This window comes from Nocardioides sp. GCM10027114, assembly GCF_042659625.1.
Lineage (GTDB): Bacteria > Actinomycetota > Actinomycetes > Propionibacteriales > Nocardioidaceae > Nocardioides.
Genome location: NZ_JBHSSS010000023.1, coordinates 149,104 through 205,475 on the forward strand (window position 1 = coordinate 149,104; position 56,372 = coordinate 205,475).

General features: G+C 73.3%; 53 protein-coding genes (1 of these 53 running past the window's edge). 33 read left to right on the forward strand and 20 right to left on the reverse strand.

All coding sequences use genetic code 11. The features are described from left to right. Positions 1-175: 175 nt before the first annotated feature. The 5 genes from ACFP2E_RS11990 to ACFP2E_RS12010 all read right to left on the reverse strand — a co-directional run bounded on the left by ACFP2E_RS11990 (position 176) and on the right by ACFP2E_RS12010 (position 3,994). A complete protein-coding gene (locus ACFP2E_RS11990; protein WP_378522790.1) occupies positions 176-1,048 on the reverse strand; it encodes an HpcH/HpaI aldolase/citrate lyase family protein in 873 nt (290 codons plus the stop codon). Position 1,049: 1 nt separating this feature from the next. Continuing rightward, a complete protein-coding gene (locus tag ACFP2E_RS11995; RefSeq protein ID WP_378522789.1) occupies positions 1,050-2,153 on the reverse strand; it encodes an HpcH/HpaI aldolase/citrate lyase family protein in 1,104 nt (367 codons plus the stop codon). Positions 2,154-2,176: 23 nt separating this feature from the next. Then, complete coding sequence (locus ACFP2E_RS12000; protein WP_378522788.1) at positions 2,177-2,770, reverse strand: DUF1992 domain-containing protein; 594 nt, start codon at positions 2,768-2,770, stop codon at positions 2,177-2,179. A gap of 99 nt (positions 2,771-2,869) precedes the next feature. Next, positions 2,870-3,007, reverse strand: coding sequence for a hypothetical protein (locus ACFP2E_RS12005; protein WP_378522786.1), 138 nt, complete (start codon positions 3,005-3,007; stop codon positions 2,870-2,872). 351 nt (positions 3,008-3,358) lie between these two features. Then, positions 3,359-3,994 (reverse strand): nitroreductase family protein, encoded by a 636-nt coding sequence (locus ACFP2E_RS12010; protein WP_378522785.1) that lies wholly within the window; start codon positions 3,992-3,994, stop codon positions 3,359-3,361. Between the two features lie 10 nt (positions 3,995-4,004). On the opposite strand from ACFP2E_RS12010, the gene ACFP2E_RS12015 reads away from it, so the two are divergent. From ACFP2E_RS12015 to ACFP2E_RS12065, 11 genes are all read left to right on the forward strand, one after another. Beyond that, positions 4,005-5,204, forward strand: coding sequence for an allantoate amidohydrolase (locus ACFP2E_RS12015; protein WP_378522784.1), 1,200 nt, complete (start codon positions 4,005-4,007; stop codon positions 5,202-5,204). After that, positions 5,201-6,565: a formimidoylglutamate deiminase gene (locus ACFP2E_RS12020; protein WP_378522783.1), complete on the forward strand. Its 1,365-nt coding sequence runs from the start codon at positions 5,201-5,203 to the stop codon at positions 6,563-6,565. Before ACFP2E_RS12015 ends, ACFP2E_RS12020 begins: the two co-directional genes overlap by 4 nt. Before the next feature lie 8 nt (positions 6,566-6,573). After that, on the forward strand, positions 6,574-7,743 hold the full coding sequence (hutI, locus tag ACFP2E_RS12025) for an imidazolonepropionase (RefSeq protein WP_378522931.1): 1,170 nt from the start codon (positions 6,574-6,576) through the stop codon (positions 7,741-7,743). Positions 7,744-7,857: 114 nt separating this feature from the next. Then, a complete protein-coding gene (locus ACFP2E_RS12030) occupies positions 7,858-8,007 on the forward strand; it encodes a hypothetical protein (protein WP_378522782.1) in 150 nt (49 codons plus the stop codon). 59 nt (positions 8,008-8,066) lie between these two features. Next, entirely contained in the window at positions 8,067-11,015 is a 2,949-nt protein-coding gene (locus ACFP2E_RS12035; protein ID WP_378522781.1) for an AAA family ATPase, read from the forward strand. 175 nt (positions 11,016-11,190) lie between these two features. After that, positions 11,191-11,592: a hypothetical protein gene (locus tag ACFP2E_RS12040; RefSeq protein WP_378522780.1), complete on the forward strand. Its 402-nt coding sequence runs from the start codon at positions 11,191-11,193 to the stop codon at positions 11,590-11,592. A 71-nt stretch (positions 11,593-11,663) separates the two neighbouring features. Continuing rightward, a complete protein-coding gene (locus tag ACFP2E_RS12045; RefSeq protein ID WP_378522779.1) occupies positions 11,664-12,731 on the forward strand; it encodes a cupin domain-containing protein in 1,068 nt (355 codons plus the stop codon). A gap of 4 nt (positions 12,732-12,735) precedes the next feature. Beyond that, positions 12,736-13,647 carry a sucrase ferredoxin gene (locus tag ACFP2E_RS12050; RefSeq protein ID WP_378522778.1) on the forward strand — a complete coding sequence of 304 codons (912 nt, stop codon included), beginning with the start codon at positions 12,736-12,738 and terminating at the stop codon, positions 13,645-13,647. A gap of 164 nt (positions 13,648-13,811) precedes the next feature. Further along, on the forward strand, positions 13,812-15,191 hold the full coding sequence (locus tag ACFP2E_RS12055; protein ID WP_378522777.1) for a cytochrome P450: 1,380 nt from the start codon (positions 13,812-13,814) through the stop codon (positions 15,189-15,191). Between the two features lie 89 nt (positions 15,192-15,280). Continuing rightward, positions 15,281-16,573 carry an MFS transporter gene (locus ACFP2E_RS12060; RefSeq protein WP_378522776.1) on the forward strand — a complete coding sequence of 431 codons (1,293 nt, stop codon included), beginning with the start codon at positions 15,281-15,283 and terminating at the stop codon, positions 16,571-16,573. Between the two features lie 102 nt (positions 16,574-16,675). Next, complete coding sequence (locus ACFP2E_RS12065) at positions 16,676-17,251, forward strand: hypothetical protein (protein WP_378522775.1); 576 nt, start codon at positions 16,676-16,678, stop codon at positions 17,249-17,251. Between the two features lies 1 nt (position 17,252). Here ACFP2E_RS12065 and ACFP2E_RS12070 read toward each other — a convergent pair whose 3' ends face one another. Further along, positions 17,253-18,215, reverse strand: a complete 963-nt coding sequence (locus tag ACFP2E_RS12070) for an EamA family transporter (RefSeq protein ID WP_378522774.1) — start codon at positions 18,213-18,215, stop codon at positions 17,253-17,255. Between the two features lie 31 nt (positions 18,216-18,246). Between ACFP2E_RS12070 and ACFP2E_RS12075 the strand changes: the two genes are divergently transcribed. Then, positions 18,247-18,747 carry a MarR family winged helix-turn-helix transcriptional regulator gene (locus ACFP2E_RS12075; RefSeq protein ID WP_378522773.1) on the forward strand — a complete coding sequence of 167 codons (501 nt, stop codon included), beginning with the start codon at positions 18,247-18,249 and terminating at the stop codon, positions 18,745-18,747. Positions 18,748-18,786: 39 nt separating this feature from the next. Here ACFP2E_RS12075 and ACFP2E_RS12080 read toward each other — a convergent pair whose 3' ends face one another. Then, positions 18,787-19,632, reverse strand: coding sequence for an aldo/keto reductase (locus ACFP2E_RS12080; RefSeq protein WP_378522772.1), 846 nt, complete (start codon positions 19,630-19,632; stop codon positions 18,787-18,789). Positions 19,633-19,757: 125 nt separating this feature from the next. Between ACFP2E_RS12080 and ACFP2E_RS12085 the strand changes: the two genes are divergently transcribed. From ACFP2E_RS12085 to ACFP2E_RS12115, 7 genes are all read left to right on the forward strand, one after another. Further along, positions 19,758-20,162: a GNAT family N-acetyltransferase gene (locus ACFP2E_RS12085; protein ID WP_378522771.1), complete on the forward strand. Its 405-nt coding sequence runs from the start codon at positions 19,758-19,760 to the stop codon at positions 20,160-20,162. Positions 20,163-20,302: 140 nt separating this feature from the next. Next, positions 20,303-22,165, forward strand: a complete 1,863-nt coding sequence (gene dnaK / locus ACFP2E_RS12090) for a molecular chaperone DnaK (RefSeq protein ID WP_378522770.1) — start codon at positions 20,303-20,305, stop codon at positions 22,163-22,165. Beyond that, entirely contained in the window at positions 22,162-22,803 is a 642-nt protein-coding gene (gene grpE / locus ACFP2E_RS12095; protein WP_378522769.1) for a nucleotide exchange factor GrpE, read from the forward strand. The genes dnaK and grpE overlap by 4 nt, the downstream gene beginning before the upstream one ends. Positions 22,804-22,848: 45 nt before the next feature. Next, positions 22,849-24,024, forward strand: a complete 1,176-nt coding sequence (gene dnaJ / locus ACFP2E_RS12100) for a molecular chaperone DnaJ (protein ID WP_378522930.1) — start codon at positions 22,849-22,851, stop codon at positions 24,022-24,024. Next, on the forward strand, positions 24,024-24,503 hold the full coding sequence (locus ACFP2E_RS12105) for a heat shock protein transcriptional repressor HspR (RefSeq protein WP_378522768.1): 480 nt from the start codon (positions 24,024-24,026) through the stop codon (positions 24,501-24,503). The genes dnaJ and ACFP2E_RS12105 overlap by 1 nt, the downstream gene beginning before the upstream one ends. 183 nt (positions 24,504-24,686) lie before the next feature. Then, the gene (locus ACFP2E_RS12110) at positions 24,687-26,018 is read left to right on the forward strand and encodes a hypothetical protein (RefSeq protein WP_378522767.1); all 1,332 of its coding nucleotides are present in this window, start codon (positions 24,687-24,689) and stop codon (positions 26,016-26,018) included. A gap of 79 nt (positions 26,019-26,097) precedes the next feature. Further along, complete coding sequence (locus tag ACFP2E_RS12115; RefSeq protein ID WP_378522766.1) at positions 26,098-27,021, forward strand: Abi-alpha family protein; 924 nt, start codon at positions 26,098-26,100, stop codon at positions 27,019-27,021. Between the two features lie 6 nt (positions 27,022-27,027). Here the strand turns inward: ACFP2E_RS12115 and ACFP2E_RS12120 are convergent, their stop codons facing one another. After that, a complete protein-coding gene (locus tag ACFP2E_RS12120) occupies positions 27,028-27,516 on the reverse strand; it encodes a response regulator (RefSeq protein WP_378522765.1) in 489 nt (162 codons plus the stop codon). A 200-nt stretch (positions 27,517-27,716) separates the two neighbouring features. Here ACFP2E_RS12120 and clpB point away from each other — a divergent pair, with 200 nt between their 5' ends. The 4 genes from clpB to ACFP2E_RS12140 all read left to right on the forward strand — a co-directional run bounded on the left by clpB (position 27,717) and on the right by ACFP2E_RS12140 (position 32,959). Then, positions 27,717-30,326 carry an ATP-dependent chaperone ClpB gene (gene clpB, locus ACFP2E_RS12125; protein WP_378522764.1) on the forward strand — a complete coding sequence of 870 codons (2,610 nt, stop codon included), beginning with the start codon at positions 27,717-27,719 and terminating at the stop codon, positions 30,324-30,326. Positions 30,327-30,338: 12 nt separating this feature from the next. Next, positions 30,339-31,541: a hypothetical protein gene (locus ACFP2E_RS12130; protein WP_378522763.1), complete on the forward strand. Its 1,203-nt coding sequence runs from the start codon at positions 30,339-30,341 to the stop codon at positions 31,539-31,541. A gap of 36 nt (positions 31,542-31,577) precedes the next feature. Then, complete coding sequence (locus ACFP2E_RS12135; RefSeq protein ID WP_378522762.1) at positions 31,578-32,204, forward strand: hypothetical protein; 627 nt, start codon at positions 31,578-31,580, stop codon at positions 32,202-32,204. A gap of 77 nt (positions 32,205-32,281) precedes the next feature. After that, positions 32,282-32,959: a hypothetical protein gene (locus ACFP2E_RS12140; RefSeq protein ID WP_378522761.1), complete on the forward strand. Its 678-nt coding sequence runs from the start codon at positions 32,282-32,284 to the stop codon at positions 32,957-32,959. A 19-nt stretch (positions 32,960-32,978) separates the two neighbouring features. Here ACFP2E_RS12140 and ACFP2E_RS12145 read toward each other — a convergent pair whose 3' ends face one another. Next, positions 32,979-34,136: a pyridoxal phosphate-dependent aminotransferase gene (locus tag ACFP2E_RS12145; RefSeq protein WP_378522760.1), complete on the reverse strand. Its 1,158-nt coding sequence runs from the start codon at positions 34,134-34,136 to the stop codon at positions 32,979-32,981. A 43-nt stretch (positions 34,137-34,179) separates the two neighbouring features. Between ACFP2E_RS12145 and pyrE the strand changes: the two genes are divergently transcribed. After that, positions 34,180-34,722: an orotate phosphoribosyltransferase gene (gene pyrE, locus ACFP2E_RS12150; protein ID WP_378522759.1), complete on the forward strand. Its 543-nt coding sequence runs from the start codon at positions 34,180-34,182 to the stop codon at positions 34,720-34,722. A gap of 22 nt (positions 34,723-34,744) precedes the next feature. Here pyrE and ACFP2E_RS12155 read toward each other — a convergent pair whose 3' ends face one another. Next, the gene (locus tag ACFP2E_RS12155; RefSeq protein WP_378522758.1) at positions 34,745-35,488 is read right to left on the reverse strand and encodes a DedA family protein; all 744 of its coding nucleotides are present in this window, start codon (positions 35,486-35,488) and stop codon (positions 34,745-34,747) included. 109 nt (positions 35,489-35,597) lie between these two features. Here ACFP2E_RS12155 and ACFP2E_RS12160 point away from each other — a divergent pair, with 109 nt between their 5' ends. After that, positions 35,598-36,236 (forward strand): TrmH family RNA methyltransferase, encoded by a 639-nt coding sequence (locus tag ACFP2E_RS12160; protein ID WP_378522929.1) that lies wholly within the window; start codon positions 35,598-35,600, stop codon positions 36,234-36,236. An 83-nt stretch (positions 36,237-36,319) separates the two neighbouring features. Continuing rightward, positions 36,320-36,910: a dienelactone hydrolase family protein gene (locus ACFP2E_RS12165; protein ID WP_378522757.1), complete on the forward strand. Its 591-nt coding sequence runs from the start codon at positions 36,320-36,322 to the stop codon at positions 36,908-36,910. Here ACFP2E_RS12165 and ACFP2E_RS12170 read toward each other — a convergent pair. The 6 genes from ACFP2E_RS12170 to ACFP2E_RS12195 form a co-directional block, all read right to left on the reverse strand. Then, a complete protein-coding gene (locus ACFP2E_RS12170) occupies positions 36,897-37,397 on the reverse strand; it encodes a SigE family RNA polymerase sigma factor (RefSeq protein ID WP_378522756.1) in 501 nt (166 codons plus the stop codon). The two genes, ACFP2E_RS12165 and ACFP2E_RS12170, sit on opposite strands and share 14 nt — an antisense overlap. Continuing rightward, a complete protein-coding gene (locus ACFP2E_RS12175; RefSeq protein WP_378522755.1) occupies positions 37,394-38,221 on the reverse strand; it encodes a hypothetical protein in 828 nt (275 codons plus the stop codon). The genes ACFP2E_RS12170 and ACFP2E_RS12175 overlap by 4 nt, the downstream gene beginning before the upstream one ends. 64 nt (positions 38,222-38,285) lie before the next feature. Next, positions 38,286-38,804, reverse strand: coding sequence for a SigE family RNA polymerase sigma factor (locus tag ACFP2E_RS12180; RefSeq protein ID WP_378522754.1), 519 nt, complete (start codon positions 38,802-38,804; stop codon positions 38,286-38,288). Beyond that, on the reverse strand, positions 38,801-40,051 hold the full coding sequence (locus ACFP2E_RS12185; protein ID WP_378522753.1) for a hypothetical protein: 1,251 nt from the start codon (positions 40,049-40,051) through the stop codon (positions 38,801-38,803). Before ACFP2E_RS12185 ends, ACFP2E_RS12180 begins: the two co-directional genes overlap by 4 nt. Positions 40,052-40,126: 75 nt before the next feature. Further along, positions 40,127-42,334, reverse strand: coding sequence for a M14 family metallopeptidase (locus tag ACFP2E_RS12190; RefSeq protein WP_378522752.1), 2,208 nt, complete (start codon positions 42,332-42,334; stop codon positions 40,127-40,129). A 70-nt stretch (positions 42,335-42,404) separates the two neighbouring features. Then, positions 42,405-42,935 (reverse strand): DUF2867 domain-containing protein, encoded by a 531-nt coding sequence (locus ACFP2E_RS12195; protein WP_378522751.1) that lies wholly within the window; start codon positions 42,933-42,935, stop codon positions 42,405-42,407. A gap of 90 nt (positions 42,936-43,025) precedes the next feature. Between ACFP2E_RS12195 and fbaA the strand changes: the two genes are divergently transcribed. Then, a complete protein-coding gene (fbaA, locus tag ACFP2E_RS12200) occupies positions 43,026-44,060 on the forward strand; it encodes a class II fructose-bisphosphate aldolase (RefSeq protein WP_378522750.1) in 1,035 nt (344 codons plus the stop codon). Between the two features lie 113 nt (positions 44,061-44,173). On the opposite strand, the gene ACFP2E_RS12205 is transcribed toward fbaA, so the two are convergent. Next, on the reverse strand, positions 44,174-44,587 hold the full coding sequence (locus ACFP2E_RS12205) for a DUF3151 domain-containing protein (RefSeq protein ID WP_378522749.1): 414 nt from the start codon (positions 44,585-44,587) through the stop codon (positions 44,174-44,176). 197 nt (positions 44,588-44,784) lie between these two features. Here ACFP2E_RS12205 and ACFP2E_RS12210 point away from each other — a divergent pair, with 197 nt between their 5' ends. After that, positions 44,785-46,278: an MDR family MFS transporter gene (locus ACFP2E_RS12210; RefSeq protein ID WP_378522748.1), complete on the forward strand. Its 1,494-nt coding sequence runs from the start codon at positions 44,785-44,787 to the stop codon at positions 46,276-46,278. Here the strand turns inward: ACFP2E_RS12210 and lysS are convergent. Further along, positions 46,268-48,001, reverse strand: a complete 1,734-nt coding sequence (gene lysS / locus ACFP2E_RS12215) for a lysine--tRNA ligase (protein WP_378522747.1) — start codon at positions 47,999-48,001, stop codon at positions 46,268-46,270. The two genes, ACFP2E_RS12210 and lysS, sit on opposite strands and share 11 nt — an antisense overlap. Positions 48,002-48,276: 275 nt before the next feature. Between lysS and ACFP2E_RS12220 the strand changes: the two genes are divergently transcribed. Continuing rightward, the gene (locus ACFP2E_RS12220; protein WP_378522746.1) at positions 48,277-49,269 is read left to right on the forward strand and encodes a DNA-binding response regulator; all 993 of its coding nucleotides are present in this window, start codon (positions 48,277-48,279) and stop codon (positions 49,267-49,269) included. A gap of 139 nt (positions 49,270-49,408) precedes the next feature. Here the strand turns inward: ACFP2E_RS12220 and ACFP2E_RS12225 are convergent, their stop codons facing one another. After that, positions 49,409-50,206: a serine hydrolase domain-containing protein gene (locus ACFP2E_RS12225; protein ID WP_378522745.1), complete on the reverse strand. Its 798-nt coding sequence runs from the start codon at positions 50,204-50,206 to the stop codon at positions 49,409-49,411. 42 nt (positions 50,207-50,248) lie between these two features. Next, positions 50,249-51,178 carry a diacylglycerol/lipid kinase family protein gene (locus ACFP2E_RS12230; protein WP_378522744.1) on the reverse strand — a complete coding sequence of 310 codons (930 nt, stop codon included), beginning with the start codon at positions 51,176-51,178 and terminating at the stop codon, positions 50,249-50,251. Positions 51,179-51,323: 145 nt separating this feature from the next. Between ACFP2E_RS12230 and ACFP2E_RS12235 the strand changes: the two genes are divergently transcribed. The 4 genes from ACFP2E_RS12235 to purB form a co-directional block, all read left to right on the forward strand. Beyond that, positions 51,324-52,610 (forward strand): adenylosuccinate synthase, encoded by a 1,287-nt coding sequence (locus tag ACFP2E_RS12235; RefSeq protein ID WP_378522743.1) that lies wholly within the window; start codon positions 51,324-51,326, stop codon positions 52,608-52,610. A gap of 78 nt (positions 52,611-52,688) precedes the next feature. After that, a complete protein-coding gene (locus ACFP2E_RS12240; RefSeq protein ID WP_378522742.1) occupies positions 52,689-54,875 on the forward strand; it encodes a hypothetical protein in 2,187 nt (728 codons plus the stop codon). 115 nt (positions 54,876-54,990) lie between these two features. Then, a complete protein-coding gene (gene purD, locus ACFP2E_RS12245; RefSeq protein WP_378522741.1) occupies positions 54,991-56,262 on the forward strand; it encodes a phosphoribosylamine--glycine ligase in 1,272 nt (423 codons plus the stop codon). Between the two features lie 38 nt (positions 56,263-56,300). Beyond that, positions 56,301-56,372, forward strand: partial view of an adenylosuccinate lyase gene (gene purB / locus ACFP2E_RS12250; protein WP_378522740.1) — the beginning only. 1,359 nt of this gene lie beyond the right edge of the window; 72 of the gene's 1,431 nt are visible here — the first part of the coding sequence; its start codon is at positions 56,301-56,303; the stop codon falls past the right edge of the window.

Genomic DNA, 56,372 nt, shown 5'->3' on the forward strand with positions numbered 1-56,372 from the left:
GACGAGCAGGATGAGCCCGATCGTCGTGAGGATCGACGGACCCCCGAGCAGACCGATGATGAGCAGAATCAGGCCAAGGACAACCATGTGTTTCCCTCTCCCTCCGGGGGTGTGTTGCTGAACCTGTACCCCCGGACGCGCGGGTCTCAAACCTCTCGACGTCGAGGTGCTCGTCTCAGTCGTCGCCCCGGGCCTCGATGGCCTCGTGGATCTCGAGGGTCCGGCGGGCGGACTCGACGTGGAGGTTCTCGATCATCCGGCCGTTGTAGGTGACGACGCCGGAGCCCCGGCCGTCCTCCCACGCCTGCAGGATGCCGCGCGCGTCCTCCACGGCCTTCGCGGACGGGGCGAACGCCTCGTTGGCCCCCTCGACCTGGCCGGGGTGGATCAGGGTCTTGCCGTCGAAGCCCATCTCGCGCCCCTGCCGGCACTCGGCGAGGAACCCGTCGGCGTCCTTCACGTCGTTGTAGACGCCGTCGAGGATCACCTTGCCCGTGGCCCGCGCGGCCAGCAGCGCGAGGCCCAGTCCGGCGAGCAGCGGCTGGCGGCCGGGGACGTGCTCGGCGTACAGCTCCTTGACGAGGTCGTTGGTGCCCATGACGAGCACGGCGAGCCGGTCCGACGCGGCTGCGATCTCGTGGGCCCGCAGCATCGCCACGGGTGTCTCCACCATCGCCCACAGCGCGGTGTGGTCGGGGGCGCCGTGGCGGGCCATGGCGTCGACGAGCGCGTGGACCGCGTCGGCGCTGTCCACCTTGGGCACGACGATGGCGTCGGGCCCGGCCGCGCAGGCGGCGGCCATGTCGGCGTCGTGCCACTCGGTCCCCGCGCCGTTGACCCGGATCGTGACCTCGCGGCGGCCGTACTCGCCGGACTTCGCTGCCGCGCAGGCCGCCTCGCGGGCTGCCGGCTTGGCGTCCGGGGCCACGGCGTCCTCGAGGTCGAGGATCAGGCCGTCGCAGGGGAGCGTCTTGGCCTTCTCGAGGGCGCGCTCGTTGGAGCTCGGCATGTAGAGCACCGAGCGGCGGGGCCGGAAGTTCTCGCCCATGTCAGGCCTCCTCGGTCGCGATGGCGTCGTACTGCGCCTTGAGCTCCGGGTCGATCGCGGCGAGCTGCTCCGCGAGCTCGACCATGACCAGGCACTGCTTGAGGGAGGCGTCGTCCTCCATCTTGCCGTCGAGCATGACCGCGCCGGTGCCGTCGCCCATCGCGGCGACGACGCGGCGGGCGTGGGCGACGTCCTCGACGCTGGGGCTGAAGACGCGACGCGCGATGTCGACCTGCTTGGGGTGCAGCGTCCAGGTGCCGACGCAGCCCAGCAGGAAGGCGTTGCGGAACTGGTCCTCGCAGGCCACCACGTCCGCGATGTCGCCGAACGGTCCGTAGTAGGGGTAGATCCCGTGGGTCGCGCAGGCGTCCACCATCCGCGCGATCGTGTAGTGCCACAGGTCCTGCTGGTAGGTGCGCCGGGTGGGCGACTCGATGCCGTCGGAGGTCCTTGCCGGGTCCTCGCGCACGAGGTAGCCGGGGTGGCCGCCGCCGACGCGGGTGGTCTTCATGCGGCGGTCGGCCGCCAGGTCGGCCGGACCGAGCGAGAGGCCCTGCATGCGCGGGGAGGCGCCGCAGATCTCCTCGACGTTCGCGACGCCCCGCGCGGTCTCGAGGATCGCGTGGACCAGGATCGGCCGGTCCAGGCCCGCCTTGGCCTCGAGCTGGGCGAGCAGCCGGTCGACGTAGTGGATGTCCTCGGCGCCCTGCACCTTCGGCACCATGATCACGTCGAGCCGGTCACCGATCTCGGTGACCAGCGTGGTGAGGTCGTCGAGCACCCAGGGGCTGTCGAGGGCGTTGACGCGGGTCCAGAGCTGGGAGGGGCTACCGGGGCCGCCGAGGCCCTCGGTCTGGCGGGCGATCTTCACGAGGCCGGCGCGGGCGGCCTCCTTGTTGTCGGCCTTCACCGCGTCCTCGAGGTTGCCGAGGAGGACGTCGACGGTGCCGACCATCTGCGGCACCTTGGCCGCCATCTTCTCGTTGCTCGGGTCGAAGAAGTGGATCGCCCGGCTCGGCCGCGCCGGGATCTCCCGGAGCGGCTCGGGGGCGCCCACGGCGAGGGGGCGGAAGAAGTCCTTGGGACTGCGCACGGAGCCGGTCATGAGGCGGGAACCTAGCAGCGCGCTCAGGACCGCCGATATGACGAAGGTCTCCACCACCGGCGGCGTGGCGAAGCCGCCGTACCGGCGCCGTCCGTGGTGCCCGCCCGGGTGGCCGCGGCCGCGGCCGCGGCGGCCCTGCGGGCGTCGCGCCGCTCCCGCCAGGCCGTCACCGTCGCGTCGACGTCGCGGGGCATGGTGACGAGCGGCGGGCCGTCGACCGGCGTGTAGCGGGCGCGGAGCACGCGGCCGTTGAAGTCCTCGAGCGCCTCGCGGACCTCGCGCTCGGAGGCGAGCGCGTCGAGCCGGCCGTCGAGCTCGGCGTCGTCCTTGCGCAGCTGCAGCGCCGGCGGCAGCACCCCGGTGACCTGCTCACGCTCGACCAGCTGCTTCAGCCACCAGTCGGGGTCGTGACGCGCCCCGAGGTCCTCGATCGGCTTGCCCGTACCCGGCAGGTCGTCGAAGTCGCCGCGCGCCATCGCCACCCGCACCTGCTGGTCGACCCAGGAGAGCTGCTGCTCGATCCGGTTGGCGGCCGCGGACCTCCCCGTCAGCCGGTCCTCGAGGGGCGACCGGTCGGGCGCGTCCGGCTGGGGCTCGTGCCCGGGCTCGTCGACCATCGGCGCGCCACCTCCTCGTCGTTCACGATAGTTCGTGACGTTCGGGTCGCTTTCCGGCCGTCCGGGCGACCCGTTCGTCACGAACTACCCGGCCCACGGTCAGCGACCGAGCGAGGCCTGCAACAAGATCAGCAGTGCCGCCGCCATCCCGAGGGTCCCCACCCAGGCCAGGGACAGGGCCGCGCCCGGGTTGGTGCGCCGGACCCGCAGGCCGCCGAGGATGATCGTCCCGCACACGAGCGTGGGCAGCGCGTAGAGCGCCGCGGCCAGGTACCCGAGTGCTGCGGTCGACGAGGGGCCTCCGAAAGCACCTCCCGCTGCGTCAGGGCCACGGTGGCGACCACGAGTGCGACACCCAGCCCGCACAGCACGAGGCCGGTCCGGCTGACGATCTTCAGCGAGGTGGGCTCGGCGGCGGCCCGGTCCGGGACGCCCGGTGGGGCAGCGTCGGCAGGGTCGGCAGGGTCGGCAGGGTGCTGGCTCACGCGCGCATCCTGCAGCATCCGGCCCCGGCTGTCTCGGATCCGAGAGCGCTGCCCGCGCGGCGTCGTTGACCCCCGGCGCGGACGTCGGTGGACTGGACCCGTGTCAGCCCTGCCAGCCGCCCCGGTGCACGACCTCGCCGGTCGTACGCCGTGCGCGGCGCGCCGCGGACCCCGCGACGCCGGTGTCCCCGGTGTCCCCGGTGTCCCCGGTGTCGTCGGCCCGGTGGCCGACGGTGATCGCGCCCACCGGGGTGTAGGCCGGCGGGACGCCGAACTCCTCGCGGAAGGCGTCGGTCCGCTCGGGCGGGATCCCGAAGAAGCAGGCGCCGAGGCCCTCGTCGACGGCGGTCAGCAGCACCAGCAGCGACGCCATGCCGGTGTCGACGTGCCAGTAGGGGACGGGCCACCGGCTCTCGTCACGGTCGGTCCAGCCCTTGTCGGGCTCGGCGTACCGGTCCAGGTAGGCGTCGCGGTGCGACAGCGGCACGATCACCACCGGCGCGGCGCGCATCCCGTCGAGCCAGCGGTTGCGGGCCTCCGGGTCCGGGCTGGTGGCACGCCAGAAGCGCGCGACGTCGTCGGGGGTGTCCAGCCGCAGGAACGCCCAGCCCTGGCTGAAGCCCGCGCTCGGGGCGCGGATCGCGTGCTCGAGCATCCGGTCCACGACGGCCGGGTCGACCGGCCGGTCGGCGTACCTGCGAACCATCCGGCGGCGGCGCACGACGTCCCTGAACTCCACGGAGCAGATCTTGTCGTTTGAGCAGATGTGGCGCGACCTCGAGCCGGTCGGCCGGTCGGCGGAGTCCGGCGGCTACTTCCGTCAGCCCTGGCTGAGCGCCGACAACGAGCTGCGCGCCTGGTTCGTCGAGGAGTGCCGCAACCGCGGGCTGGAGGTCGAGGCCGACGGCCTCGGCAACGTGGTCGCCTGGTGGCGGCCCGACCGGGCGACCGGCCAGGGGGTGCTGACCGGGTCGCACCTCGACTCCGTCCTCGACGGCGGCGCGTACGACGGCCCGCTCGGCGTGGTCTCGGCGCTGGCGGCGGTGGACCTGCTGCGCGACCGCGGCTTCACGCCGGCCCGGCCGCTCGGGGTCTCGGTGTTCGCCGAGGAGGAGGGGTCGCGGTTCGGGCTGGCCTGCCTCGGCTCCCGGCTCGCCGTGGGCGCGACCTCGTGGGAGCGCGCCCGGGAGCTGCGCGACCGCGACGGCGTCGCGCTGCCGGACGCGCTGGAGGCGGCCGGCCTCGACGGCACGCTCCGCCCGCTGCTGGACGGTGTCGGCGCCTTCGTCGAGCTCCACGTCGAGCAGGGCCGCGACCTCGTCGACCGGGGCACGGCGGTCGGCGTCGCCAGCGAGATCTGGCCGCACGGCCGCTACCGGTTCGAGTTCGGCGGCGAGGCCAACCACGCCGGCACCACCCGCATGGAGGACCGGCACGACCCGATGCTGACCTACGCGATGACCGCGCTGGCCGCCAACAAGCAGGCGCGGCTGGCCGGGCAACGGGCGACGTTCGGCCGCGTCGAGGTCGCCCCGAACGGCACCAACGCCGTCCCGTCCCGGGTGACTGCGTGGCTCGACGCCCGCTGCGAGACCGACGAGGCGCTCGCCTCGCTCGTCGCCGCGGTGGAGAAGCAGGCGGCCGAGCGGGCCGGTCGCGACGGCACGTCGCTGGCGGTGACCGCCGAGTCCGTCTCCGGCGCGGTGCGCTTCGACGACGACCTCGCCCGGCGGATCGCGGTCGACCACGAGGGCGGCGACTGGCCGGTGATCCCGACCATGGCCGGCCACGACGCCGGCATCCTCTCCGCGGCCGGCATCCCGACCGCGATGCTCTTCGTCCGCAACCCGACCGGAATCTCCCACTCGCCCACCGAGCACGCCGACACCGCCGACTGCCTGGTCGGGGTCTCCGCGCTGGCCGACACCCTCGAGAGGCTGGCCGGGTGAGCCCGGTGGAGGACCGGGCGGCGTACCTGCTGGAGCGCGCCTGGGTCGACGGCGCCGTGCGCGACGACGTCCTCGTCGAGGTGGCCGACGGCCGGTTCGTCGCGGTCGTGCCCGGCGCGCCGGCGTCGCCCGAGCGGGATCGGGCCACCCGGCTCGCCGGGCTGGTGCTGCCAGGCCTGGCCAACTGCCACAGCCACGCCTTCCACCGGGCGCTACGCGGCCGGACGCAGCGCGAGCGCGGCACCTTCTGGACCTGGCGCGACCAGATGTACGGCCTGGCCGCCGGGCTCGACCCGGACACCTACTTCGCGCTCGCCCGGGCCACCTACCGGGAGATGGCGGCCGCCGGCGTCACCGCCGTCGGCGAGTTCCACTACCTCCACCACGGCCCCGGCGGCACGCCGTACGCCGACGCCAACGCGATGGGCCACGCCCTCGTCGCGGCGGCGCGGGAGGCGGGGATCCGGGTGGCGCTGCTGGACACCTGCTACCTCTCGAGCGGGTTCGGCGAGCCCACCGAGGGGGTGCAGCGCCGCTACGACGACGGCGACGCGCACGCGTGGGCCGGGCGCGCCGCCGCCCTCGCCGCCGGCGTCGACGACCCGGGCGTCGTCGTGGGCGCGGCGCTGCACTCGGTCCGGGCGGTGCCCGCCGAGCAGATGCCGGTGGTGGCCGAGTGGGCCGGCGCCGAGGCCGGCCGCCGGCCGCTGCACGTCCACCTGTCCGAGCAGGTCGCCGAGAACGAGGCGTGCGTCGCGGAGTACGCCCGCACCCCCACCGAGGTGCTCGCCGACCATGGCGTCCTCGGTCCGCTGACCAGCGCGGTCCACGCGACCCACCTGACCGACGACGACGTCGCCCTGCTCGGCCGGTCCCGGACGTACGCCGACCTGTGCCCCACCACCGAGCGCGACCTCGGGGACGGCATCGGTCCCAGCCGCAGGCTGCACGACGCCGGCAGCCGGCTCACGCTGGGCAGCGACAGCCACGCCGTGGTCGACCTCTTCGAGGAGATGCGGGCCGTCGAGCTCGACGAGCGGCTCGCCACCCAGCAGCGCGGCCACTGGACGGCCGCCGAGCTGCTGGCGGCGGCAACCCGCGACGGGCACGCCAGCCTCGGCTTCGCCGACGCGGGCCGGATCGCGGTGGGGGACCGCGCCGACCTCGTCGTGGTCGACACCCGCAGCCCCCGCACCGCCGGCACCGGCGCCGACGAGCACACCGCGGTCTTCGCCGCGGTCGCCGAGGACGTCGTCGCGGTGATGGCCGACGGTCGCTGGGTGGTCCGGCAGGGTGACCGCGAGGAGATCGGCCGCGAGCTCGACGCGGCCATCAGCAGGAGCTGGGAGGGACAGGCATGACCAGCCACATGAGCACGGTCATCACGAACATCGGCGAGCTCGTCACCAACGACCCGGAGGCCGACGACCTGCTCGGGGTCGTGCCCGACGCGGCGGTCGTGCTCGAGGGCGACCGGGTCGCCTGGACCGGGCCCACCTCCGCGGCGCCGGCGGCGGACGCGCAGGTCGACCTGGCCGGACGGACGGTGCTGCCCGGCTTCGTCGACAGCCACAGCCACCTCGTCTTCGCCGGCGACCGGTCGGCGGAGTTCGCCGCCCGGATGGCCGGCCGCCGCTACGAGGCCGGCGGCATCCGCACCACCGTCGCCGCCACCCGCGCCGCCAGCGACGAGCAGCTCACCAGTCACGTCGCCCGGCTGGTCGACGAGATGCGGCGGCAGGGCACCACCACCGTCGAGATCAAGAGCGGCTACGGGCTCACCGTCCACGACGAGGCGCGCAGCCTCGCTGTCGCCCGGCAGTTCACCGAGGAGACGACGTTCCTCGGCGCCCACGTCGTCCCCGCCGTCGAGGACGGCAGCCCCGGCGACCCCGCGGCGTACGTCGAGCTGGTGACCGGGCCCATGCTGGCCGCGGCGGCGCCGCACGCCCGCTGGGTGGACGCCTTCTGCGAGCGGGGAGCCTTCGACGCCGACCAGGCCCGCACCGTGCTCGAGGCGGGCGCGGCGGCCGGGCTGCGCGGCCGGCTCCACGCCAACCAGCTCGGACCCGGCCCCGGCGTTCAGCTGGCCTGCGAGCTCGGCCTCGTCGCGGTGGACCACTGCACCTACCTCGACCCGGCCGACGTCGCGGCCCTGCGCGACAGCGGCACCATCGCCACGCTGCTGCCGGGCGTGGAGTTCTCGACCCGCCAGCCCTACCCCGACGCGCGGGCGCTCGTCGACGCCGGCGTCCGGGTCGCGCTCGCCAGCGACTGCAACCCGGGCAGCTGCTTCACCAGCTCGCTGCCGCTGTGCATCGCACTGGCGGTCCGCGAGATGGGGCTGACCCCCGCTGAGGCGGTGCACGCCGCCACCTTCCGGGGCGCCGAGGCGCTCGACCGCGACGACGTCGGCGCGCTGGTGCCGGGCCGGCGCTCGGACCTGGTCGTGCTCGACGCGCCCAGCCACGTGCACCTCGCCTACCGGCCGGGCGTGCCGCTGGTGAGCGCCGTGTGGCGGGGTGGCCGTCCCGTCTGAGGTAGCGGACGGGGCGTGAGGCGGCGGAATAGGGCACGCGCCCGATGTGCGGGGCTACCTCAGGCGGCGAGTCTCGGTGACACCGAGACCCGCCACCCGTTCGAGGAGCACGCCGTGTTCGACGCCAGCAGCAGCCCCTTCCTCCAGTCCGAGCTGGAGTACCGCGCCGCCCGCCTCCGGGCGGCCGCCCGCCCCCGCCGTCGGGAAGGCCGCCGTCAGCACCCCCGACAGAGCCGCCAGAACCGCCCCGACGCCGGACGCTGACGGCAGGTGGGGTCCCGTTGGCGGGGCGCTCACCGGCGGGGCGCGCCATGATGGGCCCCGTGGCGGTGCACACCAGCGACGTGCTGGTCGGACGCGACGCAGAGCTGACCGAGCTTGCGTCGCTCCTCGGCGTACACCCGGACGGAGCCGGCGCGGCGCCCCCGTCCGGCGGCGCGGTGCTGCTGTCGGGCGACGCCGGCGTGGGCAAGACCCGGCTCCTCACCGAGCTCACGACCCGGGCCGAGACCGCGGGCTGGCAGGTCTTCGTCGGCCACTGCCTCGACTTCGCCGACAGCGCGCTTCCCTACCTCCCCTTCTCCGAGGTGCTCGGCAGCCTCGTCTCCCGGCTGCCCGACGTCGTCGAGGCGGTCGGCGGCTCCCACCCCGCCCTGGCGCGGCTGCAGCCCGGCCGTCGCGTCCTCAGCTCGGCCGGCGACTCCGAGGCGCTCGCCCTCGACCGGTCCGACCTCTTCTCCGCGGTCCACGACGTCGTGGAGGCCGCGGCCGCGCAGGCGCCGACGCTGCTGGTGGTCGAGGACGCCCACTGGGCCGACCAGTCCACGCGGGACCTGCTCACCTTCCTCTTCACCCGCGCCTTCGCCGGTCCGGTCGGCCTCGTCGTCTCCTACCGATCCGACGACCTCCACCGGCGACACCCGCTGCGCCGCCAGGTCGCGGAGTGGTCGCGGCTGCGGGGCGTCGAGCGGCTGGCGCTCGAGCCGCTGTCGCCGCCCGACGTTCGCAGCCTGATCCACGAGCTCCACCCCGCGCCGCTGGCGGACGCGGAGGTCGCCGACATCGTCGACCGCGCCGAGGGCAACGCCTTCTTCGTCGAGGAGCTCGTCGGCGCGGCCAGCGGACCTGGCCGGTTCGTCCCCGCCGAGCTGGCCGACGTGCTGCTGGTCCGGCTGGACCGGCTCGACGACACCGCCCGCCAGGTGGTGCGGGCCGCCAGCGTCGCGGGACGCCGGGTGTCCCACGAGATGCTCAGCGCGGTCTCCGGGCTGCCGGAGTCGGCGCTCGACGACGGCCTGCGCGCCGCGGTGGAGATGAACGTGCTGGTGCCGCTCGACGGCCACTACGTCTTCCGCCACGCGCTCCTCGGGGAGGCGGTGTACGACGACCTGCTCCCCGGCGAGCGGGTGAGGCTGCACGCCACCTTCGCGGCGGCGCTGCGCGAGCGCCGGGCCGCGGGCGTCGCGGCCGAGCTGGCGCGGCACGCTCGGCTCGCGCTCGACCTCGACACCGCGCTCCACGCGAGCATCGAGGCCGGCGACGACGCCCTGGCCGTCGGCGGACCGGTCGAGGCGGCGCGGCACTACCAGCAGGCGCTGGAGCTGGTGGCCGACCCGGCGCGGGGACCGGCGAGCGGGGTCGACGTCTCCAAGCTGGCGGTCTCGGCGGCCGAGGCGCTCACGGCCGGCGGCCAGCCGATCCGGGCGGCGGCGCTGCTGGCGGAGCAGCTCGCGGCGCTGCCGGACGACGCGCCGGCGGAGGCGCGGGCCCGGATGCTGGCGTTCCGGGCGACGGCGCTCGCCGTGACCGAGCCCGACGAGGACCCGTGCGAGGTGTCGGCCGCGGCGGTCGCGCTGGCGCCCCACGACATGCCGAGGCTGCGGGCCAAGGTGCTCACCGTCCACGCCCGGATGCTGGCCCGGGCCGGCCACTACGAGCGGGCTGAGGAGGTCGGCCTCGACGCGCTGGCGCTCGCCGAGCAGCACGACCTTCAGGTGCTGGCCTCCGACGTCCTCACCACGCTGTCGGCGCTCAAGAACTCCGGGCCCAAGGAGGCCCTGCAGGCGTCCCTCGGGCAGGCGGTCGAGCGGGCCGCGGCCTCGGGTGCCCTCCACGCCGAGCTGCGCGGGATCGTCCTGCTCGGCCACAACCACCAGGACTGGGCCGAGCTCGACCGGGCCGCGGAGTGGTACCGCATCGGCGTCGAGCGGTCGCTGGCCGCCGGCATCCCCTTCGAGCCGTGGGGGTTCGAGAGCCGGATCCAGCTCGCCTGGATCCACCGCGTCCGCGGTGACTGGGACGCCGCGCTGGCGCTCGCCGACGTGCCGGGCCAGGCGGCACCACCCGTGCCGGCGGCGCAGCTGCGCTGTCTGCAGCTCCAGGTCGCGCTCGCCCGGGGCGAGACCCCGGCCGAGCACCCGCGCGCGCTGCGGGCCATGTGGCGCTCGGAGGGCATGGTTGCCATCAGCGGCGCCGCGCTCGAGATGGAGCTGGCCGCGCGGGACGGCGACGCCGACGCGGTCGTCGCGGCGTACGACGACGTGGTGGCGACCATGACCGAGATCTGGCACGAGTGGTTCAGCGCCCGGGTCCGGCTGGCCGCGACCGCGCTGGGCGGGCTGGCCCGGCTGGTGCCGTCGCTGACTGCGGCCCGGCGACCGGCGTACGTCGAGGTGGCCGACCGGCTCCGGCAGGACGCCCGCACCGTGCTGCAGCGCTTCGCCGAGCCCGGCAGCTGGGGCGCCGAGGGCCGGGCGTGGAGCGCGCGGGTCGAGGCCGAGTGGGCGAGGGTCCGCTGGCTGAGCGGCCTGGACGGTCCCGACGGCACGGACCAGGACCGGCTCGTGGCCGCGTGGCGGAGCGCCGAGGAGGCGTTCGAGGCGTTCGGCGACGTCCACGAGCTCGCGCAGGTGCGCACCGCCCTGGCCGGCGTGCTCCGGGCGACCGGTGACGCCGCGGGCTCACGGGTCGTGGCCGACCAGGCCCGGGAGGCGGCCCAGCGGCTGGGGGCGAGGCCGCTCCTCGACGAGCTGCGCACACTCGGCACCACTCCCGCCCGGGCCACCGGGGCCGGGTCCGACGCGCTGACCCCGCGGGAGCGGGAGATCCTCGAGCTGGTCGCGCTGGGCCGGACCAACGGTGAGATCGGGAAGCAGCTGTTCATCAGCACCAAGACCGTGAGCGTCCACGTCTCCAACATCCTCGGCAAGCTCGCTGCGGCCGGCCGCACCGAGGCCGTCGCCGAGGCGAGGCGCCGGGGGCTGCTGGCCTGAACCGGTCCGCCGCGCCGCCCGCCCCCTCGCAGTCGGGGCAGTCGGGCAGGCACGTCGGGGCAGGCATGCCGGGAGGGCTCACGGGGCACGGTCCCGGCGCCGCCCTTGTCCGCCCCCGCTCGGCTGGCAAGACTGGGGCGCAACGTCCGCACCAGCCCGAACCCAGGAGGATCGCATGACCCCCGACGAGCCGCTGAACGACGACGACATGACGACCACGCCGCAGGCGAGCTCCGGTCCGGGCGTGACTGGTGACGCCGACGCGGCGGACGGTGGCGGCGGGGACGCCGACGGCACCGACTCGGACGCCTCGGACGGCGACTCCACCGACGCCTCCGACGGGGACGCCGGCGACGCGGATGCGGACGCCTCGGACGCCGACGCCGACGCCAGCGACGCGGATGCGGGCGCCTCCGACGCGGACGCCGACGCCTCCGACGCGGACGCCGATGCCTCGGACGCCGACGCCTCCGACGCGGACGCCGATGCCTCGGACGCCGACGCCGATGCCTCGGACGCGGACGCCGACGCCACCGACGGCGACGCGTCCGACTCGACCGACGGGGACGCGTCCTGAGCCCGCACCCCGCGCTCGACCTGCTCAGCGGTGACGCCCAGACCTTCCTCACGAAGGTCTGGGCGTCCCGCGTGCACCTCCACCGCGCCGACCCCGAGCAGCTGGTGGGGCTGCTGTCGCTCGACGACGCCGACCACCTGCTGACCGAGACGGCGATCCGCACGCCGTCCATCCGGCTGGCGCGCGACGGGTCGGTGCTGCCGGAGTCGGCGTACACCCGCCGGGCGACGCTGGCCGGCAGGCCGCTGTCGGGGCTCGTCGACACCCGCAAGGCGCTGGCCGCCTTCGACGAGGGCGCGACCGTGGTCTTCCAGGGGTTGCACCGCTACTGGCCGCCGCTGACCCGGCTGGTGGCTCAGCTCGAGCTCGAGCTCGGCCACCCGTGCCAGGCCAACGCCTACCTCACCCCGCCCGGCTCGCAGGGCTTCGCGGTCCACTCCGACCGGCACGACGTGTTCGTGTTCCAGACCGCGGGGTCCAAGCGGTGGGAGGTGCACACGCCCGATGCTGTCGAGGACGTCGTGCTCGAGCCCGGGCTCTCGATGTACCTGCCGACCGGGACCCCGCACGCCGCCCGCGCCCAGGACACCGTGTCGCTGCACGTCACGCTCGGCATCAACCAGCTGACCTGGCGCGGCCTCGTGCGCCGCACCGTCGAGCAGGCCCTGGCCGGGGTGGACGACGGGCACCTGCCCGCCGGGTACCTCGACGAGCCGGGCGCGCTGGCCGACGGCCTCGCCGACCGGCTGGAGCGGCTGGCCGAGGCGGTGCGCGGGCTCGACGCCCCGGCCGCCGTCGACGCGGAGGTACGCCGCTTCCTGACCGGCCGCAGCCCCCGGGTGCCGGGCGGGCTCCGCGACGTGCTGGCAGTCCGGGACCTCGCCGACGACACCCTGCTTCAGCGGCGGGCCGGCCACCCGTGCGTGCTGCTGGACTCTGGGGAGACCGGCGACCGGGTCGAGGTGCTGCTCGGCGACCGCTCGCTGCACGTGCCGGCGTGGGTGCGGCCCGCGCTGGAGGAGGTCCGGGTGCGGACCCGGCTGCGGCCGGCCGACCTGGCCGAGCACCTCGACCCGCAGAGCCGGCTGGTGCTGTGCCGCCGGCTGGTCCGCGAGGGGCTGCTCGAGGTCGTGGGCTGATCACGTGACCGACCCGTCGTACCGCTGCTCCGCCGCCAGCCTGCTGCGCGACGAGCCGGTGGCCGGCACCGCCTCGACGGTGCGGGCGTTCCTGCTCGTCGAGCACGCCGGGCCGTGGGGCGTCGACGCGCTGCGCGACGCCCGGCTGCCCGACGGGCTCGGCGCCGAGCTCGGCGCGCGCGCCCGCGAGGCCGGGGTCCGGGTGCTGCTCGTCCGCCGTCCCGGCCGCCGGGCCGGCGGCGCCGGCCAGGCCGGGCCGGCGACCGTCCTCGCGGCGTACGCCCACCCGCACCGGCCCTGGCTGGAGCGGGGCGAGGTCGCCGACCTGCGGGAGGTGCTCGACCTCGACCTCGCGGCGCTGCGGGCAGGTGATTCAGCGGGAATCACCCGCCACGACGGCACGGTGCTGTGCGTGTGCACCCACGGCCGGCACGACGCCTGCTGCGCCGAGCGCGGCCGGCCGGTCGCCGCCGCGCTCGCGGCCGCGCACCCCGAGGAGACCTGGGAGGTCTCGCACATCGGCGGGGACCGCTTCGCCGGCAACATGCTCGTGCTGCCGCACGGCCTCTACTACGGGCGGCTCGAGAAGCCGGCCGCCCTCGCCGCCGCGGGTGCCCTCTCGTCGGGGCAGCTCGAGCTCGACCACCTGCGCGGCCGCTCCGGCTGGGCGATGCCCGTCCAGTACGCCGAGATCGCGCTGCGCCGCGAGCTCGGGGAGACCCGGGCCGACGCGCTCCGGCTCGTGGCGCGGAAGGCCGAAGACGGCGTCACCGACGCCGTCTTCGCCGTCGGCGCCCAGCAGTACGCCGTCCGCGTCCGCACCACCCGCGGCCCCGACACCGCCCAGCTCACCTGCCGCGCCGAGCGCGAGAACCCGTTGCCCTGCCACGAGCTGCTCGGCATCCGCCGCGCCTGATCCACCGTTGAGTCCGCACTTCTGACCGTCGATTCCTGACATTTGTCGGGACTCGACGTGCGGAACTCCCGACTCGACCGTGGGAAGTGCGGACTCAACGGGAGGGGTTGACGTACTCGTAGTATGGGACGGCCCGCGGACCGGAACAGGGGAGGCGAGCCGACATGGCGCTCGACCAGCAGACCGACGAGCTGACGCAGCAGCGGCTGGATCGCATGCGCCCCTACGGCGACAAGGCGCCGCCGCGGATCGACTCCCGCGAGCTGCCGCCCGGGCCGCGATGGCCGGCCCCCGTGCAGACCGTGGCGCTGCTGCGGTTCCGCCACCAGTTCGTGCCGTGGGCGCACCGCCGCTACGGCGACGTCTTCACGGTGCGGATCGCGCCACGGCGCAGGCCGCTGGTGTTCTTCACCCGGCCCGAGCACGCCCGCGAGATCTTCGCCGGGGACCCGGAGGTCTTCCATGCGGGCAAGGGCAACGCGATCCTCGGTCCGGTGATGGGGGAGCACTCGCTGCTGCTGGTGGACTCCTCCCAGCACAAGCGCGCCCGCAAGCTGCTGATGCCCGCGTTCAACGGGCAGGCGCTGCGCGGGTACGAAGGCCTCGTCACCAGGCTCGCCCGCGAGGAGGTCTCGCGGTGGCAGCCCGGCGACGAGCTGGCAGCCCTCGACCGGATGAACGCGCTGACCCTCGAGGTCATCCTGCGCGTCGTCTTCGGCATGACCGACGACCGCCGGCTCGCCGAGCTGCGGCCCCGCGTCAACAAGACGGTCGACGTCAGCCCCGCGATCCTGCTGGGCTGGGGCTGGCCCTGGCTCCAGCACTTCGGGCCGTGGCGCCGCGCCGTGCAGAACCAGTGCGAGCTCGACCGGCTGATCTACGCCGAGATCCGCGAGCGCCGGCTGGCCCCCGACCTCGCCGAGCGAACCGACGTGCTCTCCCGGCTGATCCAGGTGGACGACGAGGGCGACGGGCTGTCGGACGTCGAGCTGCGCGACCAGCTGGTGACCCTGCTCCTCGCCGGCCACGAGACCACGGCGACCGCACTGGCGTGGGCTCTCCACGAGATCGGCCGTGACCCCGAGCAGCGCCGCCGCGCCCGCGAGGCCGCCGCCACCGGCGACGACGCATGGCTCGAGGCGGTGCTCAAGGAGTCCCTGCGGCTGCACCCGGTCATCCCGGAGGTCGTCCGTACGCTCCAGCGGCCGGCCACCGTCGGCGGCATCGACCTGCCGGCGGGCGCGACGGTCGGGCCGATGATCCTCATCGCCCATGGCCGCGCCGACAACTTCGAGGACCCAGAGACCTTCCGGCCCGAGCGGTTCGTGGGCCAGAACCCGCCGGCCAACACCTGGATCCCGTTCGGAGGCGGCGTACGCCGCTGCATCGGCGCCGGCTTCTCGCTCATGGAGGGGGTCGCCGTGCTGCGCGAGGTCTTCTCGCGGTACGACGTCACCGCGGTGGGCGAGGAGAAGCCGAAGGTCCGCAACATCACCAGCGTGCCGAGCCACCGGGCGCGGATCCGGCTCCACGCCCCCGCCTGACCCCGACGGGACGGCACACGTCAAACCTGATTGGACCCCCACGAAAAAGGGGTGCGCGGCCACGGGGCGCGGTGTCACGATTTCTGCTCGTGACCATCCGAGAGCGACTGCGCGCGATGCGCGTCGACACCACCCCGCTGCAGTACCGCGACTTCCGATTGCTGTTCGTCGCGGGCACGGTGTTCTACCTCGGCGGCATGGTCAGCTACGTCGCCATCCCGTTCCAGATCTACCAGCTGACCGGGTCGAACTTCGCGGTCGGCGCCATCGGCCTGGTCGAGCTGGTCCCGCTCGTCGTGTTCGGCCTGTACGGCGGCGCGCTCGCGGACCACGTCGACCGCCGCAAGCTGCTCGTGTGGACCGGCGCCGCGCAGGCGGTGATCATCGGCGTCCTGGCGGTCAACGCGTTCCGTGACGAGCCGAGCATCCCGCTGATCTTCCTCATGGCCGGCCTCCACGCGGCCACCTCGTCGATGCAGCGCCCCTCCCGCGAGGCGCTCATGCCGCGCACGGTGCCGCACGACAAGATCATGGCCGCCAACGCGCTGACCAGCCTCGGCATGGAGATCGGCGTCCTCGTGGGTCCGCTGGTCGGCGGTCTGCTCGTGGCCTACGTCGGCATCGGCTGGTGCTTCGTCATCGACATCGTCGCGCTGGCCGTCGCCACGGTCCTCTACTTCCTGATGCGGCCCTACCCGCACCGCGCCGAGACCACGCCACCCAGCCTGGCCGGCATCGTGCAGGGCGTCCGCTATGCGTTCTCCCGCAAGGACCTGCTCGGCACCTACTTCGTCGACATCGCCGCCATGCTGCTCGCGATGCCGGTGGTGCTGTTCCCGGCGTTGGCCGAGGAGGTCTTCAGCCAGCCGCAGCTGCTGGGCCTGCTCTACTCGGCCGAGACCGTCGGCGCACTGGTCGCGACGGCGCTCAGCGGCTGGACCGCACGGATCCACCACCACGGGCGCGCGATCGTGATCGCCGCGGCGGCGTACGGCGCGTGCCTCGCGCTCGCGGGCCTGATGCCGAGCATCTGGCTGGTGCTGCTGTTCCTGATGCTCTCGGGCGGTGCGGACATGATCTCCGGAGTCTTCCGAGGCACCGTGTGGAGCCAGACCATCCCGGAGCAGATGCGGGGTCGGCTGGCCGGCATCGAGATGCTGTCCTACTCGATCGGTCCCCTCGGCGGCCAGGTCCGGGCCGGCCTCACCGCCGATCTGTGGTCGGTCCGCGGCGCCATCACCAGCGGTGGCATCGCCTGCATCGCCGGTGTCGCGGTCACCGCGGCCGTGCTGCGCGACTTCTGGAGCTACGACGCCCGCACCGACGAGTACGCCGTCGCCGAGCGGGAGGCCCGCGCGGCCGCGGGCGAGCCGATCGGGTGACCCGGGTCTCCCTCAGCGGCCCCATCGTGGGCGCCGGTTGGCCCGGGTTGCGCCCGTCGGTGAGAATGACGTGCGTCGTCCACAGCACCTGGGGGTAGGTCCGTGCCTGACCGCGAAGTCTCCGAGCGCACCGAGCGCCCGGTCGTCGCCGGCCTCGTCGCGCTGCTCGGGGTGGGGCTGGCGGTCGGTCTGGTCCTCGGCCTCGCCGCCCTCGCCGGCACCCGCATGCTGGGGCTGGGCGGCGACGAGGTCGCCGCCGAGACCACCGGGGGTGCCTCGCTGTACCTGCCGAGGCCGGTCCGTACGAGCGCCAACACCGACCCGCTCATCACCCTCAACGCGCAGCCGACCCAGGAGCCGAGCCAGTCCGGCAAGCCCAAGAAGCCCGAGAAGTCGGAGAAGCCGGCGCCCGTCATCTCGTTGTCCGCGGGGCAGACCGCCGTGGCGCCGATGCAGCAGATCGACCTGACGGGTGTCTACCAGGGCGGCGAGGGCGCGGTGCTGCAGGTGCAGCGCTACACCGGCGGGGCCTGGAAGGACTTTCCGGTGACGGTCTCCGTCAGCGACGCGACCTTCTCGACGTACGTCCAGACGAGCCAACCAGGCGTCAACCGGTTCCGTGTGGTCGACACAGACAGCGGCCGGAAGTCCAACGAGGTCCGCATCCGGATCGGCTGAGTCAGGCCGCTCGCACCGGCTCGTCGACCTCCTCTGCGTCGGTGGCCGGGCGACCGGTGGTGACGGCCGTTCCGGCGGCACGGCCGGCCAGCAGCCCGCGCACGCCGTCCTGCACCGCCGGCTGCCCGGCCAGGACGCCACCGAGCACGAGCAGCATCCCGAGCGCCTGCACCGGCCCGAAGACCTCCCCGGCGAGCAGCACACCGATCACCACGCCTGCGACGGGGTTGAGCAGCCCGATCAGCGCCACCGCGCCGGCCGGCATCCGCCGCAGGCCGGTGAACCACGCGACGTACGCGAGGCCGGTGGCGACCAGGCCCATGTACAGGAAGCCGCCGACGGCGCGGGCGTCGAGCGCCGGCGGGGCGCCCTCGACCAGGACGGCGACCGGCACCAGCACGATCCCGCCGGCGACGAGCTGCCATGCGGCGAAGGTGAGCATGCCGACGGGCGGGTGCCAGCGCTTGACCAGCACGAAGCCGAACGACGACAGCGTCACCGCGCCCAGCGCCGCCGCGACGCCGACCGGGTCGGGGCTGACGCCGCCCTTCAGGACGAGAAGGGCCACCCCGCCGGCGCCGACGACCGCCGCGGCGAGGGAGACCGCCCGGGGCCGCTCGGCGATGAGCGCCCACGCGACGAGCGCCACCATGATCGGCGCCGTGGCCGTCATCGTGGCGGCGAGGCCGCCGGGCAGCCGGTAGCCGGCGAGGAAGATCAGCGGGAAGAACAGGCCGACGTTGAGCGTGCCGAGCAGCCCGGCGCGCCACCACCACACGCCACGCGGCAGCTGGCGGGTCCACGCGAGGAGCAGCAGGCCGACCGGCAGCGCCCGGACCGCAGCGGCGAACAGCGGCCGGTCCGGCGGCAGGAAGTGTGCCGTGACGTAGTAGCCCGAGCCCCACGCGATGGGGGCGATGGCCGCGATCAGCGGGACGCGCCAGTTGTTTTCCATGGAAGACATAATAGTTTCCTCGGAAGGTATATTCCCCGGCATGGACCATGAGCCCGATCACGTAGCCCGGATCATGGAGCAGTGGGCGCGCGAGCGCCCCGACGTCGACGTCTCGCCGCAGGGCGTGATCGGTCGCCTCAGCCGGGTGGCACTCGTGCTGAGCGCCGAGCTGACGAACGTGTTCGAGGAGCACGGCCTCGCCGAGGGCGAGTTCGACCTGCTCGCGACGCTGCGGCGCTCGGGGGCGCCGTACGCCCTGTCGCCGACCGCGCTGGCCGCGAGCACGATGGTCACCTCGGGGGCGATCACGAAGCGGGTCGACAGGCTCGTGGAGCGCGGGCTGGTGACCCGCACCATCGGCCAGACCGACGCCCGCGGCCGGGTCGTCGCGCTGACCCCGAAGGGGCGTCGGCTCATCGACCGGGCCTTCGACGACCACATGGCCAACGAGCACCGGCTGGTCGGGCTGCTCCCCGAGCGCGACAGGGCCCGGCTCGCCAGCCTGCTGGAGGACTGGGGCCGGGCCCTGGGTGCCGACTGACCGGGGTCGGTCGAGTGCGACGGGCTTTCAGGCGGGCACTCAGACGGGCACGTAGTCGAACGTGTCCGGGTCTGGGCCGATGCGGCCCTGGGGGCCGCGGTCCAGCGCGCTGATCGCGTCGACCTCGGCGGCGGACAGGGTGAAGTCGAAGATCTCGAAGTTCTCCCGCATCCGCTCCTGCCGCAGCGACTTCGGGAAGACGATGTCGCCGCGCTCGACGTGCCAGCGCAGGGTGACCTGGGCGGGCGTCTTGCCGTGGCGCTGGGCGATCTCGCCGATGACGGCGTCGTCGAGCACCTGGCCCTGCGCGATCGGGGACCACGCCTCGACCTCGACGCCGTGGCGGATCGACGCGGCGCGGGCGGCCTCGTTGGTGAAGTAGGGGTGGACCTCGATCTGGTTCACCGCCGGCACCACGCCGGTCTCCTCGATGATCCGGTCGAGGTGGGCCGGCTGGAAGTTCGAGACGCCGACCGAGGTGGCGCGGCCGTCCTCGACGAACTCGGCGAGCGTGCGCCACGTCGAGACGTAGTCGCCGTCGTAAAGCGTCGGCAGCGGCCAGTGGATGAGGAAGAGGTCGATCCGGTCGAGGCCGAGCGCGCCCAGCGTCTCGTCGAACGCGCGGCGCGCGTCGTCGGGCCGGTGGAAGCCGTTGTTCAGCTTGCTGGTGACGTAGATGTCCTCGCGGGTGAGCCCGGAGTCGGCAATGGCGGCGCCGACGCCCTTCTCGTTGCCGTACATCTGCGCCGTGTCGATGTGGCGGTAGCCCACCTCGAGCGCCTGCGACACCACGTCGGCGGTGTCCTCCGGCGGCACCTGCCAGGTGCCGAACCCGAGCTGGGGGATGGTGGTCTGGTCGTGGAGCGTGATCGTCGGAACGGTCATGCCCGGCATGACAATGCAGACCCCGCCCGCTATTCCGGCTCGGGCCGGTTCGGAGCCCATTGTGGCGATGCTCACCGAGCGGCTCCGGACGGCCCACCGGCCGGCTCGGCCCGTAGTGTCCCCGCATGGCGACCGTCGACCTCCGCCCCTTCGAGGACCACGACGCCGAGGCCGTCGCCCGGCTGTCGACGACGGTCCAGTGGCCCTCGCTCACCGACCCCGACGTCGTGCGCCGGGTGTGCACGGCGCCCGGTGCCGTGGCGTACGTCGCCGTGCACCGGGGTGAGCGCGAGGAGGTCGTCGGCTGGGCGCAGGCGATGGGGGACGGGGTGCTCCAGTCCCACCTGGGCTTCCTGGCCGTCCACCCCGACCACCGTCGGCGCGGCATCGCCCGGCTGCTCGTCGTCGCGACCTTCCAGGCCACCCGCACCAAGCGGATGGATCTCGTCACCGATGCGGCGGCGGAGCCGTTCTACGAGGAGTTCGGGCACAAGCGGATGTCGGGCTACCGGATCTATCCCGGGGCGTGACCGGCGGGAATCCCGGACTGGACCGGTGTGTTGTGCCCCATGAGCGAAGTTGAGTTGAACGGGCTCAACTTGTTTGCCACACTCGCACTGAGCGGCGCAGGATGGCCGCACCCACGCACTTCAACCGGAGGTAACACACCATGGCACGAGCGGTCGGCATCGACCTGGGCACGACCAACAGCGTCGTGTCCGTCCTGGAGGGTGGCGAGCCCACCGTCATCGCCAACGCCGAGGGCGCCCGCACCACCCCGTCGGTGGTCGCGTTCGCCAAGTCCGGCGAGGTCCTCGTCGGTGAGGTCGCCAAGCGGCAGGCCGTCACCAACGTCGACCGCACCATCCGGTCGGTCAAGCGCCACATGGGCACCGACTGGAAGACGACGATCGACGACAAGTTCTTCACGCCGCAGCAGATCAGCGCCTTCGTGCTGCAGAAGCTCAAGCGTGACGCGGAGGCCTACCTCGGCGAGCCCGTCACCGACGCGGTGATCACCGTCCCGGCGTACTTCTCCGACGCCCAGCGCCAGGCCACCAAGGAGGCCGGGGAGATTGCCGGCCTCAACGTCCAGCGCATCGTCAACGAGCCCACCGCGGCCGCGCTGGCCTACGGCCTCGACAAGGGCGACGACCAGACCATCCTCGTCTTCGACCTCGGCGGGGGCACGTTCGACGTGTCCCTGCTCGAGATCGGCGAGGGCGTCGTCGAGGTCAAGGCCACCTCCGGCGACAACCACCTCGGCGGTGACGACTGGGACGCCCGCGTCGTCGAGTGGATGATCAAGAAGTTCAAGGACAACAACGGCGTCGACCTCGGCGCCGACAAGATCGCCAAGCAGCGCCTCCAGGAGGCCGCTGAGAAGGCGAAGATCGAGCTGTCCTCGTCCTCCGAGACCACGATCCACCTGCCCTACATCACCCACGGCGAGTCCGGCCCTCTGCACTTCGAGGAGAAGCTCACCCGCAGCGAGTTCCAGAAGATGACGGCCGACCTGCTCGAGCGCACCAAGCAGCCGTTCCAGTCCGTCCTCAAGGACGGCGGCGTGGCCATCAAGGACATCGACCACGTCGTGCTGGTCGGCGGCTCCACCCGCATGCCGGCCGTGACCGAGGTCGTCAAGGAGCTGCTCGGCGGCAAGGAGCCCAACAAGGGCGTCAACCCGGACGAGGTCGTCGCCGTGGGCGCCGCCCTCCAGGCCGGCGTCCTCAAGGGTGAGGTCAAGGACGTGCTGCTCCTCGACGTCACCCCGCTCAGCCTCGGCATCGAGACCAAGGGCGGCGTGATGACCACGCTGATCGAGCGCAACACCACGATCCCGACCAAGCGCTCGGAGATCTTCACGACGGCCGACGACAACCAGCCGTCCGTGGAGATCAAGGTGGCCCAGGGCGAGCGCCAGATGTGGGCGCAGAACCAGCCCCTCGGCAACTTCGAGCTGACCGGCCTCCCGCCGGCGCCGCGCGGCGTGCCGAAGATCGAGGTCACCTTCGACATCGACGCCAATGGCATCGTGCACGTCTCCGCCAAGGACCAGGCCTCCGGTCGCGAGCAGTCGATGACCATCTCCGGTGGCTCGGCGCTCGGCAAGGACGAGATCGACCGCATGGTCCGCGAGGCCGAGCAGTACGCCGAGGAGGACGCCAAGCGTCGCGAGGCCGTCGAGGTCCGCAACCAGGCCGAGTCCCTCGTCTACACCACCGAGAAGTTCCTCGACGAGAACGACGAGAAGCTGCCCGAGGACGTCAAGACCGAGGTCCGCGCCGACGTCGACGCCCTCAAGAAGACGCTCGAGAACGAGGAGGCCTCGGCCGACGAGCTCAAGGCCGGCGTCAGCAAGCTCGGCGAGTCCAGCCAGAAGATGGGTGCCGCGATGTACGCCGCCGCGGAGGCCGACCAGGCCGCAGCGGGTGGGGCCACCGGCGCCACGGGCGAGGCCGACGAGGACGTCGTCGACGCCGAGATCGTCGACGAGCAGACCGACGACACCAGCGAGGGTGACAGCAAGTGACGGAGTCCCGACCGGAGTCGGGCGTGGCGTCGCAGACCTCCGCCGAGGGGCAGCCGCAGGACGCGGCTGCCCCCGCCGGGGGCTTCGGGGAGGCCGCGGCCGAGATGGCCAACGAGACCGAGGTCGAGGCGAGCCCCGAGGACCTTCTCGACGCGGCCGCGGGGCCGACCGAGGAGCAGCTCGGGGCCGAGCTCGACGACGACCTGTCGCGGGCGAAGCAGGACCTCGCCGACCTGACAGGCGACCTGCAGCGGCTCCAGGCCGAGTACCTCAACTACAAGCGCCGGGTCGAGCGCGACCGCGAGCTCATCCGCGAGAACGCCACCTACGCCGCGCTGACGCCCATCATCGAGGTGCTCGACACCATCGACCGGGCCCGCGAGCACGGCCCGCTCGAGGACGGCCTCAAGACCGTCGCCGAGCAGCTCGAGCGCGTCGTGACCGGGCTGGGGCTGACCCGGTTCGGCGAGGTCGGGGAGCCGTTCGACCCGACGTTCCACGAGGCGCTGTCCCACATCGGGGAGGATCCCGACGTGAGCGTCACGACGTGCAAGGTGATCGCCAAGGCGGGCTACCGCATCGGCGACCGGGTCGTCCGGGCCGCGCAGGTCCTCGTGGTCGACCCGGCTTCGAGCTGACGAGCTGACGACAGTGGAAGGGAGGTGCGGGTGAGCACCGACGGTATGCGCGCCGACTGGGCGAACAAGGACTTCTACGCCGAGCTGGGTGTCGGCAAGGACGCCTCGGCCGACGAGATCAAGAAGGCCTACCGCAAGCTCGCCCGCGCCAACCATCCCGACTCCCACCCGGGCGACTCTGCTGATGCTCGGGCCAGGCACGAGAAGTTCAAGAAGGTCGCCGAGGCCTACGACGTCGTCGGCGACCCCGAGAAGCGCAAGAAGTACGACGAGATGCGCGACCTCTACGGCGCCGGCGGCTTCCGGGGTGGCTTCCCCGGCGGCTTCGGCGGCGGTACGGCGGGCGGTGGCGGCTTCAACCTCGACGACCTGCTGCGCGAGCGCACCGGCGGCGGGGGCGGGTTCGGCGACATGTTCGGCGACCTCTTCGGTGGTGGTCGTGGCCGGGCCCAGCGCCGTCCCCAGAAGGGGCCGGACGTCGAGACCACGGCGACCATCAGCTTCACCGATGCGCTCGACGGCGTGACCATCTCGCTGCGGCTCACCTCCGACGCGCCGTGCCCGGCCTGCTCCGGGACGGGTGGTAAGCCCGGCACCAAGCCGCACGTCTGTCCCGAGTGCGACGGCGCGGGGTTCGTCGTCGCCTCGGTCGGCGGCGCCTTCTCGATGAACGAGACCTGCCCGGCCTGCGGCGGGCGGCAGCTCGTCTACGACGAGCCGTGCCCCACGTGCCACGGCAGTGGCCGGGGCGCCTCGGCGCGCACCATCCAGGCCCGCATCCCGGCGGGCGTCAAGGACGGCCAACGGATCCGGCTCCGCGGCAAGGGTGGCTCCGGCGAGAACGGCGGTCCCGCGGGCGACCTCTACGTCACCGTGAAGGTCTCGCCCCACCGCATCTTCGGCCGCAAGGGCGACAACCTCACCCTCGACGTCCCGGTCTCGTTCGACGAGGCCGCGCTCGGGGCCGAGATCAAGGTCCCCACGCTGTCCGGCGGCCCGGTCACGCTGAAGATCCCGCCCGGCACGCCCAACGGCCGCACCTTCCGGGTCCGCGGCAAGGGTGCGCGCCGCTCCGACGGCACCCGCGGCGACCTGCTGGCGACCGTCGAGGTGCACGTGCCGGCGGTGCTCGACGACAAGGCCCGCGCCGCGGTGGAGGCCTACCGGCAGGCGACCGGCGGCAAGCCGCTGCGCGGCAACCTCTTCGAGGGCGGTGCCTGATGGCCACGCGTCGTGAGCACCCGGTCGGCCCGGTCGGCCCGGTCAGCCCGGCCGGGATCCCGACGCCCGGGCCCGACGTTGCCGTCTACGTCATCAGCGTCGCCGCGGAGCTCACCGGGCTCCACCCCCAGACGCTGCGCGCCTACGAGCGGATGGGGCTCATCACCCCCGGCCGCACCGGCGGCGGCGGCCGGCGCTACTCCCACCGCGACATCGAGCGGCTGCGCACCATCGCCGAGCTGACCTCGGCGGGCATCGGCATCGAGGGCGTGCGCCGGCTGCTCGACCTGGAGAACCAGATCGCCGCGCTGCGGGCCCGCAACGAGGAGCTCGTCGCCGAGCTCGAGGCCACCCGCGAGGCGCTGCGCCGGGCGGTGCGCCAGAACGGCGCGCAGGCCGGGGTCGGCGGCAGCCGGCTCCCCGTGCCGTGGCAGCCGCCCCCCGGGCAGTCCCTGGTCGTGTGGCGCCGGGGGCGCTGACCCCTCGCCCCCTCGCCCGCGTCGGCAGGTTTCCCGCCCCGCCGCTCCGGGGAATGACTGCACCACCCGGGCGTGCCCGGTGTGACTCGCTTGACAAATTCTGTCCGGATGTCGAATCGGCCAGTAGCCTCGTCCGGTCGGGACGGCCACTCCACGGGGGCCGGTGGCGAAGGGGTGGTGGCGGTGGCGCCGCAGGACGTGACCGGGTACGTCGCCGGGTACGTCGCGGACTTCCTCGTCCATGTCGACTGGGTCCACTTCTGGACGATCCCTGTCTTCACGGGCGTCATCGGCTGGCTCATCAACTGGTCGGGCCTGGTGATGCTCTTCCGGCCCGTGGAGTTCCGCGGCGTCCGGGTCCCCGGCATGCGGGAGCTCGCCTGGGTGCTGCCTCGCCGGGCGCAGGAGGTGCCCGGGATCCTGCAGGGCGGCGTCGGCTGGCAGGGGATCATCCCCGCCCGCGCCGCCAAGATGGGGAGCATCGCGGTCGACAAGGCGATCGCCAAGCTCGGCACGCCGGGGGAGTTCTACCAGCAGCTCGAGCCCGACCAGATCGCCGAGCACATCGTGACCGTGTTCCGGCCCGAGATCCCCGCGCTGGTCGACGAGGTGATGCGCAAGGACCACCCGCGGCTGTGGCGGGACCTGCCGCGGCCGGTGCGCACGGCCGTGGTCGAGCGGGTCCAGGCGCAGCTGCCTGCGGTGGCCGGGCGGGTCACCGACGAGATCGGCGAGCACATCGACCAGCTGCTCGACCCCAAGCTGATGGTCATCGACCACTTCCGGGCCAACCCGTCGCTGGTGGTGCGGATCTTCCGCGACTTCGGCCAGCGCGAGCTCGACCTGATGGTCACCTTCGGTTTCGTCTTCGGCTTCCTGCTCGGCGTCCCGGTGGCGGTGATCGACCACGCCGTGGGCCAGTGGTGGCTGCTGCCGATCCTCGGCGTCGTCGTCGGCTGGGCGACGAACGCCCTCGGCATGTGGCTGATCTTCGAGCCGCCGGAGCCGCGGCGGATCCTCGGCATCCGGGTCCACGGGCTCTTCCCGCGTCGCCAGGAGGAGGCGGCCGAGGTCTACGCCCGCATCATCGCCGACGACGTCATCACCCTCGAGCGCATCGGCGAGTTCCTCCTCGAGGGGCCGCGGGGTGACCGGACCCGGGCGCTGCTCGCGGCCGCCCTCCGGCCGGCCATCGACAAGGCCGCGGGCCCGGCGCGCGCCGCCGTCCGCGTCGCTGTCGGGCCCGACCGGTTCGACGCCATCCGCGACTCGGTCGCCCGGGAGGCGGTCGGTCTCACCGCCGCCCCCTTCATCGATCCCGTCTTCAGTCGCCGACAGGCGGAGCGGATCCGCACCCTCGTGGCGACCCGGACCAAGCAGCTGCCGCCGCGCGACTTCGTGGAGATGATGCGGTCGGCCATCAAGGAGGACGAGTGGATGCTCTACGCCCACGGCGCCGTCATGGGGCTCGGCGGCGGGTTCCTGCACCTGTGGCTGTTCGGGGTCGGGGGGTGACCGCGTGGTGACCGCCCCTCACGACCGGCCTCAGGAACCGCCGCAGGAGCCGCGCCGGGCAAGGCGCGGGGAGCCGGCCGTGGGTCCGGCCGACCCCTACGAGGACCGGCCCGCCGTCGACGCGCTGCCCGGCCTGGCCCGGGTCGCCGCCTCGGCGGCGTGGCACACCACCGAGTGGGGCGTGCGGACCTGGGCCCGCGCCGGCCGCCGCGTGGCGCGCGCGGTGGCAGACCCGGACGAGGCCGCTGCGCTCGCCAGGGAGGCGACCGGCGCGGCGTCGGTGATCGGCGAGCTGGCCCGCTCCGTCAGCGCGGGCGTCCCGGTGTCCAAGGCGCTGGTGGACGCGGGTGAGTCACTCGCGGGGCTGGCGGATCCCCCGGCCGAGGAGCAGGGGAGGGCGAACGGGCGGGTCCGCCGGGTTCCCGACCCGCCGACCCTGCGGGAGCGGGGCGCGGCGCTGCTCGAGCGCTCCCGCGACGTGCGCGACGACGGCATCACCCACCCGGCGTACGAACGGATCCTCGACGAGCTGGCTCCCGACGAGGCGCGGATCCTGCTGCTCCTGCTGCAGGGCGGGCCGCAGCCCAGCGTCGACGTCCGCACCGGCGGCCCGGTCGGCATGGTCAGCAGCCAGCTGATCGCGCCCGGGCTCACGATGATCGGGGCGCGCGCGGGCTGCCGGCACCTCGACCACGTCCCGGCGTACCTCAACAACCTGTTCCGGCTCGGGCTGGTGTGGTTCAGCCGCGAGCCGCTTCGGGACCCGATGGACTACCAGGTCCTCGAGGCGCAGCCCGACGTGCTGGCCGCCGTCCACTCCGTCACCTTCGCGAAGGTGGTGCGACGCAGCATCCACCTGACGCCGTTCGGCGAGGACTTCTGCCGGACGTGCCTCGTCGGCCAGGAGGAAGGGACGGCGAGCTACCCGGTGCACGCCGTGCCGCCCGAGAACGACGGCGGCTCCGGGCGGGGCGCGGGTCAGCAGCCCATGGCCGGCCGGTGAGGCTCGTCAGTCGTTCCGGTAGTCCTGGCGAAGCGGGTAGGGGCGCACCATCTTCATCCGGCCGGACTCCGCGACCCGGTGCAGGTGCTGGGCGATGCTCCTCACCGAGACGCCCTTGACGATGTAGCTGGTCGCGCCGGCCTCGATCGTGGCCTCGACCATGTAGGAGTTCTCCATCGACGAGCAGGCCACGATCTTCGTGTCGGGGGCCCGCTCCAGGATCTGCGGCATCAGGTCGAGCCCGGTGACGTCGGGCATGTGCAGGTCCAGCAGCACGATGTCGGGGTGCGGCTCGTGCTCGACCAGCGCCAGCGCGGTCTCCGCGGAGCCGGTCGCCCCCACCACGTCGAAGCCCTCGCGCTCGAGCGCGGTCTGCAGCAGCGCCCGCAGGTCCTCCTCGTCGTCGACGACGAGCACGCGGACGGGGGCCTTGGCCTCGGCTGCGGGCGGTGCCTCGGGCTCCGGCTCGGGCTTGGTGCGGCGGAAGAGGGGCATGGCGTGTCCTGACGTGACGTCCCGGGGGCTGGACGGTGGAGGTGCTGCTTTTCCGCCATCCTAGGGACCTCGCGGGGCGGGGTCGGGCGCCACGCGGAAAAATCCGAAGTTGAGTGGAACAGACTCAACTTTGGGAACGTTGACGACAGTGACGAGCACGCAGGATGCTCCAGTCCGGGTCAGCTGAGGAGACGCCATCCATGAGCCAGTTCGGTGCCGAGAAGTTCACCACCCGCAGCCGCGAGGCGATCGAGGCCGCGCAGCTCGCCGCGACCACCGCCGGCAACACCAACACCGAGCCCGTCCACCTCCTCCTCGCCCTGCTCGAGCAGCGGGAGGGCACCGCACGCACCCTGGTCACGAAGGCCGGCGTCGACGCCGACGCCCTCACCGCGGCTGCCCGCCGAGCCCAGGAGTCGCTGCCCCGCGCCAGCGGCGCCACGGTGCAGCAGCCCGGCGCGTCCGGGGCGCTCACGCGGGTCCTGGCCGGGGCGCTCGACCTCGCCGCCTCCCTCAAGGACGACTTCGTCGCGACCGAGCACCTCCTCATCGCGATCGCCGGGACCGAGAGCGCGGCCCAGAAGCTGCTCACCGACGCCGGGCTGACCGAGGCCGGGCTGCGCGAGGGCCTGACCGCCGTGCGCGGCAACCGCCGGGTCACCAGCCCCGACGCCGAGTCGACGTACGAGGCGCTGGAGAAGTACTCCGTCGACCTCACCGCCGCCGCCGAGGAGGGCCGGCTCGACCCGGTGATCGGCCGGGACGCCGAGATCCGCCGCGTCGTGCAGGTCCTGTCCCGCCGCACCAAGAACAACCCAGTGCTCATCGGCGAGCCCGGCGTCGGCAAGACGGCCGTCGTGGAGGGCCTCGCCCAGCGCGTCGTCGCCGGCGACGTCCCCGACTCCCTCAAGGGCCGCCGCGTGCTGAGTCTCGACCTGGCCGCGATGGTGGCCGGCGCGAAGTACCGCGGCGAGTTCGAGGAGCGGCTCAAGGCCGTCCTCGAGGAGATCAAGGACGCCGGCGGCCAGGTGATCACCTTCATCGACGAGCTCCACACGGTCGTCGGCGCCGGCGCCGGCGGCGACTCCGCCATGGACGCCGGCAACATGCTCAAGCCGATGCTGGCGCGCGGCGAGCTGCACATGATCGGCGCCACGACCCTCGACGAGTACCGCGAGCGGATCGAGAAGGACCCCGCACTCGAGCGCCGCTTCCAGCAGGTCTTCGTGGGCGAGCCCAGCGTCGAGGACACCATCCAGATCCTCCGCGGCATCCAGGAGAAGTACGAGGCCCACCACGGCGTGCGGATCACCGACGCCGCCCTGGTCGCCGCCGCGACCCTCTCCGACCGCTACATCACCGGCCGGCAGCTCCCCGACAAGGCCATCGACCTCGTCGACGAGGCCGCCTCCCGGCTGCGGATGGAGATCGAGTCCTCGCCCGAGGAGGTCGACCAGCTCCGGCGTCTCGTGGACCGCCTCAAGATGGAGGAGTTCGCGCTCGAGAAGGAGTCCGACGACGCCTCCGTCGAGCGGCTCGCCGCGCTCCGCGCCGACCTCGCCGACAAGGAGGAGGAGCTGCGCGGCCTCGAGGCCCGCTGGGAGCAGGAGAAGTCGACGCTCGAGGGCGAGGGTGAGCTGCGCCGCCAGCTCGACCAGCTCCGCATCGAGGCCGAGCGACTGCAGCGCGAGGGGGAGCTCGGCCGAGCGAGCGAGATCCTCTACGGTCGCATCCCCGCGCTGGAGAAGCAGATCGAGGCCGCCACCGCCGCCGAGCGTGCCGAGGCCGACGAGGCCGAGCGGCTCGTCTCCGAGGAGGTCGGCCCCGAGCAGGTCGCCGAGGTCGTCGAGGCGTGGACCGGGATCCCCACCGGCAGGATGCTGCAGGGGGAGACCGCCAAGCTGCTCGAGATGGAGTCCGTCCTCGGTGAGCGCCTCGTCGGGCAGCGGGCGGCCGTCGAGGCCGTGAGCGACGCCGTACGCCGCTCGCGCGCCGGCATCAGCGACCCGAATCGCCCGACCGGCTCCTTCCTCTTCCTCGGTCCCACCGGCGTCGGCAAGACCGAGCTGGCCAAGGCCCTGGCCGACTTCCTCTTCGACGACGAGCGGGCGATCGTCCGCATCGACATGAGCGAGTACTCCGAGAAGCACGCCGTGGCCCGACTCGTCGGCGCCCCTCCCGGCTACGTCGGCTACGAGGAGGGCGGCCAGCTCACCGAGGCCGTCCGGCGCCGCCCCTACTCGGTCGTGCTGCTCGACGAGGTGGAGAAGGCCCACCCCGAGGTCTTCGACATCCTGCTGCAGGTGCTCGACGACGGCCGGCTCACCGACGGCCAGGGCCGCACGGTCGACTTCCGCAACACGCTGCTGATCCTCACCAGCAACCTCGGCTCCGGCTTCCTGGTCGACCCGACCCTCGACCCGGAGAAGAAGCGTGAGTCGGTGATGGCGGCCGTGCGGCAGGCGTTCAAGCCGGAGTTCCTCAACCGGCTCGACGAGACGGTGGTCTTCGAGACGCTCTCCCGCGAGGACCTCGCCCACATCGTCGACCTCCAGCTCGCGCTCCTCGAGAAGCGGCTGGCGGTTCGCCGGATCGGGGTCGACGTCACCGACGCCGCCCGGACCTGGCTCGCCGACGCCGGCTTCGACCCGGCGTACGGCGCACGGCCGCTCCGGCGGCTCATCCAGAGCGCCATCGGCGACCCGCTCGCGAAGATGCTGATCGGCGGTGAGATCGGCGACGGCGGCAAGGTCACGGTCGACCGGGCCGGGGACGAGGGGCAGGCCGGACTGACCCTCACCCCTGCGTGATGGAATTGAGGCATGGCTGAGCCCTCCTCCCAGACCCGCCCGCGCCAGGTGACGATGGCGGGCTGGCTGATCATGGTCGGCTCCGCCCTGCTCGTCGTCACCGTCTTCGAGCGGATCGGGACGCTGCGCGACCTCGAGACCCGCGAGTCGATCGACGAGTTCCTCTCGACGCCCCCGGGCAACGGGCTGGGTCTCGACGTGCCCGCCGCGCAGCAGCTGCTCGAGATGGTCTCGATGGTCGCGGCCGGGTGCGCCGCGGCCGCCGGCATCCTCGGCTTCCACGTGCTGCGCCGCCACCGCGGCGCCCGGCTGGCGCTGACCCTCGTCGCGATCCCGCTGTTCCTGAGCGGGCTGCTGGTCGGCGGCTTCCTGTCGTCGCTGGTGGCCGCGTCCGCCGTGCTGCTCTGGCTCGAGCCGGCCCGCGCCTGGTTCGACGGCCGCCCGCCGCGGACCCCGGAGTCGCTGCGCGAGCGCGGTGCCTGGGGACCGGTGCCCGACCGGGACACCGAACGGGACACCGAACGGGACTCAGAACGGGACTCAGAACGGGACACAGAACGGGAGCGCAGGCCGGCGGGCCCGGACAGGCCGGACACCCCCGACGTCCCCGAGGCGCCGCAGGTGACGCCGGGGTCCGGGCCGCGGCCCCACCAGGGCTTCGGCCAGCCTCCCGCGGCCACCCCGTGGGGTGCGGCCCCCGGCCAGCAGCCGTCACCGTGGGCCACGGCCGCCCCGGGCGCGCCGCAGCCGTACCTCGGGTCGGCGCCGCCCGTTCGGCCCGCGCGCCGGCCTGGCGCGGTGGTGGCGGCCTGCGTCGTGACCTGGGTGTTCTCCGGGCTGGTGTCCCTGCTCATGGTGACCAGCGCGCTGGCGCTGCTGGCCGCCCCCGACCTCGTCCTCGAGGAGCTGCGCCGCCAGGACCCCGCCCTGCTGGAGACCGGGGTGGGCGAGCGGGCGCTGCAGGTCGCCACCTGGATCACCGCGGCCGTCACCGTGGTCTGGTCGGCCGGGGCATCGGTGCTGGCGTTCCTCGTGCTGCGCGGCCGCCCGTCGTGGGCACGGCCGGCGCTGGCGGGATCGGCCGCGGCTGCCGGGGTCGTCTGCCTGCTTGCCTCCCTGGGGTCGGTGGTGATGGTGGTCCCGCTCGTGGCTTGCGCCGCCACCCTCACCCTCCTGCTGCGGCCCGACGTGCGCGACTGGTGCCGCCGTTCCTGACCCGGGTTCTTGGGTGGTCCGTGGTGCAATGCAGTCATGAGCGACTCCCACAACTCCGGTGACGGCGCGGGCCACGACGGCCCGCCGCAGCCCCAGGACCCCTACGGCCAGCCGTCCCAGCCCCAGCAGGGGGACTACGGCCAGCCCTACGGCCAGCAGGGGTACGGACAACCGGCGTACGGCCAGCCCGCGTACGGCGCCCCGGCGGGCGATCCGGACAAGCGTCCGGGCACCGTCACGGCGGCTTCGGTCATCACCCTCGTCTTCAGCGGCCTGGCCGCACTCCTGTTCGGTGTCATGGTCATCGGCCTGCTGGCCGCCCGTGACACGGTCCTGGAGCAGATCGAGGACCAGGCGGCGTTCGACGGCACGGCCGTCAACGCCGACGACGCCTACGCCTTCCTGCTCGTCCTGTTCGCCGTGTTCCTGGTGTGGTGCCTGATCGCCTGCGTGCTGGCCGTGATGGTGCTGCGCCGCTCGAACGCCGCGCGGATCGTCCTCGTCGTCTCCTCCGCGATCACCGCGCTGTTCAGCCTGGTGAGCATCACCAGCGGCCTCTCTGCCATCACGCTCATCGCGGCCGTCGCCGTGATCGCGCTGCTCTTCTCCGGGGGCGCCGGGGAGTGGTTCAAGCGCACCCGCGCCCCGGGCGCCCTCTACTGACGAGTCGTGCCGACGGACGGACGGGTGGTTCGGGGTTGCCCGGGCCGCCCGTCCGCGTCCGTGGTCGAATGACGCCCATGAGCGACCAGCACGGCCAGCAGCCCGACCAGCAGCACGACCGGCAGCCCGACCCCCAGGCCCCGCCGTACCCGTCGCCTTACGGGCAGCCGCCGTACGGCCAGCAGCCCTACGGCCAGCAGCCCCACGGGCAGCAGTACGGCCAGCAGCCCTACGGCCAGCAGTACCCGCAGCAGCCGTACGGCTACGGCTACCCCGGCGCGCCGGTGCGTGACCCCGAGGCCCGGCCCGGCACGGTGCTCGCGGCTGGGATCGTCACCATCGTGACCTCGTCGCTGGCGCTGCTGGCGTCCGGATTCATCGTGCTCGTCATGCTCGTCGCCCGGCAGGACTTCGAGGCGGGCTTCCGTGAGGGCGCCGGGCTGGACCCGATGACGGGCATGGGTGACCTGTTCGGTGTCGTGCTCGTCGTCGGCCTGGTGCTCGTGGTCTGGTGCCTCGCGGCGATCGTGCTGGCGGTGCTGGCCATGCGCCGCTCCAACGCGGCCCGCATCACGCTCGTCGTCTCGTCGGGCATGACCGTGCTGGTGAGCCTGCTGAGCATCACCGGCATCGTGCCGGTGTTCAGCCTCCTCGCGGCGATCGCGGTGATCGTGCTGCTGTTCACCGGCGGCGCCAACGAGTGGTACCGCCGCGACAGCGCTCCCTCCGAGGTCGCTGCCGCCTCGCAGTACTGACGCGCCGGGACCTGCGGGCTCAGGCCCGCAGGTCGGCGGCGGCGAGACGCCGGAGCCCGTCCTCGATGAGGTCGGGCTCCTTGCAGAACGCCCAGCGGACGAGGTGTCGGCCGGCGTCGGCGTCGTCGTGGAAGCCCTGGGTCGGGATCGCCACGACGCCGGCGCGCTCGGGCAGGGCGCGGCAGAAGGCCAGGCCGTCCTCCCAGCCGAGGTGGCCCACGTCGGTGAGGGCGAAGTAGGTGCCCTCCGGCAGGCGCGCGTCGAGGCCCACCTCGGCCAGCCCGGCGCACAGCAGGTCCCGCCGCTGCTGGAGGCTGGCCCGCAGCCGGGCGGGGAAGTCCGGCTCCTCGTCGAGGGCGTGGGCGATCGCGGGCTGCAGAGGCGACCCGGAGGTGAAGGTGAGCCACTGCTTCGCGGCCAGCACCGCCTGCACCAGATGGGCCGGGCCGGTGGCCCAGCCGACCTTCCAGCCGGTGAAGGAGTACGACTTGCCGGCGCTGGAGAGGGTCAGCGTCCGCTCCGCCATGCCGGGCAGCGTGGCCAGCGGCACGTGCTCGTGGTCGTCGAAGACGAGGTGCTCGTAGACCTCGTCGGTGATCACCACGAGGTCGTGCTCGAGCGCGACGTCCGCGACCGCCTGCAGCTCCTCGCGGTTGAGGACGGTGCCCGTCGGGTTGTGCGGCGAGTTGAGCAGCACGAACCGGGTCCGCGGCCCCACGGCGGCGCGCAGCGCGTCGGGGTCGAGCCGGAAGTGGGGGGCGCGCAGGGTGACCGGACGGCGTACGCCGCCGGCCATCTGGATCATCGCGGTGTAGGAGTCGTAGTAGGGCTCGAGCACCACCACCTCGTCGCCCTCGTCGACCAGCCCCAGCATCGCGGCGGCGATGCCCTCGGTGCAGCCGGTGGTGACGACCACCTCGGAGTCGGGGTCGAGGTCGAGGCCGTAGTGGCGCTTCTGGTGCCGCGCGACCGCCTCGCGCAGGGCCGGCACACCGGTGCCGGGGGCGTACTGGTTGGCGCCGGACTCGAGCGCCTCGACCGCGCGGGCGATCACCGACGGCGGGCCGTCGACGTCGGGGAAGCCCTGACCGAGGTTCACTGCCCCGGTGCGCATGGCGAGGGCGGACATCTGGGTGAAGATCGTCGGCGGGATTCCCTGGAGTCGTCGCGCGAGCATGCCCCTGAGGCTAACCGGGGCGGTGTGCGGTTGGATGGGGGTCGTGACCGACCTGCTCGCCACCGACCCCGACCTCGCCCGCGACATCGACGGCTGCTGCCGGCTGACCGGGGAGTTCGTGCTCCGCTCGGGACAGACCGCGACGGAGTACTTCGACAAGTACCTCTTCGAGTCCGACCCCACCCTGCTCGGCCGGGTCGCGCGGCTCATGGTGCAGCTGCTGCCGCACGACACCGAGCTCCTCGGTGGGCTCGAGCTCGGCGGCATCCCGATTGCCACGACCGTCAGCGGCCTCACCGGCCACCCGGCGCTGTTCGTCCGCAAGCAGGCGAAGACCTACGGCACCTGCAAGCTGGCCGAGGGCCCCGACGTGGCCGGGAAGCGGGTCACCCTCATCGAGGACGTGATCACCACCGGTGGCGCGGTCCGCGACGCCACGCGCGCACTGCGCGAGGCGGGCGCGACCGTCGAGGTCGTGGTCTGCGCGATCGACCGCAGCCCCGAGGGTGAGAACCCGCTCGCAGACGTCGGCCTCGAGGTGCGCCCGGTTCTCACCAAGGCGATTCTGGACGCCGCCCGCGGCTGATGCGCTGGCTGCCGCCCGCGGGTCAGTGGTCCCGGGTGGTGTCCTGGCCCATGATGTCGTAGTCGGGGACGCCGTCGCCGTCGTGGTCCTCCGCCGCCTCGCTGGCCGTGCGACGGTGGCGCCACCACTCCCACACGATCGGGAGCAGCGAGAAGGCGATGATCGCCAGGATCGCCTTGTCGATGTTCTCGCCCAGCGTGGGGAAGGCCTGGCCGAGGAAGTAGCCGAGCAGGGTGATGCTCAGGACCCAGAGGATCGCGCCGACGAGGCTCCACGTGAAGAACCGGCGGCGGCTCATCAGGGTCACGCCGGCCACCACCGTGATGTAGGTGCGGACGAACGGCACGAAGCGCCCGATCACCAGTGCCTTGCTGCCGTGCCGGTCGAAGAACGCGGTGGTCTGGTCGAAGTACTTGCGCTTGAGGATCCGGCCGTTCCGGTCGTAGAGCGGTGGGCCGATCGCCCGCCCGATCTCGTATCCGGCCACGTTGCCGAGGAAGCCCGCGACGGTGAACAGCACCAGCGCCACCGTGAGCTCGACCCCGGGCCCGCCGGGGAACACGTCGACGCGCTCGGCGGCGATGAAGAGCCCCATCGCGAAGAGCAGGGTGTCACCGGGCAGGAACGGGAAGAACAGGCCGCACTCGACGAAGATGATGAGCAGGCTCAGCCAGAACAACTCGCTGCCGAACTGGTCGAGCAGCCAGTTGGGGTCCATCCAGTCCATGCCGAGGAGGTACGGGGTGATCCCGGCGAGTGCGCCCACCCGGCCACCCTAACCGCCGCTCCCCACGGGTCCGGAGGCGGCGAGGGGTAGCCTCCCCGCCGTGGGCGAGGAGGACGGCGAGCAGGAGCGTCGGGCGCCGTACGACCCGATGCCCCACGGGCAGCCGGAGGTCGGGGTCGGGCCGTGGGAGGGGCCGTGGCCCGACGGGCCGCAGTACGACCCCGCGCTGCTCGAGCACGGCGACCGCCGCAACGTCGTCGACCGCTACCGCTACTGGTCGGTCGAGGCGATCCGGGCCGACCTGGACACCCGCCGCCACGACTTCCACGTGGCGATCGAGAACTGGCAGCACGACTTCAACATCGGCACCATCGTCCGCTCCGCCAACGCGTTCCTCGCCGCCGAGGTCCACATCGTCGGCAACCGCCGGTGGAACCGGCGCGGCGCGATGGTCACGGACCGCTACCAGCACCTGCGCCACCACCCCGACGTCGAGTCGCTGGCCGCCTACCTGCACGAGAGGGACGTGACGCTGCTCGGCATCGACAACCTGCCGGGCTCGCTCCACCTCGAGACGATGACCGTGCCCCGGCGGGTCTGCTTCCTCTTCGGCCAGGAGGGGCCGGGGCTCTCCGAGGCGGCGCGGGAGGCCTGCGACGGCACCTTCTCCATCGCGCAGTTCGGCTCCACGCGGTCCATCAACGCCAGCGCGGCCGCGGCCATCGCGATGCACGCCTGGGTGCGGGAGTACGCCGACCTGTCCGGCGAGGACGCCTGGCGGGGCTAGCCGTGTGGGCCGTCCCGGTGGCGGCTGTCGGTGCGGTGGTCGAGGATGGCGGCACGCCACCGCCTCACGAGGGGAGCCGTCACATGGCCGAGGTCCTGCTGTTCCACCACGCGCTCGGGCTCACGCCCGGAGTCGTGGAGCTCGCCGAGCGGATGAGGGCCGCCGGCCACACCGTGCACACGCCCGACCTGTACGACGGCCACGTGTTCGACGACCTCGAGGCGGGGGTCGGGTACGCCCGGGAGGTCGGCTTCGAAGAGGTGCGGGCCCGGGGCCTCGCGGCCGCGGAGGGGCTGCCCGACGGCTTGGTCTACGCGGGGATCTCACTCGGGGTGGTGCCGGCCCAGCAGCTGGCCCAGACCCGGCCAGGTGCGGCCGGTGCCCTGCTCCTCGAGGCTTGCCTGCCGGCCACCGAGCTCGCCGACGGCTGGCCGGACGGTGTCCCGGTGCAGGTGCACGGGATGGACGCCGACCCGTTCTTCGCCGAGGAGGGCGATCTGGACGCGGCCCGCGCGCTGGCGGCCGCGGCGCCGGACGCCGAGGTGTTCACCTACCCCGGCGACCGGCACCTGTTCGTCGACCCCGGCCTGCCGTCGTTCGACCCGGAGGCGGCCGCACTGCTCGGCGAGCGGGTGCTCGCCTTCCTCGACCGGGTCGGGGCTACGGAGTCCTGACCACGGCGCCCCGGAGCCGCTCGAGACCGCGGGCGTTGTGGCTCTTGACCGTGCCCTGCGAGATGCCGAGCTCGGCAGCCGTCTCGGCTACCGACAGGTCCAGCCAGTGCCGCAGCACCACGACCTTGCGCTGCATCTCCGGGAGTACCTGGAGCGCGTCGAACAGCGCGGAGCGCTCCTCCACGGGCCGGTCCTCGCGGGCCGGTGTCTCGACGCCCTCGAGCCCGGACCGCTCGCGTCGCCAGGGGCGCCGGGTCTCGTCGATGCGCGCCCGCACGATGATCTGCCGGACGTAGGCCTCTTCCCGGCCCCGCTCCCTGATCCTCGGCCAGGCGACGTACAGCTTGGTCAGCGCCGTCTGCAGCAGGTCGTCCGCCAGGTGCCAGTCCCCGCAGAGGGCGAAGGCAACCCGACGCAGGTGCGCCTGCCTCGCCTCGACGAACGCCGTGAACTCGGTGTCCCGGGCCTCCCGGGCGACGCGACTCATCGCAGTCCCTCGCCGGACGAGTACTGCGACCGCGCGTAGGTCAGCAATTGCTCGAAGGTGGCCCCCACGGTGTCGGCAGGAGGCGCGGTGATCACGTCGAGCCGGCCGTCGAGGACCCGCCAGACCACGAAGTAGCTGACGTCGTCACCGGCAACGGTCACGACCGCCGCCCCGGTCGGCGTCCCGGCCGGGGCGAACGAGTCCCCGAGCCGCGGGTCGTCGGTCCGATCGACGACGTTGGTGCCGCGGGTCGGCACGACCCGACCCGTGTCGTCGAGGCGGAGGGTCTCCGGCCAACCCTCCTTGCCGCCGGTCATCAGGTACGCCTGCTCGGCGACGTAGGTCCGGAAGTCGGTCGACTCCCCGCCCGGAACGGTGCTCTGGTAGCCGAAGGAGTTGCCGTCCCTCTCCACGCCGCCGATCAGCCAGTGGCGTTGCCCCTGCCAGGTCAGGTCGAGCGCGACGGATTTGCGCGGTGCTGCGTACCCGTAGGGGTTGTCGACCCGGTCGTGGACGACCACGCCCTCGCGGATCTCCAGCTCCCCGTCGACGTACCGGACCAGGGTGCCGTCCTCCCAGTCCGAGGCCTCCGGGGTGGTGGGGGACGGGTCGACCGCGATCGGGGCGCTCCGGTGCTGCGGGTCGGAGCCGGCCGCCGACCAGCCCACCCCCAGGGCCGCCACGATCCCGACCGCCGCCAGTGCGGCGGCTGCACGGCGGCGTCGCAGCGCCCTGCGGCCGGCCACCAACCGCTGCTCAGCCGGTACGAGGGGCGGACCGTGCCCGATTGCCCGTTCCAGCTCGTCGTGCAGGTCCAGCTCCATGCCCCCGCCTCCCGTTCGTCGGACCCTGTCACAGCTGAGACGGGAGGCGGGGGTCGGAAGGTTGTCAGGGGAGCAGGGTTCTCCCGCCGACCTGCCCGGAGGCAGTCAGCAGTCCCTGCAGACGCTCGAGGCCGCGGGAGCTGTGGCTCTTCACGGTTCCCTGGGAGATGCCGAGGTCCGCAGCGGCCTCGGCGACCGACAGTCCCAGCCAGTGCCGCATCACCACGACCTTGCGCTGCATCTCCGGCAGCGCCTGCAGCGCGTCGAAGAGCGCGGACCGCTCCTCGACGGGCATCTCCTCGCGGGCGGGGGCGTCGACCCCGTCGAGGCCCGACCGCTCGCGGCGCCACGGACGGCGGGCCTCGTCGATGCGCGCCCGCACGATGATCTGCCGGACGTAGGCCTCCTCCCGACCGTCGCGCCGGACCCGGGGCCAGGCGACGTACAGCTTCGTCAGCGCGGTCTGCAGCAGGTCCTCGGCCTGGTGCCAGTCACCGCAGACGGCGTAGGCGATCCGGCGCAGGTGGGTGCGCCGCGCGACCACGAACTCGGTGAACGCCTCGTCGCGCTCGGTCGCCCTCATCGCTCCGCCACCTGACGGTTGCCGGCGACGCTGTCTGCGAGCCACTCCTCGAAGCCGGCGAACCGACCACCGGGCTCCCCGACGACGAGGCCGCCGCCGAGCAGCTCGCCCTCCTCGTCCCGCTCGACCATCACCATGGCCCAGCTGACCTCGCCGCGGTGCTCGAGCACGAGGGCGAGCGACTGGTCGGGCCCGGCGTACTCCATCGGGTTCTCGACACGCTCGACCACCGTGACGCCCGGGCGCAGCGCCAGCTCGCCGTCGTTCGTGACCGCGGCCGGCCCCTCGTGGGGTGAGAAGTCGTAGTCGTCGGCAGTGGTGATCGGCTCGGAAGCACGCGGTCCCGGTGCCGTCCCGGTGCCGCCCCCGCCCTCGGCCTGCTCCTCCCGGAGCCGCTCGAGCGTGGCGCGGACCTCGTCGCGCGGCGGGAACAGCTCCTCCCGGGCCACCACGAGGAACTCCTCGATGGTGGCGGGGCTGCCGGCGACCGAGGCGGCCACCGGGGTGTAGGTGTCGGGCTCGTCGTCGAAGTTCCTGGCCAGGACGAACCACACGTCGCCCTTCCACTCCAGCTGGGCGACGCTGACCGGGTCGTCCGACTGGTCCCAGTCCTCGGGCAGCCCGGCCGGCGACGCCTCCTGGTCGAGGATCCGGACGCCCTTCCCGGCCGGCTCGAGCGCCCCCTCGCCGTCGAATGCCACGAGCGAGAGCGTCGGTCGCCCCTGCTGCAGCGCGACCTGGTCGGCGAGCCAGAGGTCGAACGTCGGGAGCTGCTGCGCTGCGTAGTCGACGGTGCCCATCGCGCTGTCCCGGTCCGCCTGGAGCAGCGCCCACAGGCTGAACCCGTCTCCCTCGAGGACCAGCCCCACCGACGTCCCGTCATGGGAGGAGGCGAGTGGATCGTCGACGCGGCGGGAGATCGTGAGCCCCTCGGGGATGGTCAGCCGGCCCGTGGGGTCGAGCGCGATGTCCTCGTCCGGGAAGCGGATGTCCAGGGGGACGTCGTCGGGCTCCAGAGTCTCTTGCTGGGCCACCGGCGGAGCGCCCTGCACCTCGACGTCGGGCGCCAGGTACGCGGCGCCGGTCCCGATGATCGCCACCGCTGCCAGGGTCCCGGCGCCCCTGGTCAGCCGCCGGCGCCGCAGCGCCCGGCGCCCGGCCGCCAGCGGCTGCTCGACCGGTACGTGCGGCGGTCCGCCGCCGATCGCCCGTTCGAAGTCCTGCCTGAGGCCCTGCTCCACGTCCATGTCCCCCGCCTCCCTGCTCTCCGAGACTGTCATCTCGGATACGGGAGACGGGGGACAGGGGTTGTCAGCAGGGCATCACTTCTTGTGCTTCTTCTTGCCCTTCTTGTTCTTCTTCTTGCCGTCGCTCCACTCGTTGCGGCACTGCTTGAGGTTCACCTGGACCTCCTGGCCGCGGTCGATGAAGAGCTGCTCGGTCTGCAGGACCTTGCCGCCCGGCTTCTCGCAGGTGAGCGTGTACAGCTCGCGCTTGCCCTCGGTGCGCTCGGTCCGTGCGGCGTAGAGCCCGGTGGTGAGGGTGTAGTCCGGCGTCACCGAGGCGTAGTTGATCACGCGGAGCACGTAGTCGCCGGCGGTCGCGTTGGGGACGTCGGCCTGCTCCTTCTCGCCCGGCATGTTGCCCGAGCCGCCCACGTTCTCGAGGGTCCCGTCGGCCTTCCTGCGGTAGATCTCGAGGTCGAGGTCGTCCGGCGTCGACCAGTCCAGCGTGGTCCGCCACATGTCGGCGTCCTGGCCGATGGTGAACTCGTGGTCGACGTGGTCGGTCGGGGTGATGGCGCCGCCCTCGAAGACCTGCTCGCGGTAGGGCTTCTCGTTCAGCACCTGGTAGGTGCGCGACTGCACGACCGGTCGGGTGGACGGGTTCACGAGCCAGCTGAACCTGCCGCTCGCCTCGATGGCGGTGTCGACGCCGTCCTCGATGAAGCCCTCCCACGTCGGCGTCTGGAAGGTCTTCTGGAGCCTCAGCACCGCACCCTTCGGGGCCTTGCCGGTCACCGTGCCGCTGTAGCGCTCGTCGACCGCGTGCTCGAGGGCGATCAGGTAGGCCTCGCGGTTGCCGCGACCCTCGTACTCACCGGCGCCGAGGTACTCGTCGATGACATGGGGGAACGGCGGGTGGAACTCGTCGGGGCCGATCTCGAAGGTGTAGCCGAAGCCACCGGTGGCGTTGTAGGACCAGTCCTCGGTGGTGCCGGTGGTGTCGTAGAGCTGCCAGCCGTGGATGTTCTGGTAGCCGTTCTGGGCCGTCATCCGGGCGCCGACCTCCTTCAGCGCCTCCTCGTCCGGGGCGTCACCGACCGGCTTCCCGTCGGGGCCGATGGTGGACGGGTTCACGCCGTTCGGGCGGAGCACCAGGTTGGAGAACGTGTGGTTGGAGATCAGCATCGTGACCTGGCGGCTCTTCACGAACTCGCGGATGTTCTGCGTCTCCGGCTCCGAGAACGCCTCGGGGCCGCGGTACGTCGGGTCCACGCGGCCGGTCTCGACCTCGCCGGCGTCGGGGTCGGAGCCGGACGCACCCGGGCCGCCCCAGAGCCCGCCGTAGTTGCGGTTCAGGTCGACGCCGAGGCCGAACCCGCCGTTGCTGTTGAGGGTCGCGGCGCACGAGCCGTCGGGGGTGTCCTGGCCGTCGACGAGGCGGCAGTTCTTGCGCTTGTAGGCCTGGCCCGGCGTGGCGAGGATGCTGGTCTGCCCTCCGAGCGGGTCGTAGGCGTTGGCCTCGCGGAGGTCGACGTACTCGCCGTCGGTGCGCGAGAGGTGGAAGCCGTCGGGGTTCACGACCGGCACCACCACGACGCGCGCCTGCTCGAGCAGGCCGGTGATCCGCTCGTCCTTGCCGAAGTTGCGGACCAGGTCGTGGGCGAACTCCATGGCCAGCTCGCCGGAGGGCCACTCGCGCGCGTGGTGGAGGCCCATCAGCAGGAACGTGGGCTGCCCCTCGAGCGGCTCGGCGACCTGGGCGCCGATCTCGATCGCGTTGACGGTGCGGCCGTCGAGGGTCTGGTGGGGCAGCTCGAAGCTCTTCACGAGGTCGGGGTTCGCCTCGGCGAGCTGAGCCATCTCGGTGTTGTAGTCGGCGAGCGTGCGGTAGGACGTGCGGCCCGACGGCAGCGGCGACACGGCGACCGAGGCGGCGTACGCCTCGTTGATCTCGGCGATCTCGATGCCCCGGGCGATCAGGTCGGGGATCTCGACGTCGTACTCGAATCCGGCCGCGGTGAGGCGGCTCAGGTCCTCGCGGGTGTGCAGCACGACCTCGATGTAGTCGTGGCCGGCGTGCTCGGTCAGGTCGAGGCCGAGCGTCTGCAGCCGTTCCTTGTCGGCGCGCAGCGGGGTGTCGACCGTGACCAGCTGCGGCGCGAAGAAGTCCGACTTCGCGACGGCGGTGCCGGAGGACGCGGGCAGGGCCAGGGCGCCGGCTGCGAGGGCGGTGGCGGTGAGCGCGCCGGTGAGCACAGCGCGGGTGGGGCGTCGGGACGCCTTGCGGAACAGCGAGCGGGACATGGGGCTCCTCGGGGGTTAGCGGGGGTCCGCCTTCCCCGAGGTCAACGCCGATCGCCGCGACGGGTCACGCTCAGGCGCGCAGGTCCGCCAGCAGGCGGCGGTGGGTGAGCTCCACGACGGCCTCCCGCGCGGGGATGTCGGCCAGCAGGTACGCGGTTCCGAGCAGGCCGTGGGGCTCCAGCTCGACGGTCTGGACCAGTCGGGTCCGGCCGTGCGCCTCCGGGGGCCCGGCGGCGTTCTCGACGGCCCCGTCGACGGCCTCCTCGACAGCCTGTGCGGTGGTGAGCAGCCGGACCGTCCCCGGCGCCCGGACCTGCGCCTCGAGGAGCAGCAGCCGGCGGGGGCCGTCGTGCTCGGCACGGGTCACCCGCCAGAACCCCGCGAGGTCGCCGTGGCGCAGCAGCGGGGTGCCCGGCGGCTGCCAGCGCCGACCCGGCCCGCCGACCACCCGGTCGACCGCGCCGCGGAACACGAAGGGCAACGCGTCGACGTACCACTGGCGGCCGGCCCAGCCGGACGCCACGACGTCCCAGACCTCGTCGAGGGACCGGTCGAGGACGGAGGTGCGGTGGGATTCGCGCAGGTCGGGTCGGGTCAGCACGAGTCCGAGGCTAGTGCCGCCCGGTTCACCGCGCCGGGGACTGGCACTAGTGTGAGGACGGTCCGTCGCCGGTTCGAGGAGTCACCCCGCATGCCCATTGCCACCCCCGAGGTCTACGCCGCGATGCTCGACGCGGCCAAGGAAAAGGCCTTCGCCTTCCCCGCCATCAACGTCTCGTCGTCGCAGACGCTCAACGCGGCCCTCAAGGGCTTCGCGGACGCCGGCTCCGACGGCATCATCCAGATCTCCACCGGCGGGGCGGAGTACCTCTCCGGCCCCACCGTCAAGAACATGGTGACCGGCTCGGTCGCGTTCGCGGCGTACGCCCACGAGGTCGCCAAGAACTACCCGGTCAACATCGCGCTGCACACCGACCACTGCCCCAAGGACAAGCTCGACGGCTTCGTCCGGCCGTTGCTCGACATCTCCGCCGAGCGGGTCGCCCGCGGCGACGCGCCGCTCTTCCAGTCGCACATGTGGGACGGCTCCGCGGTGCCGCTCGACGAGAACCTGAAGATCGCGGAGGAGCTGCTCGCCAAGTGCGCCGCGGCCAAGATCGTCCTCGAGATCGAGGTCGGCGTGGTCGGCGGCGAGGAGGACGGCATCGTCGGCGAGATCAACGAGAAGCTCTACACGACGCCCGAGGACGCGCTGGCCACGGTCGATGCCCTCGGCATCGGTGAGAAGGGGCGCTACATGACGGCGCTGACCTTCGGCAACGTCCACGGCTCCTACAAGCCCGGCTACGTCAAGCTCCGTCCCGAGATCCTCAAGGCCGCCCAGGAGGCCGTGGTCGACAAGCTCGGCCTCGACGCCGGGTCCAAGCCGTTCGACCTCGTGTTCCACGGGGGCTCGGGCTCGACCGCCGAGGAGATCGGCGCGGCCGTCGACTTCGGCGTGGTGAAGATGAACGTCGACACCGACACCCAGTACGCCTTCACCCGGCCCGTCGCCGCCCACATGTTCAGCAACTACGACGGCGTACTGAAGGTCGACGGAGAGGTCGGCAGCAAGAAGGCCTACGACCCGCGCTCGTGGGGCAAGGCCGCCGAGGCCGGCATGGCCGAGCGCATCGTCGAGGCCTGCGAGAACCTCCGCTCTACGGGCCACTCGCTCGGTTCCTGAGCGGCTGCTGCTTCACCACGGTATGTGGCTGAACCTGCACCTACCGGGGTGCATGCACCTCGGGAAGCGCGGGTTCGCCCACATACCGTGGTGAAGCCGCGAACAGGCTGACGTCAGCCGATCAGCGCGTCGTACGCCGCGGGGCTGGAGTCGCGCAGGAACGTCGAGCAGCGCTCCCACTCGTCGGTCTCGTCGATCGCCTTGGCCGCCGTCGCGAGCGTCGCGAGGCAGCGGAGGAAGCCGCGGTTGGGCTCGTGCTCCCACGGCACCGGGCCGTGGCCCTTCCAGCCGTTGCGGCGCAGCATGTCGAGGCTGCGGTGGTAGCCGACGCGGGCGTAGGCGTAGACGGTGACGTCGTCGGCGTCGGCGTCGCGGGCCTGTTCGGCCAGGGCCGCCCAGGCGAACGGGGACGCGGGGTGCCGGCGCACCACGTCGACGGGGGCGGCGCCCCCGTCGAGCTCGGTGGCGGCCGGGTCGGCGGGCAGGTGCGTGGGCGGGGGACCCGCCATCAGGTCGACGTGGCTCATGCCGCCATTCTCGCGGGTGCCGGACGTGGACCTCGCGGCGCCCGGCCATCGGCGACAAATCGGTCGCGGGCGCCGCCGACGTCGTGCTGCGATGAGTTCTGCGCCGGACGGTGGTCGACCCGGGCAGGAGGCCACCAGGCGATCTCGGGCCGCGTCGTTCCGGGCCGGGTCCAGCCGCATCACCGAGGAGCATGCCGATGCCCGAGCACACCACCACGCAAGGCGCCCTCGCCGTGCCCGCCGCGGGCGCAGACCCCGCGGACGCCGTCGCGCCGTACGCCGTGCTCCGCTGGCTCGTGCTGGCCACTTTCGTCGTGATCCTGAACGAGACGGTCATGATGAACGCGATCCCGCGCCTCATGCAGGAGCTCGACGTCACGGCGCGGAGTGCGCAGTGGCTCTCGACGTCGTTCATGCTGACCATGGCGGTGGTGATCCCGGTGACCGGTTGGTTCCTCCAGCGGGTCACGACCCGGCAGGCCTTCGGCACCGCGATGGCGGTGTTCCTCGCGGGAACCCTGCTCTGCGCGGTGGCGCCGTTCTTCTGGCTGCTGGTGGCGGGCCGCGTGGTGCAGGCTGCCGGCACCGCGGTCATGCTGCCGCTGCTCATGACCACCCTGATGACGATCGTCCCCGAGCGCGACCGGGGCCGCGTCATGGGCAACGTCACCCTCGCCATCTCGGTCGCCCCGGCGCTCGGCCCCGCGGTCTCCGGCGTGGTGCTGCAGGTCGCCTCGTGGCGCTGGCTGTTCGGGTTCGTGCTGCCGGTGGCCGGGGTGGTCGCCGTGCTGGCGCTGCGTCGCCTCACCGATGTGGGCGAGGCCCGTGCGGCTCGTCTCGACGTCCCCAGCGTTGCGCTGGCGGCCCTCGGCTTCGGCACCCTCGTCTACGGCCTGAGCCGGGTCGGTGCCGCCGGCAGCACGGGTCTGCCCGCGTCGGCGCTGGTCGCCGCAGGCCTGGCCGTGGTCGTGGTCTTCGTGCTGCGGCAGCGGCTCCTGCAGCGCCGGGACATGCCGTTGCTCGACCTCCGCGTCCTGCACCACCGGACGTACGCCGTCGGCGTCACCGTCCAGTCCGTCTCGTTCCTGGCGATGATGGGCGCGATGATCCTGCTGCCGCTCTACCTGCAGGACCTGCGCGGCCTCACGCCCCTCGAGACCGGGCTGCTGCTGGCGCCCGGTGGCCTCGCGATGGGTCTGCTCGGTCCGCGGGTGGGTCGCGCGTACGACCGCGTCGGCGCCCGGCCGCTGGTCGTGCCGGCCGCGATCGCGATCGTGGTGGGCCTCGCCGTGCTCGGCCGGGTCGACGAGACCACGCCGTACGCCCTGGTGCTCGGGGCGCACAGCGTCCTGATGATCGGGCTCGCCGCGCTGTTCACACCGGTGTTCACCCTCAGCCTCGGCGCGCTGCCGGCCCACCTGTACTCGCACGGCTCCTCGCTGCTCGGCACCAGCCAGCAGGTCGCCGCGGCCATCGGCACCGCCGTCGCGGTCACCGTGCTGAGCTCGCGCTCGAACGACTTGCTCGACAGCGGGTCGACGCCCTCGGCGGCCTTCGCTGGCGGGGTGCAGTGGGCCTTCGGCGCCGCCGCGGCGATCTCGCTCGTCGTGGTCGGACTCGTCCTGCTGCTGCCCTCGCGGGTGCCCTCGCGGGTGCCCTCGCGGGTGCCCGGCGACGGCGTCAGCGGGTGAGCAGCGCCCGGACCCGCTCCGCGCCCAGCGCGACGATCAGCGTCGGCAGCCGCGGCCCGCGGTCCTTGCTGACCAGCAGGTTGTAGAGCAGCTTGAAGAACGCCTTCTGGTCGGCCTTCACCTCGTCGGTGGGGTCGGCGTCGACGGCGAGGCCGTGGGCCAGCTTCGGGACACCGTAGACGAGCGCGGTGACCGGCTCGAGGTCGAGCTCGGGACCCTGCTCGGCGAGGCCGTCGAGGAGCAGCCGCAGCCACTGCGCCTCGCGCTCGGACAGCGCGGCGAGCCGCTCGGTGTCGGGGATCGCCCGGACGATGGTGCGGTCCTCGGCCGGGACGAACTCCTCGGTCCAGGTCATCGCGCGGCCGAGCCGCGGCTCGAGGTCCGCGACCGAGTCGTGGGCGTGGCCGACGTGGGAGACGATCCGGCTGATCTGCTCCGCCGATCCCGCAGTCACGTCGGCGACGGACGAGAGCACCCGGAACGGGACCACGACCGGGGGTGCGGGCAGCCGGCCGGCGGTCGAGGTCGAGGTCGCGCGCTCATAGGCCAGCACCTGGGCGTCGCGCTTCGCCGGGTCGGCGGCCTTGCGGCCCAGCGCGTCCCACTCGTCGTACAACCGGACGACCTCCGGACCGAACTCGACGTTGAAGGCCTGCTTCGGCTGGCGGCGGACGTAGAGCCACCGCAGGATGGCCGGCTCGAGCACCTTGAGCGCGTCGGTCGCGGTCGGCACGCCGCCCTTCGACGACGACATCTTGGCCATGCCGGCGACGCCGACGAACGAGTAGCCGACGAACGACGGCGCCCGGCCGCCGTAGATCTCCTTCACCAGCTCCTTGCCGACGGTGTACGACGACCCGGGCGTGGCGTGGTCGACGCCTCCGGGCTCGAAGTTGACGCCCTCGAAGGCCCAGCGCATCGGCCAGTCGACCTTCCAGACGAGCTTGCCCTCGTCCTGGGTGGCCAGGTTGGTGACGCCGCTGAAGCCGCACGCCTGGCAGGTGTAGGTCAGGTCGGTCGTGTCGTCGTCCCACGCGGAGATGTGGGTGGTGTCGCGGCCGCACTCGCGGCAGTAGGGCTTGAACGGGAACCGCTCGAGGCCCGCGCCGGCGCCGAGGTCGGCGTCGTCGTCAGCGCCGGCGACGGAGTCGGCGAGCTCGGCTGTCTCCTCCTCGGAGGCGGGATCGGGGGAGGCGACCTTGGTGCGGTAGCGGCCCAGCACACGCTCGATGTCGTCGCGGCGGCGCACCGCGGTGAGGATCTGCTCGCGGTAGGTGCCCGCGCGGTACATCTCGGTCTGGCTGACTTCGTCCATCTCGCAGCCCATCTGCGCCAGCGCCTCCTGCAGCGGCGCCTTGAAGTGGCTGGCCCACGAGTCGTGGCACTCCCACGGGTCCGGCACGGCGGAGAGCGGGCGCCCGATGTGGACGTTCCACGCCTCGTCGACGCCGACGGGGACCTTGCGGAAGCGATCGAAGTCGTCCCAGCTGTGCAGGTGGCGGGTGCGGATGCCGCGGCGGCGGAGCTCCTCGGCCACGAAGTGCACGGTGAGGAACTCGCGCAGGTTGCCCAGGTGGATCGGACCGGACGGGCTGATCCCGGACGCGACGGTGACCGTGGCGCCGGCCGCGAGGGCGTCCTCGCCGCCCGCGTGGCGGATCGCGTCGTCAGCGGCGCGGCTCACCCAGTCGGTGGGCTCACCCTGCTGTCCACCTCGTGGCATGGCTGCGTGCTCCTCCCGTGGCCGGTCGTGGGACGCGGAAACGCTACCCGAGCCCGCCGCTGCGGCAGGAAACGAGGAGAGGCGCCGGATTCGTCCTTGACGACTCCAGCGCCTCTCCTGTGCGTCGGCCGTACGACTCCATCCCCCGATGTGGGTCGGCCGGCGGAGGCCGGGGATGCCTGTGTCCCAGGAACCTCTCGACGCGCAACAGAAATATGGCACTGACCGGTCCGTGACACATGGCTACGCGGTGCCGCCGTCACTAAGATGCCAACGTGCCTCGGTCCACGCCCTCGTCGGTCCTCTCCGCGCTCGGCCTGGACCGGGAGGAGGAGCGGCTCTACCAGCGGGCCGTGCCGCTCTCCGGGTCCGACCTCGAGATGGTCGCGGCGGCCTTCGGCGTCGACCGCGGCGAGCTCCCGTCCCTGCTCGCCCCGTTGGTCGGCCGCGGCATCGCCCGGCTGGGCAACGACCGGCTCACCGTGCTGTCGCTGGCGGAGGTCGTCGCCTCGTTCGTGCGCCGGGAGGCCGACGCCGCGCTGGAGACCCGGGAGCGGCTCACCGAGCTCGCGGAGGCGGTGCCGTTCCTGACCGCCGCCGCCACCCGGCCCGGGCCCGGTGACGTCGAGAGCGTCGCTCCGCTCGACGGTGAGATCAGCTCCGGGGGCAATCCGTTGCAGCTGCTCACCAACCTGATCCAGGAGAGCCGCGGCGACCTGCTCTGGCTGCGCCCCGACGCCTACCTGATGCCGCGCGAGTCGGCGGTGTCCGAGGTCGTTGCCGAGGCGATCGCGAGCGGTCGGCGGTCGCGGGCGATCTACCCGGTCCGGGCGCTGCAGGAGGCGCCGGAGGCGCTGGCGGCCCGGGCGCGGGCGGGGGAGCAGGTCCGGGTCATCGCCGACCTGCCGACCCGGCTGATCGTCATCGGCACCACCCACGCCGTGGTGCCCGAGCCGCTCGGCATGTCCGACCAGCCGCGGCTGCTGGTGCGGCAGCGGGCGCTGGTCGAGGCGATGACCATGCTGTTCGAGCTGATGTGGGAACGGGCCGCCCCGGTGCCGGACCTCGACTTCGGCGAGGCTCGGCCGGACCTGCGGCGGTTCCTGCTGCAGCAGCTCGCGGCCGGCGCCAAGGACGAGCAGATCGCCCGCACCCTCGGCATCAGCCTGCGCACCGTCCGCCGCCGGGTGGCGGGGCTGCTGATCGAGCTCGGCGTCGACTCCCGCTTCCAGGCGGGCGTCGAAGCGGTCCGCCGCGGCTGGCTCTGAGGGACCGCTGACGGCGGATCGGAGGGCTGGGGTCAGTCCCCGGGGAGGGGGTGCGCCCACCCTCGGGCCTGCTCCACCTCGCGCAGGATGCCGCCCGTCCGGGACTCCTCCTGCGGGCGACCCGGGTCGGAGCTGGTCATCACCACCACGGCGGCCCCCTGGGCGGGACGCGCGCCCGGAGCATGCACTGGAACCCGACGCCCCAGCCCATCGAGGTCACCACGACCTGCTCGCCGCTGTCGCCACCGCTGCCGAGGAAGGTCCCCAGCCCGGCCCACGGGGTTCTGCCCTGGCCGCGGACCATGCCTTCCGCGAGGTGCGGCGTGATGCCGAGCCGGCCCGAGCCGGCCAACGCGTCGTGGAGCTCGACCACGTCCTCAGCAGGGTCCGGCAGGCCGAACTGGCTGCGATCCATGCCCAGCGGGCGGAGCACCAGGTCGGCCATGAGGGTGGGGAAGGGCTCTCCCGTCACGTCCGTGAGGAGCTGCTCGACGACGCAGTACCCCGCGTCGGAGTAGGAGAACCGGTTGCCCGGCGCGTGCACGGGCCGCACCGGGGCCGGGTTGAACGCGGTAGACCCGCGCAGGACCTCGCCGAGGGACGGTGGCGACTGGCCGGGGGCGCAGGGGCCGAACGAGTCCTCGGGATCGACCAGGCCAGCCTGGTGGCTCAGCAGCAGCCGCAGGGTGACCGGGGACCGACGTGTGTGCTCGTCGCTCGGCAGTCGCCAGGCGCGGAGCCGTTCGTTCACGTCCTCGTCGAGGTCCAGCGCGGACTCGCCGGCCAGGCGCAGCACGCCCAGGGCCGTCACCAGCTTGCTGATGGACGCGGCGTGGAACATGGTGCGGGTGCCGACCGCGGCCGACGTGCCGGCGGCGAGGACGCCCTGCGCGTGTGCCTCTCGCAGCACCCCGCCCTCGACCACCGGCACTCCCACCCCGGGCGGGTCGGGGGAGCGCTGCCGCTGGTGCAGGGCCGGTCAGCCGTTCTTCGGGCGCCGCGGCAGCACCATCGAGTACGCCGCCGGCTGCACCCGCCAGGTGCGGTGCCGCTCCGGGCCGGAGACCTCGCCGTCGGCGGAGCAGTAGAACTCCTCGCCGGCGATCGAGACCGTCGAGCCGCGCAGGTAGATCACGTCGTCGCGCTCGTGGTGGCGGCCGACCGCGAGCTGGGCGGCGTACCCGAGGCGGGCGAACGGGCCGAGCGACCGCGAGATCATCACGTCGACCCGGCCGTCCTCGGCGTCCGCGCGGGGGGTGAGCTCCGCGCCGCCGCCCACGGTCGGCCCGTTGCCGACGGCGACCATCAGCACCGGCTGGTCGAGGTCGACGACGACCTCGGCGTCCACCTCGACCCGCAGCCGGACGTACGGCGGCTTCACGGCGGCGAGCGCCGCACCGATCGGGTAGCCGAGCTTGCCGAGGTTGGCCTTGCGGTAGCCGACGCTGCCGAGGCGCTCCTTCCAGCGCGCGCCGCGGCGGCTGGCCTGCGCGCCCGCGCCGACGTGGACGTGGTTGACCACCACGCCGCCGAGCTCGTCCACGACCAGGTCGACGGGCCGCTTCTCGCCCTCGACGAGCAGCGCGGCGGCCTCCTCGGCGTCGAGCGGAATGTCCATGGCGCGGGCGAAGTCGTTGCCGGTGCCGAGCGGGATGAGGCCCAGCGTGGCGCCGGCCAGGTCGTTGCGGCGGTGCAGCGCCGTCACCACGGCGTGCATGCTGCCGTCGCCGCCGGCCACCACGATGGTGCGGGAGCCTGCGCGGTGCAGGACGCCGTCGAGCTCGCCGGGGTTCGAGGTCGCCGTCACCTCCACCGACGCGCGGTCGGCAATGGTCGCGAGCGCCTTCTCGAGCAGCTCGGTGTCAGCCGTGCCGGCGTCGCGGTTGGTGATGACGAGGAACGAGTCCACGCCGGGACCCTAACCCAGTGGCGGGCACGGAGAAGGGGGTCGCCCGGTGCCGCTTTGGTAGCGTGGGTTCGCAAGAGCCCCGTGCCCAGTGCTGACCAGCGTGCTGTTGCCGGGGCCGTTCGTATTTCCGGCCGAAGGAGCCCAGATGCCCGCGATCGTGATCCTCGGAGCCCAGTGGGGCGACGAGGGCAAGGGCAAGGCGACCGACCTGCTCGCGACCACCGACACCATCGACTTCGTCGTCCGCACCAGCGGGGGCCACAACGCCGGCCACACCATCGTCGTCAACGGCGAGAAGTTCGCGACGCACCTGCTGCCCAGCGGCATCCTGACCCCGGGCGCCACCTCGGTGATCGCCAACGGCGTCGTGGTCTCGCCCGAGGCGCTCTTCCGCGAGCTCGACGCGCTGCTCGAGCGGGGCGTGGAGCTGGCCGACCTCGTGGTCAGCGCCAACGCGCACGTCATCGCGTCGTACCACGCCACGATCGACAAGGTCACCGAGCGCTTCCTCGGCAAGAACCAGATCGGCACGACCGGCCGGGGCATCGGCCCGGCGTACGCCGACAAGGTCAACCGGGTCGGCATCCGCGTCGCCGACCTCTTCGACGAGGGCATTCTGCGCGAGAAGGTCGAGGCGGCCCTCGACGTCCGCAACCACCTGCTCACGAAGGTCTACAACCGCCGCGCCATCGAGGTCGACCAGGTCGTCGAGGAGCTCCTGTCGTACGCCGACCGGCTCCGGCCGATGGTCGCCGACACGTCGCTGCTGCTCAACCGGGCCCTCGACGAGGGCAGGACGGTGCTGTTCGAGGGCGCGCAGGCGACCATGCTCGACGTCGACCACGGCACCTACCCGTTCGTGACCAGCAGCAGCCCGATCGCGGGCGGTGTCTGCACCGGCGCCGGGGTCGGCCCCACCCGCATCGACCGGGTCATCGGCGTCATCAAGGCCTACACCACCCGCGTCGGCTCCGGCCCGTTCCCGACCGAGCTCTTCGACGAGCACGGCGAGCGGCTGCAGCAGATCGGCGGCGAGATCGGCGTCTCGACCGGCCGCACCCGCCGCTGCGGGTGGTACGACTCCGTGATCGCCCGCTACTCCAGCCGCGTCAACGGCCTCACCGACTACTTCCTCACCAAGCTCGACGTGCTCGACACCTGGGACCGGATCCCGGTCTGCGTGGCCTACGAGATCGACGGCCAGCGGGTCGAGGAGATGCCGATGACGCAGACCGAGTTCCACCACGCCAAGCCGGTCTACGAGTACTTCGACGGTTGGCAGACCGACATCTCCGGCTGCCGCAGCTTCGACGAGCTGCCGAAGAACGCCCAGGCCTACGTGCAGGCGCTCGAGGAGCTCTCCGGCACCCGCATCTGGGGCGTCGGCGTCGGGCCGGGCCGCGAGCAGACGATCGTCGTCCACGACCGCTGAGCCTCCGCCGCCACACCGGCCGAGCGGTGTGTGAGGATGCGGCGCTGCGCCGCGTGGCGCCCTGTCGTGAGGATTGCCATGAGGTCTCGGACCCTGCTCGTCGTCTGCGCTGTGCTCAGCCTGCTCGGTGGGGTGCTGGCCGTCTCACCCGGAGCGGTGGCCGCCGAGGAGTGTGCCGCCGTCGGCCCCACCAGCTTCGGAGTCCCCGGGGACGTGGCACCGGGCAGCCGCTGCCGGATTCTCCTGCCCACGAAGTCCGGACGGCACGTGGTCGTGGCCGAGGGGGCGTCGGGCGTGGTCCGGCCGACCGTCGGCGAGGGCCCTGCGTGTGTCGTGCACCGGACCTCCCGGGTGTGCGAGCTGGAGGCCGGCCGGCACTACCGGTTCCAGATCGACGGGGACCTCGACACCTCCGTCTCCCTGACGCCGTGGTCGGCGCCCGGGTGCGAGCAGGGGCAGGCACGGACCGACCGGAGCACGTGGACCAGCACCCGACCGGTGGGCGGTGCGGTGTGCCTCGAGCTGCCCTACGAGGCGGGTGACCGGCCCGTCGTCCTGCAGGCGCCGGGGTCCGACGTCCTCGGGTCGACCCAGGTGATCGAGCGGCGGGTGGTCGGCTGCGTGACGTCCGACGAGCCCGCGTGCACCCTCCGCGCGCCGCGGCCCCGTGCGCTGCGGGGCAACGGTCCTGCGGGAGTGCCGGTCAGCGTGGCCTTCGGGCGGATCAACCGGGCAGCGGGCTGCGAGGAGCTGCCGCTGGGCGCCTTCGGAACCCGGGCCGGGGTGGACCTGACCCTTCCCCCGGGGCAGGTCGCCGAGTGCTTCCGCATCCCGCCGTCGGCGCTCGATGTCGCCTCGGTCGTCGCCGCCGAGGGGTCCGATCCGGCAGCGCAGGTGGGCCTGATGGTGGCCAACGACCAGGGCCGGGCGTGCTCCCGGCTCGGCCGCGGGGCGGTGCTGGTGCCGTGTCCGCTCCCCGCGTCCGAAGCTGCGTCCGCGACCGCGACACCGGGGACCCGGGCGCAGGTCCTGCTGGTGTCGGACACCCCCGGTTCGAGCTGGCGGATCGTCCGCCGCGGCGAGCCCGGGCCTGCGAGCGGCTGCGTCGACGCCGGGTCGACGACGCGTGGCGGCCCCGCCTCGGTCGGTGAGCTCGACTCGTTCCTCACCTTCGACTGCTGGCGGGTGGGGGGCCCGGCGGAGGCGAGTCTCCTCCAGCTGTTCACGTCCGAGAGGGCCGACGTCGAGTGGAGCGCGTTCGCCTCGGGGAGGAGCACCTGCGAGTCCATGCCCAGCTGGTGCACGGGCCAGGCGGACGCCGTGGTGGTCGCGCGGGCCCACCCGGACCCGGAGGCGGTGGACTACTCGCTGCTGTCGTGGAAGTTCCGCTACGACGACCCCGCCGGCTGTGACACCTTCGCCGACCACGACGCCGTCAACGGACCGTTGTCGGGGACCCTCAGCCTCGCGCGCCCGGTGCGCTGCCTCCTGCTCGAGGACTCCGGGGACAGCGCGTTCGAGGTGACGTCGAGCGGGGACTTCGACCTGCTCGGGTTCGGCACCTGCATGGCCGAGTCGGAGGGTGTCCGCCGCTGCGGCGGTCATGGTGGCACCCGGGACGAGGGGGACGTGCTGCTCGCGCTCCCCACGGGCGGCGTCGGGAGCGACTACGAGCTCACGCTGCGGTGTGCGACCCTCCCCGACGTCGCGTGCGACGTGCCGGACCTCGAGAACGTCGTCGCCCCGACCCTGTCCGGGTCGGCGAGGGTGGGTGGCGTGGTCGCCGCGACCGGTGGCGAGTGGACGCCCTTCACGCCGACCGAGCTGCGCTACCGCGTGCTCCTCGACGGCGGGGCCTGGGGTGCGTGGAGCACGCAGCCCGAGGCAGCCGTCACCCCGGAGATGGCGGGCCGCGAGATCGCCCTCCAGGTGGAGGCGCGCAATGCGGGGCAGTGGACGTTGCAGCGCGTGACGACCTCCTCCGAGCTCGTCCGCCTCGGTGAGGCGGCCACCAACCTGGCGCGGCCCTCGATCGACGGTGCGCCGAGGGTCGGCCGGGTCCTGGAGGCAGCGCCCGGTGACTGGTCGCCCGCCCCCGCATCGTTCCGCTTCGTCTGGCGGGTCGGCGGGACGAAGGTGGGACGGGGGCCGACCCTGCACGTCACCCGCGACCTGCGTGGGCGGCGCGTCACCGTGAGCGTGCAGGCCCGGTCGCCCGGCTACGAGGTCGGACGCGCCACCAGCCCGCCGGTCGAGGTCCGGTGAGGGTGGTCCCGGGGACCGGCCCCTTCGGGGCCCTCGCCGGCGGGCCGAGCCGCGGTCCGTCCGCGCCCGAAGCGCCCGGGGAGGAGCCGGCCGGCCGCGGCTACCCTTGCTGCGCGTGAAGACCCTCGTCATCGGCACCGGCGGCCGCGAGCACGCCCTCGCCCGAGCCCTCTCCCGCGACCCGGGCGTGACCGAGGTCCACGCCGCCCCGGGCAACCCGGGCATCGGCGCCGTGGCCACGCTCCACGACGTCGACCCGCTCGACGGCGACGCCGTGGCCGACCTCGCCGGGCGCCTCGGCGTCGGGCTCGTGGTCGTCGGGCCGGAGGCGCCGCTGGTCGCCGGCGTCGCCGACGCCGTCACCGCGCGGGGCATCGCCTGCTTCGGGCCGTCCCGAGAGGCCGCCCGGCTCGAGGGCTCCAAGGCGTTCTCCAAGGAGGTCATGGCCGCCGCCGGCGTGCCGACCGCCGGGTCGCGCGTCTGCGAGACCGCCGCCGAGGTCGAGGCCGCGCTCGACGCCTTCGGGGCGCCGTACGTCGTCAAGGACGACGCGCTCGCCGCCGGCAAGGGGGTCGTGGTCACCCGCGACCGCGCCGAGGCGCTGGCGCACGCGGCGGCGTGCGGCCGGGTCGTCGTCGAGGAGTTCCTCGACGGTCCCGAGGTGAGCGTCTTCGCGGTCTGCGACGGCACCACCGCCCACACGCTGCAGCCCGCCCAGGACTTCAAGCGGATCCACGACGGCGGCCGCGGCCCCAACACCGGCGGCATGGGGTCCTACTCGCCGCTGCCGTGGGCGCCCGCCGACCTCGGCGCCACGGTCCTCGAGACCATCGTCCAGCCGACGCTCGACGAGATGCGTCGTCGCGGCGCGCCGTTCGTGGGCTGCCTCTACGTCGGCCTCGCGCTCACCGAGGCCGGGCCGCGGGTCATCGAGTTCAACTGCCGGTTCGGCGACCCGGACGTCCAGCCGGTGCTGGCGCTGCTCGACTCGCCGGTGCTGCCGCTGCTCCACGGTGCCGCCACCGGCACGCTGGCCGACGTCGAGCCGCCGCGCTGGCGGGACGGCGCGGCCGTCACCGTCGTGATGGCGAGCAAGGGCTACCCCGAGTCGTCGTCGAAGGGCGACGTCATCACCGGCCTCGACGACCTCGCCGACCGGCCGGACGTCGACGTCATCCACGCCGGCACCGCGGAGACGGCCGAGGGCCTGGTCACGGCCGGCGGCCGGGTGCTCGCGGTCCGGGCGGTGGGCGACGACGTGGCCGACGCCCGGGCGAAGGCCTACGACGGCCTGGCCGCGGTCTCCTTCCCGGGCGCCCAGTGGCGCCGCGACATCGCCGCCGAGCCGCTCGGTGTCGTCGAGGGCGCGGCGGCGCTGGACGGCTGAGGCCGGGCGGACGAGACCTGCGTGGGAGAATCGCGGCCGTGACCGTCCCGAACGTCCTCGCCACCCGCTACGCCGGCGCCGACCTGGCCCGCATCTGGTCCCCCGAGCAC

Bases quoted from the DNA above. Each gene is read 5' to 3' on its own strand.
- ACFP2E_RS12120 (WP_378522765.1), bottom strand. From the start codon at position 27,516: ATGCCCCTCTTCCGCCGCACCAAGCCCGAGCCGGAGCCCGAGGCACCG.
- ACFP2E_RS12165 (WP_378522757.1), top strand. From the start codon at position 36,320: ATGGCCGAGGTCCTGCTGTTCCACCACGCGCTCGGGCTCACGCCCGGA.
- ACFP2E_RS12185 (WP_378522753.1), bottom strand. From the start codon at position 40,051: ATGGACGTGGAGCAGGGCCTCAGGCAGGACTTCGAACGGGCGATCGGC.
- ACFP2E_RS11990 (WP_378522790.1), bottom strand. From the start codon at position 1,048: ATGGGCGAGAACTTCCGGCCCCGCCGCTCGGTGCTCTACATGCCGAGC.
- lysS (WP_378522747.1), bottom strand. From the start codon at position 48,001: ATGCCACGAGGTGGACAGCAGGGTGAGCCCACCGACTGGGTGAGCCGC.
- ACFP2E_RS12140 (WP_378522761.1), top strand. From the start codon at position 32,282: ATGAGCGACCAGCACGGCCAGCAGCCCGACCAGCAGCACGACCGGCAG.
- ACFP2E_RS12055 (WP_378522777.1), top strand. From the start codon at position 13,812: ATGGCGCTCGACCAGCAGACCGACGAGCTGACGCAGCAGCGGCTGGAT.
- ACFP2E_RS12180 (WP_378522754.1), bottom strand. From the start codon at position 38,804: ATGAGGGCGACCGAGCGCGACGAGGCGTTCACCGAGTTCGTGGTCGCG.
- ACFP2E_RS12160 (WP_378522929.1), top strand. From the start codon at position 35,598: ATGCCCCACGGGCAGCCGGAGGTCGGGGTCGGGCCGTGGGAGGGGCCG.
- clpB (WP_378522764.1), top strand. From the start codon at position 27,717: ATGAGCCAGTTCGGTGCCGAGAAGTTCACCACCCGCAGCCGCGAGGCG.
- ACFP2E_RS12175 (WP_378522755.1), bottom strand. From the start codon at position 38,221: ATGGAGCTGGACCTGCACGACGAGCTGGAACGGGCAATCGGGCACGGT.
- ACFP2E_RS12070 (WP_378522774.1), bottom strand. From the start codon at position 18,215: ATGTCTTCCATGGAAAACAACTGGCGCGTCCCGCTGATCGCGGCCATC.
- ACFP2E_RS12080 (WP_378522772.1), bottom strand. From the start codon at position 19,632: ATGACCGTTCCGACGATCACGCTCCACGACCAGACCACCATCCCCCAG.
- ACFP2E_RS12000 (WP_378522788.1), bottom strand. From the start codon at position 2,770: ATGGTCGACGAGCCCGGGCACGAGCCCCAGCCGGACGCGCCCGACCGG.
- ACFP2E_RS12130 (WP_378522763.1), top strand. From the start codon at position 30,339: ATGGCTGAGCCCTCCTCCCAGACCCGCCCGCGCCAGGTGACGATGGCG.
- ACFP2E_RS12235 (WP_378522743.1), top strand. From the start codon at position 51,324: ATGCCCGCGATCGTGATCCTCGGAGCCCAGTGGGGCGACGAGGGCAAG.
- ACFP2E_RS12190 (WP_378522752.1), bottom strand. From the start codon at position 42,334: ATGTCCCGCTCGCTGTTCCGCAAGGCGTCCCGACGCCCCACCCGCGCT.
- hutI (WP_378522931.1), top strand. From the start codon at position 6,574: ATGAGCACGGTCATCACGAACATCGGCGAGCTCGTCACCAACGACCCG.
- ACFP2E_RS12205 (WP_378522749.1), bottom strand. From the start codon at position 44,587: ATGAGCCACGTCGACCTGATGGCGGGTCCCCCGCCCACGCACCTGCCC.
- fbaA (WP_378522750.1), top strand. From the start codon at position 43,026: ATGCCCATTGCCACCCCCGAGGTCTACGCCGCGATGCTCGACGCGGCC.
- dnaK (WP_378522770.1), top strand. From the start codon at position 20,303: ATGGCACGAGCGGTCGGCATCGACCTGGGCACGACCAACAGCGTCGTG.
- dnaJ (WP_378522930.1), top strand. From the start codon at position 22,849: ATGCGCGCCGACTGGGCGAACAAGGACTTCTACGCCGAGCTGGGTGTC.
- ACFP2E_RS12075 (WP_378522773.1), top strand. From the start codon at position 18,247: ATGGACCATGAGCCCGATCACGTAGCCCGGATCATGGAGCAGTGGGCG.
- ACFP2E_RS12040 (WP_378522780.1), top strand. From the start codon at position 11,191: ATGACCCCCGACGAGCCGCTGAACGACGACGACATGACGACCACGCCG.
- ACFP2E_RS12210 (WP_378522748.1), top strand. From the start codon at position 44,785: ATGCCCGAGCACACCACCACGCAAGGCGCCCTCGCCGTGCCCGCCGCG.
- ACFP2E_RS12170 (WP_378522756.1), bottom strand. From the start codon at position 37,397: ATGAGTCGCGTCGCCCGGGAGGCCCGGGACACCGAGTTCACGGCGTTC.
- ACFP2E_RS11995 (WP_378522789.1), bottom strand. From the start codon at position 2,153: ATGACCGGCTCCGTGCGCAGTCCCAAGGACTTCTTCCGCCCCCTCGCC.
- ACFP2E_RS12105 (WP_378522768.1), top strand. From the start codon at position 24,024: ATGGCCACGCGTCGTGAGCACCCGGTCGGCCCGGTCGGCCCGGTCAGC.
- ACFP2E_RS12135 (WP_378522762.1), top strand. From the start codon at position 31,578: ATGAGCGACTCCCACAACTCCGGTGACGGCGCGGGCCACGACGGCCCG.
- ACFP2E_RS12085 (WP_378522771.1), top strand. From the start codon at position 19,758: ATGGCGACCGTCGACCTCCGCCCCTTCGAGGACCACGACGCCGAGGCC.
- ACFP2E_RS12145 (WP_378522760.1), bottom strand. From the start codon at position 34,136: ATGCTCGCGCGACGACTCCAGGGAATCCCGCCGACGATCTTCACCCAG.
- ACFP2E_RS12240 (WP_378522742.1), top strand. From the start codon at position 52,689: ATGAGGTCTCGGACCCTGCTCGTCGTCTGCGCTGTGCTCAGCCTGCTC.